Annotated in this window: 48 protein-coding genes and 3 pseudogenes (1 of these 51 only partly in view); 26 read left to right on the top strand and 25 right to left on the bottom strand. The window is 69.3% G+C overall.

Annotated features, from left to right (window positions below; translation table 11 throughout):
- Window positions 1-368, top strand: partial view of a class I SAM-dependent methyltransferase gene (locus ACZ6S8_RS35510; RefSeq protein WP_469462035.1) — the 3' portion only. The gene continues 310 nt to the left of window position 1, outside the view; only the last 368 of its 678 coding nucleotides appear in the window; the start codon falls outside the window, past its left edge; its stop codon occupies window positions 366-368.
- Here the strand turns inward: ACZ6S8_RS35510 and ACZ6S8_RS35505 are convergent.
- Window positions 338-871, bottom strand: coding sequence for a hypothetical protein (locus tag ACZ6S8_RS35505; RefSeq protein WP_469462034.1), 534 nt, complete (start codon window positions 869-871; stop codon window positions 338-340). The two genes, ACZ6S8_RS35510 and ACZ6S8_RS35505, sit on opposite strands and share 31 nt — an antisense overlap.
- Window positions 868-2,034 (bottom strand): molybdopterin-dependent oxidoreductase, encoded by a 1,167-nt coding sequence (locus ACZ6S8_RS35500; RefSeq protein WP_469462033.1) that lies wholly within the window; start codon window positions 2,032-2,034, stop codon window positions 868-870. Before ACZ6S8_RS35500 ends, ACZ6S8_RS35505 begins: the two co-directional genes overlap by 4 nt.
- A gap of 1,795 nt (window positions 2,035-3,829) precedes the next feature.
- On the opposite strand from ACZ6S8_RS35500, the gene ACZ6S8_RS35495 reads away from it, so the two are divergent.
- From ACZ6S8_RS35495 to ACZ6S8_RS35465, 7 genes are all read left to right on the top strand, one after another.
- Window positions 3,830-4,060, top strand: a complete 231-nt coding sequence (locus ACZ6S8_RS35495) for a hypothetical protein (RefSeq protein WP_469462031.1) — start codon at window positions 3,830-3,832, stop codon at window positions 4,058-4,060.
- Between the two features lie 683 nt (window positions 4,061-4,743).
- Window positions 4,744-5,226, top strand: coding sequence for a DUF4383 domain-containing protein (locus ACZ6S8_RS35490; RefSeq protein WP_469462030.1), 483 nt, complete (start codon window positions 4,744-4,746; stop codon window positions 5,224-5,226).
- Between the two features lie 463 nt (window positions 5,227-5,689).
- On the top strand, window positions 5,690-5,884 hold the full coding sequence (locus tag ACZ6S8_RS35485; RefSeq protein WP_469462060.1) for a chaplin: 195 nt from the start codon (window positions 5,690-5,692) through the stop codon (window positions 5,882-5,884).
- 905 nt (window positions 5,885-6,789) lie between these two features.
- Complete coding sequence (locus ACZ6S8_RS35480) at window positions 6,790-8,343, top strand: DUF4331 domain-containing protein (protein WP_469462028.1); 1,554 nt, start codon at window positions 6,790-6,792, stop codon at window positions 8,341-8,343.
- Between the two features lie 81 nt (window positions 8,344-8,424).
- Complete coding sequence (locus ACZ6S8_RS35475; protein ID WP_469462026.1) at window positions 8,425-9,768, top strand: tetratricopeptide repeat protein; 1,344 nt, start codon at window positions 8,425-8,427, stop codon at window positions 9,766-9,768.
- Window positions 9,765-11,423 carry a nickel/cobalt transporter gene (locus ACZ6S8_RS35470; RefSeq protein ID WP_469462024.1) on the top strand — a complete coding sequence of 553 codons (1,659 nt, stop codon included), beginning with the start codon at window positions 9,765-9,767 and terminating at the stop codon, window positions 11,421-11,423. The genes ACZ6S8_RS35475 and ACZ6S8_RS35470 overlap by 4 nt, the downstream gene beginning before the upstream one ends.
- 446 nt (window positions 11,424-11,869) lie before the next feature.
- Complete coding sequence (locus tag ACZ6S8_RS35465; RefSeq protein WP_469462022.1) at window positions 11,870-12,187, top strand: SH3 domain-containing protein; 318 nt, start codon at window positions 11,870-11,872, stop codon at window positions 12,185-12,187.
- A 101-nt stretch (window positions 12,188-12,288) separates the two neighbouring features.
- On the opposite strand, the gene ACZ6S8_RS35460 is transcribed toward ACZ6S8_RS35465, so the two are convergent.
- The 4 genes from ACZ6S8_RS35460 to sigK form a co-directional block, all read right to left on the bottom strand.
- Window positions 12,289-13,158, bottom strand: a complete 870-nt coding sequence (locus ACZ6S8_RS35460; protein ID WP_469462021.1) for a DUF4394 domain-containing protein — start codon at window positions 13,156-13,158, stop codon at window positions 12,289-12,291.
- Between the two features lie 384 nt (window positions 13,159-13,542).
- Window positions 13,543-14,351, bottom strand: a protein-coding gene (locus tag ACZ6S8_RS35455; RefSeq protein ID WP_469462019.1) for an IS5 family transposase whose coding sequence is annotated in 2 segments (ribosomal slippage) — window positions 13,543-13,997 and window positions 13,997-14,351 — 810 coding nt in all. Because the reading frame shifts where the segments join, the coding sequence is not laid out codon by codon here.
- Between the two features lie 40 nt (window positions 14,352-14,391).
- A complete protein-coding gene (locus ACZ6S8_RS35450; protein WP_469462016.1) occupies window positions 14,392-15,138 on the bottom strand; it encodes an anti-sigma factor in 747 nt (248 codons plus the stop codon).
- The gene (gene sigK / locus ACZ6S8_RS35445; protein ID WP_469462015.1) at window positions 15,135-15,719 is read right to left on the bottom strand and encodes an ECF RNA polymerase sigma factor SigK; all 585 of its coding nucleotides are present in this window, start codon (window positions 15,717-15,719) and stop codon (window positions 15,135-15,137) included. The genes ACZ6S8_RS35450 and sigK overlap by 4 nt, the downstream gene beginning before the upstream one ends.
- 319 nt (window positions 15,720-16,038) lie before the next feature.
- Here sigK and ACZ6S8_RS35440 point away from each other — a divergent pair, with 319 nt between their 5' ends.
- The 8 genes and pseudogenes from ACZ6S8_RS35440 to ACZ6S8_RS35405 form a co-directional block, all read left to right on the top strand.
- On the top strand, window positions 16,039-16,284 hold the full coding sequence (locus ACZ6S8_RS35440) for a chaplin (RefSeq protein ID WP_469462013.1): 246 nt from the start codon (window positions 16,039-16,041) through the stop codon (window positions 16,282-16,284).
- A 211-nt stretch (window positions 16,285-16,495) separates the two neighbouring features.
- A complete protein-coding gene (locus ACZ6S8_RS35435; protein ID WP_469462012.1) occupies window positions 16,496-18,079 on the top strand; it encodes a molybdopterin-dependent oxidoreductase in 1,584 nt (527 codons plus the stop codon).
- Between the two features lie 104 nt (window positions 18,080-18,183).
- The gene (locus tag ACZ6S8_RS35430; RefSeq protein ID WP_469462010.1) at window positions 18,184-18,840 is read left to right on the top strand and encodes a fasciclin domain-containing protein; all 657 of its coding nucleotides are present in this window, start codon (window positions 18,184-18,186) and stop codon (window positions 18,838-18,840) included.
- 146 nt (window positions 18,841-18,986) lie between these two features.
- Window positions 18,987-19,976 (top strand): annotated as a pseudogene (locus tag ACZ6S8_RS35425) (transposase); the annotation flags it as partial.
- Between the two features lie 37 nt (window positions 19,977-20,013).
- Window positions 20,014-21,135 carry an IS630 family transposase gene (locus ACZ6S8_RS35420; RefSeq protein ID WP_469462008.1) on the top strand — a complete coding sequence of 374 codons (1,122 nt, stop codon included), beginning with the start codon at window positions 20,014-20,016 and terminating at the stop codon, window positions 21,133-21,135.
- Between the two features lie 3 nt (window positions 21,136-21,138).
- A pseudogene (locus ACZ6S8_RS35415) lies at window positions 21,139-21,834 on the top strand (transposase); the annotation flags it as partial.
- 509 nt (window positions 21,835-22,343) lie between these two features.
- Complete coding sequence (locus tag ACZ6S8_RS35410; protein WP_469462006.1) at window positions 22,344-24,479, top strand: MMPL family transporter; 2,136 nt, start codon at window positions 22,344-22,346, stop codon at window positions 24,477-24,479.
- 274 nt (window positions 24,480-24,753) lie between these two features.
- Window positions 24,754-25,434 (top strand): annotated as a pseudogene (locus ACZ6S8_RS35405) (hypothetical protein); the annotation flags it as partial.
- Window positions 25,435-25,639: 205 nt separating this feature from the next.
- Here the strand turns inward: ACZ6S8_RS35405 and ACZ6S8_RS35400 are convergent.
- Genes ACZ6S8_RS35400 through ACZ6S8_RS35390 form a run of 3 tightly spaced genes read right to left on the bottom strand, consistent with a single transcriptional unit; the run spans window position 25,640 to window position 26,549 of the window.
- Window positions 25,640-25,801 (bottom strand): hypothetical protein, encoded by a 162-nt coding sequence (locus ACZ6S8_RS35400; RefSeq protein WP_469462004.1) that lies wholly within the window; start codon window positions 25,799-25,801, stop codon window positions 25,640-25,642.
- A gap of 37 nt (window positions 25,802-25,838) precedes the next feature.
- Entirely contained in the window at window positions 25,839-26,336 is a 498-nt protein-coding gene (locus ACZ6S8_RS35395) for an ATP-binding protein (RefSeq protein ID WP_469462003.1), read from the bottom strand.
- A gap of 39 nt (window positions 26,337-26,375) precedes the next feature.
- A complete protein-coding gene (locus tag ACZ6S8_RS35390; RefSeq protein ID WP_469462001.1) occupies window positions 26,376-26,549 on the bottom strand; it encodes a hypothetical protein in 174 nt (57 codons plus the stop codon).
- 108 nt (window positions 26,550-26,657) lie between these two features.
- Here ACZ6S8_RS35390 and ACZ6S8_RS35385 point away from each other — a divergent pair, with 108 nt between their 5' ends.
- The 3 genes from ACZ6S8_RS35385 to ACZ6S8_RS35375 all read left to right on the top strand — a co-directional run bounded on the left by ACZ6S8_RS35385 (window position 26,658) and on the right by ACZ6S8_RS35375 (window position 28,909).
- Window positions 26,658-26,819, top strand: coding sequence for a hydrophobic protein (locus ACZ6S8_RS35385; protein ID WP_267726032.1), 162 nt, complete (start codon window positions 26,658-26,660; stop codon window positions 26,817-26,819).
- 445 nt (window positions 26,820-27,264) lie between these two features.
- Entirely contained in the window at window positions 27,265-27,402 is a 138-nt protein-coding gene (locus ACZ6S8_RS35380) for a hypothetical protein (RefSeq protein WP_469461999.1), read from the top strand.
- A 370-nt stretch (window positions 27,403-27,772) separates the two neighbouring features.
- Entirely contained in the window at window positions 27,773-28,909 is a 1,137-nt protein-coding gene (locus tag ACZ6S8_RS35375; protein WP_469461997.1) for a PP2C family protein-serine/threonine phosphatase, read from the top strand.
- A gap of 44 nt (window positions 28,910-28,953) precedes the next feature.
- Here ACZ6S8_RS35375 and ACZ6S8_RS35370 read toward each other — a convergent pair whose 3' ends face one another.
- Window positions 28,954-30,039, bottom strand: a complete 1,086-nt coding sequence (locus tag ACZ6S8_RS35370) for a PP2C family protein-serine/threonine phosphatase (protein ID WP_469461995.1) — start codon at window positions 30,037-30,039, stop codon at window positions 28,954-28,956.
- A 388-nt stretch (window positions 30,040-30,427) separates the two neighbouring features.
- Complete coding sequence (locus ACZ6S8_RS35365) at window positions 30,428-32,326, bottom strand: alkyl/aryl-sulfatase (protein WP_469461993.1); 1,899 nt, start codon at window positions 32,324-32,326, stop codon at window positions 30,428-30,430.
- Between the two features lie 180 nt (window positions 32,327-32,506).
- Here ACZ6S8_RS35365 and ACZ6S8_RS35360 point away from each other — a divergent pair, with 180 nt between their 5' ends.
- Window positions 32,507-33,508 (top strand): DUF389 domain-containing protein, encoded by a 1,002-nt coding sequence (locus ACZ6S8_RS35360; protein ID WP_469461992.1) that lies wholly within the window; start codon window positions 32,507-32,509, stop codon window positions 33,506-33,508.
- 200 nt (window positions 33,509-33,708) lie between these two features.
- Here ACZ6S8_RS35360 and ACZ6S8_RS35355 read toward each other — a convergent pair whose 3' ends face one another.
- From ACZ6S8_RS35355 to ACZ6S8_RS35330, 6 genes are all read right to left on the bottom strand, one after another.
- Window positions 33,709-34,083 carry a hypothetical protein gene (locus ACZ6S8_RS35355; protein WP_469461990.1) on the bottom strand — a complete coding sequence of 125 codons (375 nt, stop codon included), beginning with the start codon at window positions 34,081-34,083 and terminating at the stop codon, window positions 33,709-33,711.
- A 222-nt stretch (window positions 34,084-34,305) separates the two neighbouring features.
- Window positions 34,306-35,874, bottom strand: a complete 1,569-nt coding sequence (locus ACZ6S8_RS35350; RefSeq protein ID WP_469461989.1) for an ABC transporter permease — start codon at window positions 35,872-35,874, stop codon at window positions 34,306-34,308.
- A 56-nt stretch (window positions 35,875-35,930) separates the two neighbouring features.
- Window positions 35,931-36,821, bottom strand: a complete 891-nt coding sequence (locus ACZ6S8_RS35345; protein WP_469461988.1) for an ABC transporter ATP-binding protein — start codon at window positions 36,819-36,821, stop codon at window positions 35,931-35,933.
- 501 nt (window positions 36,822-37,322) lie between these two features.
- The gene (locus tag ACZ6S8_RS35340) at window positions 37,323-38,291 is read right to left on the bottom strand and encodes a hypothetical protein (RefSeq protein ID WP_469461986.1); all 969 of its coding nucleotides are present in this window, start codon (window positions 38,289-38,291) and stop codon (window positions 37,323-37,325) included.
- A gap of 33 nt (window positions 38,292-38,324) precedes the next feature.
- Window positions 38,325-40,601: a hypothetical protein gene (locus ACZ6S8_RS35335; RefSeq protein ID WP_469461984.1), complete on the bottom strand. Its 2,277-nt coding sequence runs from the start codon at window positions 40,599-40,601 to the stop codon at window positions 38,325-38,327.
- 13 nt (window positions 40,602-40,614) lie between these two features.
- On the bottom strand, window positions 40,615-40,989 hold the full coding sequence (locus ACZ6S8_RS35330) for a hypothetical protein (protein WP_469461983.1): 375 nt from the start codon (window positions 40,987-40,989) through the stop codon (window positions 40,615-40,617).
- A 411-nt stretch (window positions 40,990-41,400) separates the two neighbouring features.
- On the opposite strand from ACZ6S8_RS35330, the gene ACZ6S8_RS35325 reads away from it, so the two are divergent.
- The gene (locus ACZ6S8_RS35325; RefSeq protein ID WP_469461982.1) at window positions 41,401-42,462 is read left to right on the top strand and encodes a PucR family transcriptional regulator; all 1,062 of its coding nucleotides are present in this window, start codon (window positions 41,401-41,403) and stop codon (window positions 42,460-42,462) included.
- A 675-nt stretch (window positions 42,463-43,137) separates the two neighbouring features.
- On the opposite strand, the gene ACZ6S8_RS35320 is transcribed toward ACZ6S8_RS35325, so the two are convergent.
- Window positions 43,138-43,575, bottom strand: coding sequence for a hypothetical protein (locus ACZ6S8_RS35320; protein WP_469461980.1), 438 nt, complete (start codon window positions 43,573-43,575; stop codon window positions 43,138-43,140).
- A 304-nt stretch (window positions 43,576-43,879) separates the two neighbouring features.
- A complete protein-coding gene (locus ACZ6S8_RS35315; RefSeq protein ID WP_469461978.1) occupies window positions 43,880-45,133 on the bottom strand; it encodes a cation:proton antiporter in 1,254 nt (417 codons plus the stop codon).
- A gap of 204 nt (window positions 45,134-45,337) precedes the next feature.
- Here ACZ6S8_RS35315 and ACZ6S8_RS35310 point away from each other — a divergent pair, with 204 nt between their 5' ends.
- Together ACZ6S8_RS35310 and ACZ6S8_RS35305 are read left to right on the top strand one after the other, a co-directional pair.
- Window positions 45,338-45,637: a hypothetical protein gene (locus ACZ6S8_RS35310; RefSeq protein ID WP_469461977.1), complete on the top strand. Its 300-nt coding sequence runs from the start codon at window positions 45,338-45,340 to the stop codon at window positions 45,635-45,637.
- Between the two features lie 25 nt (window positions 45,638-45,662).
- Entirely contained in the window at window positions 45,663-45,872 is a 210-nt protein-coding gene (locus ACZ6S8_RS35305) for a hypothetical protein (protein ID WP_469461975.1), read from the top strand.
- A 271-nt stretch (window positions 45,873-46,143) separates the two neighbouring features.
- Here ACZ6S8_RS35305 and ACZ6S8_RS35300 read toward each other — a convergent pair whose 3' ends face one another.
- The 4 genes from ACZ6S8_RS35300 to ACZ6S8_RS35285 all read right to left on the bottom strand — a co-directional run bounded on the left by ACZ6S8_RS35300 (window position 46,144) and on the right by ACZ6S8_RS35285 (window position 48,522).
- Window positions 46,144-47,328, bottom strand: a complete 1,185-nt coding sequence (locus ACZ6S8_RS35300; protein ID WP_469462058.1) for an IS701 family transposase — start codon at window positions 47,326-47,328, stop codon at window positions 46,144-46,146.
- Window positions 47,329-47,408: 80 nt separating this feature from the next.
- Window positions 47,409-47,996, bottom strand: coding sequence for a hypothetical protein (locus tag ACZ6S8_RS35295; RefSeq protein ID WP_469461973.1), 588 nt, complete (start codon window positions 47,994-47,996; stop codon window positions 47,409-47,411).
- 2 nt (window positions 47,997-47,998) lie between these two features.
- Window positions 47,999-48,235, bottom strand: coding sequence for a hypothetical protein (locus ACZ6S8_RS35290; RefSeq protein ID WP_469461972.1), 237 nt, complete (start codon window positions 48,233-48,235; stop codon window positions 47,999-48,001).
- A 152-nt stretch (window positions 48,236-48,387) separates the two neighbouring features.
- The gene (locus ACZ6S8_RS35285) at window positions 48,388-48,522 is read right to left on the bottom strand and encodes a hypothetical protein (protein WP_469461971.1); all 135 of its coding nucleotides are present in this window, start codon (window positions 48,520-48,522) and stop codon (window positions 48,388-48,390) included.
- A 1,334-nt stretch (window positions 48,523-49,856) separates the two neighbouring features.
- On the opposite strand from ACZ6S8_RS35285, the gene ACZ6S8_RS35280 reads away from it, so the two are divergent.
- Together ACZ6S8_RS35280 and ACZ6S8_RS35275 are read left to right on the top strand one after the other, a co-directional pair.
- On the top strand, window positions 49,857-50,171 hold the full coding sequence (locus ACZ6S8_RS35280; RefSeq protein WP_469461970.1) for a hypothetical protein: 315 nt from the start codon (window positions 49,857-49,859) through the stop codon (window positions 50,169-50,171).
- 515 nt (window positions 50,172-50,686) lie between these two features.
- Window positions 50,687-51,004, top strand: a complete 318-nt coding sequence (locus ACZ6S8_RS35275) for a hypothetical protein (RefSeq protein WP_469461969.1) — start codon at window positions 50,687-50,689, stop codon at window positions 51,002-51,004.
- A 403-nt stretch (window positions 51,005-51,407) separates the two neighbouring features.
- Here the strand turns inward: ACZ6S8_RS35275 and nhaA are convergent, their stop codons facing one another.
- A complete protein-coding gene (nhaA, locus tag ACZ6S8_RS35270) occupies window positions 51,408-52,712 on the bottom strand; it encodes a Na+/H+ antiporter NhaA (protein ID WP_469461967.1) in 1,305 nt (434 codons plus the stop codon).
- 245 nt (window positions 52,713-52,957) lie between these two features.
- Window positions 52,958-54,499 carry an alanine/glycine:cation symporter family protein gene (locus ACZ6S8_RS35265; RefSeq protein ID WP_469461966.1) on the bottom strand — a complete coding sequence of 514 codons (1,542 nt, stop codon included), beginning with the start codon at window positions 54,497-54,499 and terminating at the stop codon, window positions 52,958-52,960.
- A gap of 395 nt (window positions 54,500-54,894) precedes the next feature.
- Between ACZ6S8_RS35265 and ACZ6S8_RS35260 the strand changes: the two genes are divergently transcribed.
- The gene (locus tag ACZ6S8_RS35260) at window positions 54,895-55,776 is read left to right on the top strand and encodes a potassium channel family protein (RefSeq protein WP_469461964.1); all 882 of its coding nucleotides are present in this window, start codon (window positions 54,895-54,897) and stop codon (window positions 55,774-55,776) included.
- The last annotated feature ends 972 nt before the right edge of the window (window positions 55,777-56,748 follow it).

Below are 56,748 nucleotides of genomic sequence, written 5' to 3'. Positions count from 1 at the left end.
GGGGCGGTACGGCAGCCAGCCGGTCGGTGTTCGAGCCGCTCCCCGGGGAAGGCCGCTGGGACACCGCGCTCCTGGTCGACGGGAACATCGGGATCGGCGGGGATCCCCGCCGCCTGCTGAAGCGTATCCGCCGTGTGGTCCGCAAGCGGGGGCTCCTGATCGCTGAGGCCGCCCCCGGCGATGTCGACGAGCGGCGCCGGGTGCGGATCCATGCCGGGCAGACGGCGGCGAGCCCCGTCTTCGACTGGGCCACCGTCGGCACCCGGGCCCTGGTCCGGCACGGCCGCATGTCGGGCTGGACCCCCGTCGAGCAGTGGGCCGGCCCGTCAGGAGAACGTCACTTCGTGGCCTTGCGAGCCCGCGCCTGAACGCGGACCTTCTTGCGTTCCGGCCGCAGACGCAGCCGGGTCCGCACGAGCAGGACGATCGCCGAGGCGATAAACAGGGCGGCGGTGATCAGAAGCCAGCGGGCGAGGAAGCCGTCGGCCGACAGGGCGGTGTAGGCGGTGTAGTGGCCGCCCTGCTGCAGGATCAGCGGCCACCAGACGAGGAACAGGACCCCGGCGATGAAGAGGGGGACGCGGAGGTAGTTCACGCTCGGACGCGGCCCGGGCCCGGACTCGGCGGTCCGGCCGCGGAAGAGGTTCTGGGCGGCGCGGTCGGTGAGCGAGTAGGCGGGGAGCAGCAGCAGGTCGTGAACGAGGGCGGCGCCGACGAACCAGATCGCCACCCCGATGGTCTCGCCCTTCAGGAGGCGGATGCCGGCGTAGAGGGCGAGGGCGAAGCAGGCCAGGGTGAGCAGGAGGTGGAGCGGGGAGGCTCCGTAGCGGCGGCGGAATGCCGCTGCCGCGCCTGTGGTGGGGTGGTTCATGCGGGTTCTCCGAACGTCAGGCGGGTGACCCATTTGGTGTTGTGGACGCCCGGGGCCGCCGGAATGATCACCCGGGCCGGGTAGCCGTGGTCCGGTGAAAGATCCGCGCCGTTCACGCGCATCGCGAGGAGCGAGCGGTCGTCACGGGCCTGGTTGGCGGCGAGGACGACGGAGGAGAAGGACCCGCCGCGCTGGACCGACTCGACCAGGACCTGCGGCGTGCCGGTGCCGAGGCCGACGAGTGCGGCCAGATCGGTGAGGCGTACGCCGGACCACTGCTGGTCGGGGGTGGACCAGCCCTCCACGCACGCGATCGGCAGCGCCGCCTCCCGCTGGGGCATCGCCAGCAGCATGTCCCGGGTCAGTACTTCCTGACGGCCGCCACCGCGCACCGTCAGCCGCCAGGCGGGTCCGGTGTCGCTGGGGCGGATCCCGCTGGAGGCCGCGGTCTTGTTGATCTGGAAGCCGTTCGGACCCGTGCCGGGGTCACGGCCGTGCGGGGCCAGCAGGGCGGTCTTGCGCCACCAGCCGCCGATGCTCTGACCGGCTGTGACAGCCAACAGGGCCAGCGAGCCGGCGCCCACCATCGCGACCGCTCCGCGCCGGCTGATCGTCGGGGCCGCCGGACGGGGCGAGACCAGCCCGGCCGCCTCCTCCGACTCGGGCGGGGGCTGGAAGCTCCGGCCCGCCCGGACGGCCCGGACGGCGCGCGGCAGCCGGAACGCGACGTGGACGACGAACGCGGCCATGAACACCCAGGCACCGTAGAAGTGCAGGGTGTAGAAGGAGCCCGGGAAGATGTAGTCCAGCTGGATGTTCAGGATCCCGGTGACGAACGTGAACCCCGCCCCGCCCACCAGCAGGAGCAGCGACAGCCGTTCGAGGGCGTGGGCGGGCGGCCACTCGAACAGCTTCGGGATCACCGACCACAGCTTGGCCAGGAGCACCGGGACCAGGACCACGCCGAGGACGGTGTGCACGCCCTGCGTCAGCCGGTACAGCCAGTACGGCGAGGTAGGCCAGGTGAACAGGTAGAACCCCAGCCACCCCTTGTCCGGCGTCTGGTCGTTGCGCGCCGCCAGATCCGGGTTGTAGGCCGCGTACGACAGCAGACCCGTCACGAACAACACCACGACCCCGACCAGCAGCACCAGACCGAACACCCCGGTCAGCCACGGCCCCCGCAACGGACTGCGCCAGAACCCCGGACGGGCCGGACCCGGCGGAGGACCCGCGGCCCGCGCCCGTCCGACCACACCCCGCACCCGCTCGACGACCGACGGCCGTGCCGGCTTCAGGGGCGCCGCGGAGGCAGATGGTCCCCCCGGCATACCACCCTGCCGGTTACTCTCGCCGCTTGTATCCACCCGGAACATCTCCATACGTATCCGGCTCATCGGGCATGAGCGTCGAGGAGAACATCCCGCATCCACGCACGAAACCGACCCAGGACACGCGAGCCGGGCTACCGGCGAGGCCAGCCCAGGTCGGGCAGCCGCTTTGCCGTCTACCGCCCATCCCTCGCCGAGCTGAGCGCGGACATCGGCTTCGACCTATCCGACCCATCCGGACTGCCGGTCCGTGCCGGTCGCTCGTCGTTCAAGAGCAGCGCGTGGCTGCCGATCCGGACTGCGCGTTTGCGGCCACTACGGCCCGCGCGTCGCGACGGCAGGGCCGTGGCTGCGGGCCTCCCCTCAGCACCACGGTCAGTCAGCCGCTGTAAGTCATCAACCCGCCGACCGACGCGGCGCAATATTGCGGCTCCATCCCGACGAACCGCCAGCACCGACGACCCCGGCGTCCTGTGCCTCGACTGGGACACCCGCCAGACGCAGCTGCACCCGGCCTGCGTGTGGGCCGGTGTCTTCGCGGACGCACCGGCTGCATCGCGGGCCACCGCAGGCGTCGCGCGCGGTCTTCGCTCACCCAGCCCCGCAGCCGGCAGGGGTGACGGCGGCCCGGGGCAGGGGCAATCAGCCGCGCTTGCCCTCACAGTCGGGCCGAGGTCCCGTCAGCACACACCTGCCGCGACCCGCCTGACCACCCGCCACCCCCGAACTACGGTCGGCCATCCCTACGCCGCAGCGCAGATGCGTCCCGCACGACCATCTGAACGGGCCACCGTTTCGGAAACGGGGAGGTTCACGTTTCCGCTCACCCCCGAACGCCGGGATTGGCTACGGAGGCGGTCAGGGGCTGTCTCCGTCCCAGAGGAACGGGCCTTCGGAATCAGCCTCGGCGGGGCCGTAGAACACCCGCCCGCCGGGGCAGAAGGGGCCGCCGCCGACGGTAAGGAGCGCACCGTCCGCCCGCTCTGTCTCGGACCAGCCGGTGACATCGAGCAGCTGTCCGTCAAGGGGACCGCCCACCAGATCCACATATGCGCGCCCCGGACCCGGACCCGACCAGTGCCCGTCGTCGCCGCAGTACACCCGCGGCCCCATCCCATTCATCCCGCCAGCCTGCCGTTCCCCGACCCAGCCCACCTCGCAAACGGCCGAACTTGTCTGCCCACAGCAGGCGGAGAGGTAAGAGGGCTTCTCCGCTGCCCGCAGTCAATCGAGGTCCGCTTGGTGCGATCCGGGCCTGCGCAGTCGGCTGCGCCCTCCATCGCGGCGTCCGCCGCAGTGGACACCGCGCCACCCGAAGTCGACGGGGAGCACCTGCGCGCGGGCGGCACTCTGGCTCGCGTCGCTGCTTGCCTGAGATGCGTGAGATGCAGACCTATGCCTAGCCTTGATGGCGAGGAACGCGGACCTACAAGAGGCGCGTGGGGAGGCGCGATCGACTCCTGTCGCGATGCACCTCGCGTGTGAGTGCCACATCGCGGGCTCGCCGAGCGTTCAGCCGCTGATCTGCGCGTCAGGCCCACCCGAGCCCGCTCAAGCGGGTCTCTGGCCTAAGGAATCGATGCTTGCCGCTCTTCGCGGCGGTGGACACCGAGAAAGGTTCGAAATCATGCAAGCACTGAGAGTGAAGAGGCTTTTCGCGGCATCCGCCATCGGTGTCTTGATGGCGGGCGGCGCTGCCATCGGTGCAGCCGGCACGGCGTCGGCCGCCCCCACCCACTCGGCCACCTATGTCACCGGCGGCGGCTGGGACGACGGCGACTACGGCTACAACCACCACGGCTGGTATGACGACGATGACGACTGGGGCGGCTACGGCGGTTACGGTCACGACTGCTGAGCAGTATCCGACCCCACAACAGCTGGGCTGACGTTGGATGGTCCGACGCCAGCCCCGTTTCTCTGCGAGGGCATCCCAACGGTCCGTACCGCGATCACCGCCCCCCAGCCGAGGCGAGCGCGGCCACGGACAGGGCTGCGGCCACGGCGTCGAGACGACGGCGATGGGCTTGTGAGTGCGGATGGTGCTGGCGGAATGGGGTCCGCGTTCGCTCTCCCCGCCCCGGAGCCGGCGATGTGACGGCATGCTCCAGGGCGAGGGGCGGTGAGCCGCAGCTGCTCTTCCCGGAGCGGCCAAGGCCTCACCAGCACAACGCAGCCCACCGCACTCGGGGTGGGCGCCGCACCGGCATGGCGGGGCCGGCCACCCGAACGCCACGCGCCACGCCCAGGATCAGCCCGCCCCATCCCCTCCTGGCCGCTTCGGAGTGCAGACCCTGTCGCGGCTGCTGGCAGCGTCAGCCGCGTCCGGTCCAGGCGTGATCCGAAAGGTTCGAGCCCTGAGCCCCCTTTGAGGGCGATGAGGGTCTGCCGCCGATGAAGAAGCCGGGCTGCTCGGGCGGCGGGCGTGACCCATCCCTTCGCCCTTCGGTGCCGAATACAGGGTGTGCCGGGCTCCGGCTCCTCTCCGGGCCTCCCGGCCGCCGAGCGGTATCGCCGCACGGGGTGGAGGAGGTATGCATCATGGTCATGCTGAGCGCAGCTCGGGCCTCGCGCCGCAGGCGGGTCCGGCTGGATGAGCGCCTTCCCGTCGACCACCGGCTTGGCCGCGTCTATCGCGTCGGCGCCGCCGTGATGGGCTTCTTCCTCATCGTGTTCGGGGTTCTCGGGCTCATCGAGCGCATTGGGTTCTTCGGCACCGGAGGCAACACGGTCCTCGGGCTGAACAGCAACGGCGCCCTGAGCGTGATCTCGATCCTGGTCGGCCTCCTGCTCTTGGCCGGGACCGTTACAGGAGGCAACGCCACCTCCACCGTCAACATCGCCGTCGGTACGGCCTTCCTGCTCGCAGGATTCGTCAGCCTGGCGTTGCTCGACAGCAGGTTCAGCTTTCTCGCGTTCGGGATCCAGAACGTGGCCTTCAGCTTCGTAACCGGGCTCCTGCTCATGACGTTCGGCATGTACGGGCGGGTCAGCGGATCGCTGCCGCACGACAACCCGTACTGACGCTCCCGCCACCCGAGACGGTCGTCCTGACCACGACCGAGCCCGCGGTCCGCCCGCTTCAGCATCCGGCCGTCACCAGTCCAGGGGGCGATCCAGCCCCCTGACGTCCGCCCGGCCGCAGAACCCCCGCACCCGGGGCCGCAGACGTCTCGGGTGCGGGACCACGCCCGCCACCGCGCCCGGAACGGCCAGGGCATCGGGGGGCTCCCGAAGTTTTGACAAGTTCCCGATGCCACCCACCGCTGTTACACGAGATGCTGGACCAGGTCGCTGGGCCGAATGCGGGGAGGGTCCACCCCTTCGAGGGAACAGGCTGGTGAAGGCCAAGCCGCGCCGCAGCGCCTGACGAAGAGGATGTGCGGGCCCGACTCCGGGCCGCCGGCGCGCAGGCGCCGCTGGACCAGCAAGGAGAGTCCTCTTGTCCCGTGTGCTGAAGTCTGCAGGTCTTGTGCTCGGCGTCGGCATGGCCGTGATCGGAGGAGCGGTATCGGCGTCTGCCGACGCTGGCGCCTCAGGGGTGGCCGCCTACTCGCCGGGCGTCCTGTCGGGAAACCTGATCCAGGTTCCGGTCCATATCCCGATCAACGCCTGCGGGAACAGTGTCAGTGTGATCGGTCTGCTCAACCCCGCCTTCGGCAACACCTGCGTCAACAGCTGAAGGCCCCAGATCCCGGTTTGGCCCGGCCCGCGAAATGGCCGGCTGGGGCGAAGGGCCCGTTCCCCTCCGGTTCAGACGGGCATCTCCGCCATCTGCCCGCCTGTGTCTGGCCGGGGCTCCCGGAGTGGTGAAGCAACGGGGAGTCACCACCCCGTGACCGGCGCGGTGCTCTGCCTCTGTCTGGTGCCTGCAACCCGGTCAGACGTGGCTCGTGCCGGAATGACCCGAGCCATACCCGGAAGGTAAGGAGCGCGAGAAGGAATATTCCAGACCGGCGACAGCTCGAATCCTGTTCGCAATCTCCGGGGTTCACAAGGACGGCTTCAAGCTATTTAATCCGCACGCTTGGAGAAACGTTTTTTCGAGCACATTTCGGGACCCTCGCGATCTATTTGGCCGCCCACGGATCCGGCTCCTCTTTCCCTGATGCCGACTCGTCTCTGATGGGGTCCACACCAGCCGGAGCGGTTGCGTCCCCTGAGTCAAAGACTCCACAGCAGCAAGGCTGCCTGCGCTTGTTTCCACCCCGACAGCCCCTTATTGCGAATCGGTTGCAATAACAGCTCGCCCCCTGATTGGCCTAGTACCTGAAGCGCGTGTTGCGACAATTAATTCGACTCTAATTTCCTCGCCAGACGGCTGTGGCCAGGACATTTACATCAATGGCGGCGCGACGCCATCCGGAGTGCCTATAAATGCGGTCACGCACTACCGGCGTCGCATGCTTTCCTTCCGTCTGCGCGGTCTGAGCGCAAAGGCACTGCGTATGGTCGGCGGGCCTCGGTGCTGCTGCCGATGCCTCACGGGCGCGTTGTCCGACCCAGTGGTCACCCCACCTGAATGCCCCCTGAGTTGCCGTGCCGTGTGTGCGGCGGGCCTGGGGTTCGCAGTCGAGAGGAACAGCTTTGAAGTCCATCTCCGCACGGCCCCGTTCGCGGCGTGTGTTCGACCAGTCCCTGCTCGTCCTGGGCGCCGGCGCGCTCGCGACCGGTTTGGCCGCCCTCACCCTCGCCCCGGGCGTCAGCGCCGCGTCCAGTCACCGCGAGGCGCCGCTGATCGCGGGCGACCCGCGCGCGGACAACACGGACGTGTACGCGTTCACCAGCCCCGACAAGACCGACACCGTCACCCTGCTGGCGAACTGGATCCCGTTCGAGGAGCCCAACGGCGGCCCGAACTTCTACCCGTTCGCCGACGACGCCCGCTACAACATCAAGATCGACAACAACGGCGACGGCGTCTCGGACGTCACCTACACCTGGCGCTTCCGCAGCAGCTACCGCGACGACGCCAACCAGTTCCTCTACAATACCGGCCCGGTCACCACGCTGAACGACCCGGACCTCAACTTCCGGCAGGTCTACGACCTCGTCCTGACCACGGGCGGCAAGTCCACCGTCCTGCTCTCCGGGGTGCCGGCCGCGCCTTCCCGTGTGGGACCGGCATCGATGCCGAACTACGCGGCTCTGCGCAACCAGGCGATCCGCAACCTGCCCGGCGGCGGCAAGACGTACGCGGGCCAGGCCGAGGACCCGTTCTTCGCCGACCTGCGGGTCTTCGACCTCCTCTATGGCGGCAACCTGTCCGAGCGCGGCCAGGACACCCTCGCCGGCTACAACGTCAACTCCGTCGCCATCCAGGTCCCGAAGAGGCTCCTCGCGCTGAAGGGGAACACCGGCCGCAACCCGGTGATCGGCGTGTGGTCGACGACCGACCGCCAGGGCGTCCAGGTCTCCGACTCCCGGAACAAGCACGGCGACAAGTGGAAGCAGGTCTCCCGCCTGGGCAACCCGCTCGTGAACGAGGTCGTCGTCCCCCTGAAGTTCAAGGACGCCTTCAACACCCTCAACCCCGACCAGGACCGCACCGTCCAGCCGGTCGTGGACAAGGTCCTCGACCCGATCCTCCCCAAGCTGATCCAGCAGGTCTACGGCATCCCCGCCCCGCCGGCCCCGCGCAGGGACCTGTTCGAGATCTACCTGACGGGCATCTGCAAGGCGTGCGGTCCGATCCAGGCCGACCTCAACGCCCACCGCCTGAACAAGGACGCACGGCTGAAGCAGATCGTCCCCGCCGAAGAGCTGCGCCTGAACATGGCCGTGCCGCCCACCGCCAACCCCAACCGCTACGGCGTCCTTGCCGGTGACCTCGCGGGCTTCCCGAACGGCCGCCGCCTGACGGACGACGTCATCGACATCTCCCTCCAGGCCGTCGAGGGCGCCGCCCAGACCGGCCAGCTCGTCCCGGCCCTCGCCGACGGCGACCGGGTCAACGCCAACGAGGTGCCGTTCGGGAACACGTTCCCGTACCTGGCGCTCCCCCACACCAAGTCCGTGAACAGCGGCCCGAACGCCCCCGAGCGGTCCGGGAACAAGAATGCCGCGGCCCTCGGCGGCCTCGGCGCGCTGCTCCTCGGCGTCGGCGGCTACCGCCTTCGCCGCAGCCGCAAGACCAGCTGACGAATCCTCCGGGCGGGAACGGAGGTCGGTCCTCCGGTCCCGCCCGGAACACCTTTCACCGATTTCCCCGGGGAGGATCCTGTGCACCGGCCCGAAGAGAAACCCGCCCCCGCGATCCGGCACCGCAGACACCTGCGCACCACCGCGATCACCATCGCCCTGGGCGTGGTCATGTTCACCGTCGGTGCCATCGGCCTCTCCCCGTCAAGCACCAGCACACCGGACACCGCAGCATCCGGCACGGCCTCCGCGGGTCCGGCGCGCGGCATCGAGGCGATGCGGGAGCGCGTGAAGCGCCTGCCGAAGGATCCGGTCAGCTGGGCGGACCTCGGCATGGCCCTCGTGCAGCAGGCCCGCACCACCGCAGACCAGGCCACCTACGCCCAGGCAGAGACGGCCCTGCGCCGCTCGCTCGCGCTCCAGCCGGCGGAAAACCTGCACGCCGAGATCGGCATGGGCGCCCTCGCCGCCGCCCGCCACCAGTTCCGCGACGCCCTCACCTGGGCCCGTAAGGCGGTCGCGACGAGCCCCGCAACCCCCGCCTCCTACGGGATCCTGGCCGACGCCCACACCCAGCTCGGCCAGTACCAGGAAGCCGAGGACGCCGTCCAGAAGATGGCCGACCTGCGCCCGGACAGCTCCTCCCTCGCCCGCGCCTCCTACACCTTCGAACTCCGCGGCGACACCGATCAGGCCAAGACCCTCATGGAACGCGCACTACGCGCGGCCGGCACCCCAGGCGAGCGCGCCTTCGCCTCCACCCACCTGTCCTCCCTCGCCCTGGACAGCGGAGACCCGGCGACCGCGCTGCGCCAGGCGCAGTCCGGGCTGGCCATCGCACCGCGCGACGCGGGCCTGCTGGAAGCCCGGGCCAAGGCACATGCGGCCGCGGACGACCGCGAGCAGGCGGTGGCCGACTACACCGCGGCCATCGCGGTTGCCCCGCTGCCGCAGTACGTTCTGGGGCTGGGTGAACTCCAGCAGTCCCTCGGCCGTCAAGAGCGGGCCGAGGCCCAGTACGCGGTCCTTCGCGCCCAGGAAGTTCTACGCCGGGCCGCCGGAGCGCCCGCCGATGTCGACGCGATTCTCTTCGAGGCGGACCACGGCGATCCCCGCCAGGCTGTGGCCATGGCCGAAGCAGCCGTACGGGACCGGCCGTTCCTCGCCGTCCAGGACGCCTACGCCTGGGCCCTGCACCGCGCAGGCCGCGACACCGAGGCCCTGGACCAGGCCGACGAAGCCCTCGTGCTCGGCACGCGCAGCGCGCTGTTCCTCTACCACCGCGGCGCCATCCACCAGGCCCTCGGCGACACCACAGCCGCCCGGCGCGACCTCTCGCAGGCTCTGACCACCGACCCCTCCTTCCACCCGCTGCACGCCCCCGCAGCGCGCGAAGCACTCCGGCGAATCGACGACATGCCATGAACCCCAGTACCCGCCGGCGCCTAGCCGCCGCCCCCCTCGCAGCCGCGCTGCTCACCCCGCTCGCGCTCTTCGCCTCGGCCTCGTCCGCGGCGGCGCATCCGCTGGGCAACTTCACCGTCAACTACGCGACCAGCCTGACCCTGCGCCCCCGCTCGGTCGAGGCGGAGATCGTGGTCGACCGCGCCGAGATCGCCGCGGCACAAGAGCGCCCGCTCATCGACCAAGACCACAACGGATCCCTCAGCGCCGACGAGCAGGGCGTGTACGCGGATAAGGCGTGCACCACGCTTGCCGGGCAACTGGCCGCCGACGTGGGCGGCGTGAGCCTCCAGTGGCACCGGGGCGCGAGCAGGCTGACCTTCCACACCGGCGAGGCCGGACTCAAGACCTCGCGCCTCACCTGCCGCCTCACCGCCGACGCGCAGCTCACCTCGCCGTCCGGCGTCCACATCGCCACGCACTACGACAGCCGGCGCATCGGCTGGCACGAGATCACCGCCCGCGGCGACGCCCTCACCCTCGCCCACTCCACCGTCCCGGCGACCTCCGCCACCAACCAGCTGCGCCAATACCCGCAAGACCCGCTCGCCGCCCCACTCGACCAGCGCACCGCCGAACTGCGGACCGCTCCCGGGCAGGGGCCTGGGGCCCGGATCGTGCCGCCCGGCCTGCCCGGCGCCGGCCCGATCACCGCCGCCCTGAACAAGGTCTCCGCCCTCTTCGACACCCTCGTCGGCAGCCGCGAACTCACCGTCCCCGTCGGCCTCCTCGCCCTGCTCCTCGCCGTGGTACTCGGCGCCTCCCACGCCGCGATGCCCGGCCACGGCAAGACGATCATGGCTGCCTACCTGGCCGGCCGACGCGGCACCCGCCGCGACGCCGTCACCGTCGGAGCCACCGTCACCCTCACCCACACCGCAGGGGTTCTCGCCCTCGGCCTGGCCCTCCCGCTCGCCACCCACCTGGCCGGGGAAACCGTCCTCAGCTGGCTCGGCCTGGCCAGCGGCCTCCTCGTCACCGCCATCGGCATCCACCTCCTGCACTCCGCCCTTCGCGGCCGCCCCCTCCACCACGGCCACAGCCACAGCCACGGACATCACCACCACGGTGACCATGGCCACGGGCACCACCACCACGGCGACCACGACCACGGCCACGGCGGGGATCACAGCCACGAGCCGCCGACCGGCCTGCCATCCTCACGCCGAGCCCCAGACAGCGCGGCGTCCGACGGCACCGTCCTCGTCCTGTCGAAAACAGCTACTCCGCTCCCGCAGGGCCATCACCACGGCGAAGCCGACCACCAGCACACGCATGCGCCGGCACGCCGAAGGCGCTGGTCGCTGATCGGCGTCGGTATCGCCGGCGGTCTCGTCCCCAGCCCCTCGGCCCTGGTCGTCCTCCTCGGCGCCGTCGCCCTCGGCCGGACCGCCTTCGGCATCCTCCTCGTCATCGGCTACGGCCTCGGCATGGCCGCCACCCTCACCCTCGCCGGCCTCCTCCTCGTACGGCTACGCGACCGCATCACCGCCCGCACCGCCGAGAGGGCCTCCACACGCCTGCAGAAGCTCGGGCGCATCGGGCCCGCCGCCACCTCAGCCCTCGTGCTCCTCGTTGGAATCGGCCTCACCGCCCGCGCCATCACCGGATGGTGATCGAGGCAGCCATCAGATACTCGAGAGGATGGCCGCCCGTGAAGAGGCTGTCGGCCGTCTGCCCGGCCGCGACCAAGGAGAGGGCGGAAGCCCGGACGGCAGATACGGAGCGCCGGCGGCCGAGAAACAGGCACAGGTGACGCAGTCAGCCTGGACGCCGCGAAGATCAGAAGCCGGTACCCGAATCCGTTACACCATCGGCGCCCTGCCCGCGTTCCCGGGAGGAACACGACGGCGTAGCGCCCTCCTGAGCTTCCCCGCGCCCGGTTCTAAGGGCAGGGAGGCGTCCCAGAGTCGCTACATACCGGTATAGGGCGAATCTGCACCAATCCGGTGGGTACGGGCCTTCGAATCACCAGGTGGAGGCGTGAGCGCCAGCTGCTCGCGGCGCCGGTCCCACATGGCCCTGGGGCGCAGAGGCGAGGGGTGCGAGAGGAAGTGCTGTCATGACCGCACGAACGATCGGGCGTGGCCTTGCCGCCGTCGTCCTGGCTGCCGGTTTCGGTGTGGCGGGCGTGGGTGTGGCGGGGGCTGTTCCGCAGTCCCACCACCATGATTATGGAGTGGTGGGCACGGTGACCTCCCGGATCGAGCTCAATGTCCGCCAGCACCCGCAGACGCATTCCCCCGTGGAGTGGAACCTGTCCCCGGGCAGCCACGTCAAGCTGTCCTGCCAGCAGGACGGCTGGTATCACCTCGCCGACAAGTCCGGTTGGGTCGATTCCCGCTACGTCCATGCTAACGAGTGGGTGCGGTACTGCTGACCGGGGCGGGCGGCCGGGAGGTCTTCAGCTGTCGTGGCTTTGACCCGGCCGGTCCCGCTTCACGGCAGGGGCCGCACCGGTGGTGCGGCCCCTGCCGTGTGTCAGTGCTGGTCGAGCGGGAGGGCGATGTCGGTGACCTGGCGGTTCCCCGGGAAGGAACCGAGGTCGCGTGCGGCGCCGGTCAGCAGGTTGATCCCGTAGAGGCGCTGGGCGCCCGTGGTGCGGAGGGCCGCGTAGCCGCTGTTGGTGGACTTCTTGGGGCTGTAGTAGATGTCGAAGCCCGCGTCGGGGCCCGCGTTGACGCCGAGGTTCCCAGTGGGGGCGAGGCTGCCGGCGTTGGCCGGGGACTGGATCGAGGTCCGGTCGGCCGTGGTGTCGATGTCAAACAGGGTGGTCGCCGTCGCCGTGTTCAGGTCGTTGTTCGTGTACGCGGCGCCGGTGACACCGAGGGCCGTGGAGGGCGGCGTGGTGGGGTTGGTGAGCGTGCCGTCGACGGTCGTGGTGAGCGGTGCGGCGTTGTCGTCGATGTTGTGGCGCAGGTTCTGTCCCGTGTCGCTGATGACCCGCAGCCGGTTCGCGGCCGGGTTGAAGTCGACCCCGAAGTAGGTGCCGGCGAGGGCCACGGTCAGCTGGGAGACCTTCACCGCGTTCGCGGACTCGGTGCCGAGCGTGTAGATGCCGCCCTTGTCACCGACGCCGTACAGCTTCTCGTTCTGGACGCGGAAGTCGATCCCGACGATCTTTGTGTCCCGGGACAGGCCGGACACCCTGCCCAGGTCCCAGGTCTTGCCCGGCTGGTCGACGTTGAACTCCACGAGCCGCTGGTCCGCGGTCAGCCCGATCGCATGCAGCGCCGAGTGAGCCATAGCGTGCTCTGCGGGCTGATCGCTGTCGGCACTGGCGAAGGCAGGCACCGCCAGAGCTGTGGCAGCAGCGGTGCAGACGAGGACGGGCAGGAACCGAGCACGCATGAGCACTCCTCGAGGAGAGATACCTGGCGGCGCGCCACGACACCCGCGACACGTCCACTGCTGTCTTCGGTACGCACGGCCCTCCGCATGGCTCTGCACTCGGAAGTCCACCCGGATGCCGCACACCCCCTCGGCTGTCCGGGCACCGGTGCTCGGCTGGAAGCCGATGCGGTCGCGGCTCAGGCAGAGCGGCCGCCGTCGCGTCTCGAGGGCCTGGCCCGGCGTAGGGCTCGCGCCCGCCCCTGCGACCACGGCGGTCCGACGGACGAACGCGTCCGCGCCGAGCCGCGGGTGCCACGGCACAGGGGACGACCGGGCCCCCGGCCTGCCATGCCGCGTATCTGGGGCCGGCTCCTGCTGGCCGCTGTCCCGTTAGAAGTCATCTCATTTGGCCAGCCGGCGGTAGCAGATGAGGGTGCAGGCGAGGCTGGTGAAGGCGAGGAAGTGCTCGGCCTTGCGTTCGTAGCGGCGGTGGAGTCGTCGGCAGCCGGCGAGCCAGGACATGGTCCTTTCGACGACCCATCGGTGGAGGCCGAGCCGTTGTGAGGACTCGATACCTCTGCGGGCGATACGGTGTTTGATGCCGCGTTCGCGTAACCATCGTCGCAGGTGGGCGTAGTCGTAGCCCTTGTCCGCGTGGAGCTTGCCGGGCCTGCTTCGTCGGCGTCCGCGGCGTGAGCGGATGGGCGGTATGCCGCGGACGAGGGGCTCGAGGGCCTGACTGTCGTGCAGGTTGGCGCCCGAGATTGCGACGGACAGGGGCAGACCGGTCCGCTCGGCGATCAAGTGGATCTTCGAGCCGAATTTGCCCCGATCGACAGGATTCGGACCCGTCAGATCCCCCCTTTCAAGGCCCTCATGTTCACCGAGTCGATCACGCAGCGGGACCAGTCGAGCTCGCCGCGGGCGCCGAGTTCGTCGAGGACCAGGCGATGGAGCTTGGCCCAAACCCGGGCCTTGCTCCACTCCGAGAACCGTCGGTGAGCTGTCGCCCCCGACGGCCCGAACGATGCCGAAGGCAGCTGCTGCCAGGTACAACCCGACGTGGCCACGAACACGATCGCGGCCAGCACTTCCCTGTCACCGTGCCGGCGCCGGCCACCGCCCTGAGGCCTTGAAGGCGCCTCGGGAACCACCCGCTTGAACAGCTCCCACAGCTCGTCCGGCACCATCCGTTCAACGATCCCCACCATGACCGACAGCCTACCCGCGAAGCCCAAATGAGATGGCTTCTTAGGCGGGGAGGGAGAGGAGAAGCAGGGGGCTGGTGGTGGGCCGGGGGGAGCCGCCCGCAGGTTCGAGGGTGAGGCCGACGGCGAGGGCCTGGCCGGGGTCTCCCTGCATGAGGACGGAGCCGTCGCCGGGGATGAGGCCGGCGGGGCGCATGGTGCCGTGGTCGTCGAACCACAGCTGGTAGGTCCGTCCTGCGGGTGCCGGGGGGAGTCCTGAGGTGAGGAAGACGGCCTGATTCAGGCGGGCAGAGGTCACCACGGAGGCCAAGGCCCCGGTACTGGTATGCCCACGAGTCGTCTGGGCGTCAGGGGAGGCCATCACAGCGGTCATGTCCTGGACCTGCTGTCCGGCGCGCTGGGCCTGCGTGCGGGCCTGCTCCGCCTGCTGGTGCTGCCAGAGGGCGACACCGCCGAACCCGGCGGCAGCGACGATGCTGGCCGCGACGACGAACGCTCCAGCCCTGCGCGTGAAGAGTGTGGTGAGCCGAACCGACGGGGCGATCCGGGTACGCGGCGCAATCTGCCGGACAGCTGCGATGTGGTGCAGGACCGCCTGTCTCATGGCTACGGGCGCGGGCAGGCTGGCTTCTGCGGCCAGACGTGCCGCTGTGGCAGCGAACTCGCCGACCTCCTGATGGCAGCCTTCGCAGTGCTCAAGATGCGCGGTGAAGGCGCGGAGTTCCTCACCTGTCAGCGCATCGAGTGCGTACGCACCGGTGAGGGTGTGCAGTTCTGCTTCGTGTTTCATGTGGTCACCCCCATGCAGTCGCGCAGCCGGATCAGTCCGTCGCGCATTCGGGTCTTGATGGTCGCCAGCGGGGACCGGAGTTCTTCTGCGACCTCGCGGTAGGTCAGCCCCCCGTAGTAGGCCAGGGTTACGGAGCGGCGTTGGATCTCGGTCAGACCTTGCAGACAGCGCCGGACCTGCTCGCTGTCCAGGCGGGTCTCGACCTCCTCGGCGACTTCGTCGAAGGGCCGAACCTGGTCGCGTACACCGGTGGCGTGTTCACGGCTTGCGGATGCCTGAGCGGAGCGGACCCGGTCCACAGCCCTGCGGTGGGCGATGGTCGCCACCCAGGTCATGACGGCGCCCTGCTCCGGTCGGTACCGGGCGGCCTGACGCCATACGTCGATCATCACCTCCTGTGCCACCTCCTCCGACTGGGCACGGTCCCGGACGATTTTGACGGCGATCCCGAACACGGTGGCGGCCACCGCGTCGTAGAGAACGGAGAAGGCGTCCTTGTCGCCCTGACTCACCCGCTCCATCACCTCCTGCAGCTGCTGGCCGGCCGGATCGTGGGCACGGGATCGCTGGGGCTGGGTCATCGGCGTCCTGCCCCGTGCTGCCGCGTGCCGTGCTGCGGGCCGGCTGTGCACAGGCCGCACCCGCCTTCGTGCCTTGATGTCATCAACAGCTCTTTCGCCGCGAGAAGGGCCGGCCCCTCAGGGGCCGGCCATGTTCCTCCGCTGTCTACCGCTTCTTCGGAGCAGGCATTTGTGCGGATTGCCCTGAGCGGGTACCCAGCACCTGGGTTGTCATCCCTTCGGGTGATCCCGGCGCTGACCACCCAACCGCTGTGGGGGCGGCAGCGAAGGGAGACAGACGGGTCCGAGTGGGCTTGGCCGGGACCGGATCACGGAACCGGTGCGCACCCGCGCATCCACAGCAGGAGGCATTCATGGCCGGTTTCCTCAAGACCGCAGGACGGGTACTGGCGGCCACCGCCGCGATCGGCGGCGGAGCGTCGGCCGCTTCCGCGGACGCCGGGGCCAGCGGCCTTACCGCGTACTCGCCTCGGGCAACCTGATCCAGATCCCGATCCACATCCAGGTCAACGCCTGCGGCAACTCCGGCAGCATCATCTCCGGCAACACCTGCATCAACGCCTGAACAGGCAACCAAAGACTCCGGCCCGCTGCCGACAACGGGGAGTCAGCAGGCCGGACGATCCCTCCATGACCGCCCTGCCCCAGCGGGCAGCGCCGCTCAAGGAGGGATCCGCTGCGGGTGGCGGTCAGAACCGCCACCCGCAGTACCCCCTCCAGGCACCGAGAACCAGCTGATCGCAGAAGCGACCAATCCGCCGGATGGACCACAGCGAATGGGCGTTGTGAGCACCTTCCGCAAGTCCCTAGCCCGCAACACGCTGGGCGCCGTGTCCGGCCTGCTGGCCGGGTACACGGCGCTGGCGGTGGCCGAGCTCGTGGCCTCCCTGATCCGGCCGCAGGCCGGGCCGGTAACCGTCGTGGGCGGCGCCGCCATTGACCGGACGCCGGCCGCGGTCAAGGACTTCGCGATCCGCACGTTCGGCGAGAACGACAAAGTCGTCCTTCAGCTCGGCATCCTCGCCGTCCTCGGCCTTCTCGGCGTCATCCTCGGCGTTGTCTCCCTGCGCTACCGGCGGGCTGGAGCCGCAGGTGTCCTGATCTTCGGGGTGATCGGCGCGGCTGCCGCGCTGAGCAGGCCCGACACCCAAGGGGTCGCGGACGCACTGCCCTCTGTGATCGGTGCGCTCGCGGGCGCCGCCATCCTCTACCTCCTGGCCGGAAAACTCATCTCCGCCGGCTCTCCGGCTGATGCGGAGGGCGCCGGAGGAGGCTGGTCGCGGCGGGGTTTCATCACCGCGGCCTCTGTCACCGCCGTCGCCGCCACCGGAGCCGGAGCCGTGGGACGCGCGCTGATCGGCAAGAGCGGCCAGGGTGCCACCGCATCCCGGGATGCCATCAAACTGCCCGCACCCGCCTCCTCCGCCCCCGCACTGCCCGCCGGCGCCCAGCTCAAGGTGGAGGGGATCAGCGCCTTCACCACCCCGAACAAGGACTTCTACCGCGTCGACACCGCGCTCGTCGTCCCCAAGGTGGACGCGGACACCTGGCGGCTGCGGATCCGCGGCAAGGGCGTCACCCGCCCCCGCACCTACACCTTCCAGGAACTCCTGGAGCGTCCCCTCATCGAGCGGGACATCACCTTGACCTGCGTCTCCAACGAGGTCGGTGGCCCCTACATCGGCCACGCCCGATGGCTCGGCGTGCGCCTGGACGACCTCCTGAAGGAGTGCGGCGTCGTCCCGCCTTCCCGGGGCGGCAAGGCCGACCAGCTGGTCGCCCGCTCGGTCGACGGCATGACGCTCGGCTCGCCGGTCGAGGACGTGATGGACGGCCGCGACGCGATCCTGGCCGTCGGCATGAACGGGGAACCGCTCCCCTTCGACCACGGCTTCCCCGTGCGCATGCTCGTGCCCGGTCTGTACGGGTACGTGTCGGCATGCAAGTGGATCCAGGAGATCGAGCTCACCACCTTCGACTCCTACGACCCGTACTGGGTCAAGCGCAAGTGGGCCCGCAAGGCGCCCATCAAGACGCAGGCCCGCATCGACACCCCCACGCCCTTCGGACGGCCCACGGGGGAGCTGGTCACGGTGGCCGGGGTCGCCTGGGCCCAGCACCGCGGCATCGACCGCGTCGAAGTCCGGGTCGACGACGGACCCTGGCAGACCGCCGACCTCGCCCCCCAGGCGAACAAGGACACCTGGCGACAGTGGTCCTTCCCCTGGAAGCCGACACCCGGCGGACACAACCTCACCGTCCGCGCCACCGACGGCACCGGCCAGGTCCAGACCGAAGAACGCACAAGGACCATCCCCGACGGCGCCAGCGGCTGGCACAGCGTCTTCGTCACCACGTAACAGCCCGGCAGGCTCCCCGGCTCCTTGCCGTGGCCCCACCTTGCCCTCAGCCACATATCTCACTCCTTTGCACATTTCTGAGAACACAACAGGAGATTTTGATCATGTCGAACACCCTGCGTTTCCGTCGTACCGCTCTCGCCGTCGCCGCGGCCGCCGTTCTCCCCCTCACCCTTGCCGCCTGCTCCGACTCCGGCAATGACTCCGCGTCCGGATCCTCCGCGGACAAGAGCAGCGAAGCGCCCGCCGCCTCGCAGCCTGCTACCCCGGACGCGTCGATGGCGATGGACAAGCCGTTCGGGCCCGCTTGTTCGGGCGTTCCCGCCGACGGTGCCGGCTCCTTCGACGGCATGGCCAAGGACCCGGTCGCCACCGCGGCCTCCAACAACCCGGCGCTGTCCACGCTGGTGGCGGCCGTCAAGCAGGCCGGCCTGGTCGACACCCTCAACAACGCCAAGGACATCACGGTGTTCGCGCCGACCAACGACGCCTTCGCCAAGATTCCGAAGGCTGACCTCGACAAGGTCCTCGCCGACAAGGCCCTGCTCACCAAGATCCTCACGTACCACGTCGTCGGTGAGAAGCTCACTCCGAAGCAGCTGGAGAGCGGCTCCTTCGACACCCTGGAGAAGACCAAGCTCACCACCAGCGGTTCGGGCGAGGCCTACAAGGTCAACGACACCTCCAACGTCGTCTGCGGCAACGTCAAGACGGCCAACGCGAACGTCTACATCGTCGACACCGTCCTCATGCCGAAGTAACCACCAAGGATCGATGCCGAACGGCAACGCTGTGGGCCGGCCCCTGGAGGGGACGCTGTTGGTCTATTCGGTCCTTCGCGTGACGTCGGTCCCCATGAACCGGTTGTGGTCATGGGGACCGACGTTGCTGTGTGGGGTGGGTGTCGATGTCGATGAAGGCGAAAGGGCCGGGGGAGATTCCGGCGGAGACGGTGCGGGTGGCGCGGGCCGCATTCCCGAAGGGGAGTCTGGCGATCCGGGTCCGGGACGAGCTGGGGGTGCTGTTCCGCGACGAGGACTTCGCGGATCTGTTCGCCTCTCGTGGGCGGCCTGCCTGGTCTCCCGCCGGGCTGGCGCTGGTGTCGGTGCTCCAGTTCGTGGAGGGGCTGACCGACCGCCAGGCCGCGGAGGCGGTGCGGGCACGGATCGACTTCAAGTACGCGCTCGGGCTCCACCTCGACGATCCTGGCTTCGACTTCTCGGTGCTGTCGGAGTTCAGGGACCGAATGGCCGGGGCGGACGGCGGACGCCGGGTCATGGACGGTGTGCTGGCCGCGGCCCGCGAGAAGGGGGTACTCAGGAGCGCGGGCAGGGCCCGCACCGACTCCTCGCACGTGCTGTCGTCGGCGCGTGAATTGTGCTGGCTGGAGCAGGTGGCCGAGACGCTCCGTGCGGCGTTGAACGCGGTCGCGCAGACCGATCCGGAGTGGCTGTCCGAGATCGCGGAGCCGGACTGGTTCCGCCACTACGCCACCAGGGCCGAGGACTCCCGGTTCCCCAAATCCCGTGCCAAGCGGGACGAGGTGGGAGCCCGGATCGGCCGGGACGGGACACGCCTGCTGGAAACGGTCTTCGCCGCCGAAGCCCCCGCCGTGCTCCGCGCACTCGACGAGGTGGAGATCCTGCGCCGGGTCTGGGTCCAGCACTTCCACCGGGTGGACGGTGGGGTGACGCGGCGGGGCCCAAAAGACCGGCCGCCGGGCGCGATGCGCCTGGTCAGCCCGTATGACCCAGAGGCCCGTGTCGGGGTCAAACGGGACACCATGTGGGACGGATACAAAGTCCACCTCACCGAGACCTGCGGCGAGCGGGACGTTCCGAACCTGGTCACCAATGTGGCAACCACGGTGGCGACCGTCGCGGACAACGCGATGAACTAGTGTCCTGCGCCGGAGATCCGTCGTTAGTTTGTGTATGACTGCTTCTGCGGATGTGCCGGCGCCTCGTCGTGGCCCGAAGTTGGAACCGTTGCTGTTGTCGTCCGATGAGCGTGTGGTGTTGGAGCGTTGGGCCCGCAGGGCGTCATCCGCGCAGGCGGTGGCCTTGCGGGCCCGCATCGTGTTGGCGTGTGCCGGTCCTGATGTGCCGCCGATTGTCGTGGTGGCGCGGGAGTTGCGGATCGCGGCCGACACGGTTCGCAAGTGGCGTCGCCGGTTCCTGGCGGCCCGGCTGGACGGGCTGGTCGACGAGCCCCGGCCGGGCCGGCCGCCCACCATCGGCGTCGATCAGGTGGAGGCGGTCGTGGTCAGCACGCTGGAGGAGATCCCGAAGAACGCCACTCACTGGTCGCGTTCGTCGATGGCCGACCGCAGCGGCCTGTCGAAGTCGACGGTGGGCCGGATCTGGCGGAGGTTCCACCTCAAGCCCCATTTGAGCGACACGTTCAAGCTGTCGACGGACCCTCTGTTCGTGGAGAAGCTCTACGACGTGGTGGGGCTGTACTTCAACCCTCCCGAGGGAGCAGTGGTGCTGTCGGTGGACGAGAAGTCCCAGATCCAGGCCCTGGACCGCTCTCAGCCAGTGCTGCCGATGATGCCCGGCATGCCCGAGCGCCGCACTCACGACTACGTTCGCAACGGGCTGACCACCCTGTTCGCGGCCTTCGATGTCGCGACCGGCGAGGTCATCACCTCACTGCACCGCCGACACCGGGCCGCGGAGTTCAAGAAATTCCTCATCAAGATCGACAAAGAGGTCCCCGAACACCTTCAGGTCCACCTGATCTGCGACAACTATGGCACCCACAAAACCCCGGCCATCAAGACGTGGCTGGCCAAACACCCCCGCTTCCACCTGCACTTCACACCCACCGGCTCCTCCTGGCTCAACCAGGTGGAGCGATGGTTCGGCTTCCTCGCGGACCAGAAGATCCGGCGCGGAGCCCACAAAAGTGTGCGCTCCCTGGAAGCCGACATCCGAGCCTGGGTCAAACAGTGGAACGAAAACCCGACCCCGTTCACCTGGACCAAGACAGCCGAAGAGATCCTCGACTCACTCGCCCGCTTCTGCCAACGGATCTCCGGCGCAGGACACTAGGAGATCCACGCCTCCCTCGCCACCCGCGACTGCCTGCCCGCGGAGCACTGGGTGGATGCCGGGTATCCCACCGCCGCCCAGATCCTCACCACCCGGGCCGAGCACGGAGTTGATCTGCACGGCCCGCTGGCCGGCAACACGTCGCCCCAGGCCAAGGGCGCCTTCGGGCTGCATGCGTTCGCCATCGACTGGGAACGCCAGCAGGCGACCTGCCCCAACGGTGTCACGGCCACGAAGTGGTACACGCGCGCCGATTCTAAGGGCCTGCCGGTCATTCAGGTGCGGTTCCCCGACAGCCGCTGCGGAGCTTGCCCCGACCTGCGTTCATGCGTGAGCTCGGCCACCGGCCGCCGCCGGGAACTCATGCTGCGGCAGCAACAGGCTGAACACGACGCCATCCGCACCATCCGAGCCGAGCAGCAGACCGACGCCTGGAAAGAGCGTTACAAGATCCGCGCTGGCGTCGAAGGCAGCATCTCTCAGGCCGTAGGGCGCTGTGGCCTGCGCAGATCCCGCTACCGCGGCCTGGCGAAGACCAGCCTCCAGCACCAACTCACCGGCGCCGCGATCAACCTCGCCCGCATCGACGCCCACCTCACCGGCACACCACGAGCCCGCACCCGCACCAGCCACTTCGCAGCACTTCGCCCCGCCGAGCTCATGCTCGACGGGGCGAAACAGGACCAGCCCCCGAATTGACCAACAGCGTCCCTGGAGGGGGCCGGCCCACAGCCGTTTACGCAGCAACTCCCCACAGCATGAGGTCGACCAGTTCAAGAGTGTGACCAGGCCCGAGTCAGCTCTCCCCATCCACCAGGTCGGGGAGCGGGCTGATGACGTCGGCCTCGGTCATCCCGACCGCCTGCGTCTCGTGGACAGCTCCCTGCCGGACGGCGTGGATACGGCCCGGGAGCCCTCGACGGCATGAGTCGCCAGAACACGAACTCCTCGGGCGGCGGCGTCGGAATCTGCACCCGCAGCACTCGGCACACCACGCGCTCGCCGCCAACGCCGCCTTACCCCACAGCAGAAGGCCGAGCATCCGCATGAGTTGCGTCGACGCGCTGACCGACAAGCGGACTATGGCGCCGTCCGGGTGGGCTTCTCGCGTGCGGCCCATCCAAGGGCCCTCACGCCGCGAACCCCGTCAGCATCCCCCGCTCTTACCGAGCGGGACAGCCCATTGAGGAGCGGTAAGGGAAGGTTTCGTGGCCCCTTCGGTGAAGAAGCACGTCCCGCTCGTTTCGCTGATCGTCATCTGCGGCTGGATCATCCTGGTCTTCATCAGCGCTCCTTTCGTCTCCGGACCGGACTCCATGGCCGGCACGCAGCGGTCTTCGCTGCTTCCGCGTGGGGCGGAGTCCACCGCGGTGGCCGCAGTACTGGAGGCGGCGCCGGCGAGCGCGGGCTCGGTCCCCTTGGTCGTGGTGTGGACCGCGACCCGCGATCCGCAGGGTCTGCGGGCGCGCGCCGCTCGCTCCCTGTCCTCACCGGAAGTGCGCGCCCTCACCGGGGGCGCGCGGATTCCTGTCTTGGTCTCGCGGGACGGTTCTGCCGCCGCGGGTGTGCTCCCGATCCGGACGGGACCGGGCAAGCCGTCGCCGGCACGGGCCGCGGCCGGGGTTCGGGCGGCGGCGGCCCGTGCCCCGTGGACGACGGTGGCGCTGGCGGGTCCGGCCGCGGTGCAGGCTGACCTCGACGGCGTCTTCGACGGGGTCGACAGCCGGCTGCTCGTCGTCGCGCTGGTGGCGGTACTGCTGATCTTGCTGGTGGTCTACCGCAGCCCTTTGCTGCCGCTCCTGGTGATCGTCACCTCCCTGTTGGCGCTCGTGGTCTCCTGTGCCCTCCTCTACGGGCCGGCCCGTGCGGCGGGCCTCATCGTCGACGGCCAGGTCCAGGGGATCCTCTTCGTTCTGATCATCGGGGCCACCACGGACTACGGACTGCTTCTCACCGCCCGCTACCGCGAGGAACTCGGTCGGGGGCAGACGGGCGAAGCCTCTCTGAGTCTCGCGTGGCGCCGGTCGTTGACCCCCTTGTCGGCCGGCGCTGCCACGGTGACCGCCGGGTTGCTCGCCCTGATGCTCAGCGATCTGCCCGTCCACCGCTCCCTGGGGGCGGCGGGCGCGATCGCCATGGGCTCCTCGCTCCTGTGCGCGCTGACGTTCCTCCCGGCCGCTCTCGGGCTGCTGGGGCCGGCGGTCTTCTGGCCCCGGCGCAAGCGCGCGGCGCCCGTGGATGGCGCGTGGTTGTGGCAGCGGATCGCGTCCGCTGTCGTCCGCCGGCCCCGCAGGATCTGGGCGTACGTCCTGGGCGCCCTCGTCCTCGGCGCCGCCTTGTCACCCGTGCTGAGCATGCAGGGCATCCCGCTCGACCGGGCACTCGCATCGACGGCACCGTCCGTCAGGGGACAGGCAGCCCTGGAGCGGTCCTTCCCCGGCGGGCTGGGCAACCCCGCAATCGTCCTGACGGATCCGGCGCACGTCGACGCGGTCACCTCGGCTGTCGCGCGAACCGTCGGAGTCGCCCGCGCCGACATCGTGGCGGGCCCCGGCGGACGCCCGGAGACGGTCGGGGGCCGCGCGCAGATCGCGGTCACCCTGACACACGTGGCGGACAGCCAAGCAGCCATGACCACCATTCGTGACCTGCGCACGTCCGTGGAGACAATCTCCGGAGCCGCCGTGCAGGTCGGCGGCCAGGCCGCCGAGGCGTACGACATGCGGGCGGCATGCGCCCGCGACCGGCTCGTGATCATGCCGGTGGCCCTCGTCCTCATCGCGTTGATCCTCGTCCTGCTCCTGCGCTGCCTCCTCCTGCCGCTCCTCCTGGTCCTCTCCGTCGTCCTGAGCTTCCTGTCGGCGCTGGGTGTGTGCGCGGTCGTGGCCCACCTTGTTACGGGATCCGCGGACACCGAGCCGACGATCGTGCTCTACTCCTTCGTCTTCCTCGTCGCGTTGGGCGTGGACTACAACATCTTCCTCATGCACCGCGTCCGCGAAGAGGCCATCCTCCACGGCACCCTGGTCGGCGTCAGGCGGGGACTCGTCTCGACTGCGGGCGTGGTCAGCTCGGCCGGGATCGTCCTGGCCACGACCTTCGCCGCGCTCACGGTGATGCCACTCGCCTACCTCGTCCACATCGGCGCGATCGTCGCGATCGGCGTCGTTCTGGACACCCTTGTCGTCCGGCTCTTCCTGGTACCCGCTCTCGTCACGGACCTGGGGCCGACCGTCTGGTGGCCCGCGATGCTGCCCTCCGACGTCGCGGCCGCCGTGCACCGCCTGATCGGCCCCAGCAGCCCCGTCGTGGCCACATCACAGCAGCGTCTGCGCGGAGGGTGAGCCAAGCGACAGTGGTCCACGTCCCGAGGGCTCCGAGTCCGTCATCGGTGCGTCACCTGGTCCCTGCTCCTTGGTCTCGCTCGCGGCGATCACGGGACAAGCCCATGACTGGCCGCAGGGACGGCCCCGAGGCGCATCGAGGCGGGATCGGCGGTTCGGGGCTGCCGAGCAATCTCGATCAAGAGCGGCAGCGAATAGGTACTAGAAGGGGCAAATGCCCCATCGTTGATGCCGGCCCCGCGCCGGTGAACTCCCCGGAAGGGGATGCGTCCCGATGGCAACCACGCGTTCAGTCCGTCTCACCGCTCTCATGGCGGTGCCCGCAGCCCTCACGATCGCCTTGGCCGCCCCGGCTCTGGCCAGCAACGGCCACAACAGCGGATCGCCGGCCCGTCATGGGCAGGACTACCAAGTCGGCCTGCGGCAGCTGAACAACTCGGGTGCCAGCGGCACCGCCTATCTCAGCCTCCACGGCCGGCAGCTCACCGTGAAGATCAACGCGTACGGTCTGGTGCCCGGACAGCCGCACGCCCAACACATCCACGGCTCCACCACCGGCCATGACTTCCGCTGCCCCGACGCGAGCGCCGACAAGAACGGCGACGGAATCGTCAGCACCGCCGAGGGCCTTCCCGCATACGGCGACATCAACATTTCGCTGACGACATCGGGCGACACCTCCAAGGCCAGCGGACTCGCCATCAACCGGATGCCCGTCGCCGACGCCAACGGGAACGTCTCCTACGCCCGCACGATCCCGGTCTCCCAGGCCGTTGCCGACCACCTGCAGAACCTGCACGTTGTGCAGCACGGCATCGACCCGAACGGCAACGGAAAGTACGACTTCGGCAAGGGAAAGAGCGAGCTCGACCCCAAGCTGCCCCAGGAAGCCACCGCACCGGCCAGCTGCGGAATGCTCCACGGCGCCACCGGCAACACGACGCCGATGAGCGGACACTGACCCGCCGAGAGCCGGCTCCCGCCCGGCTAGCAGACCCCGCACCCTGGGCCGCAGACACCCAGCGTGCGGTCCTCGTTCGTCGGCCACCCAACCGTGAGCAGCCTGGTCAACCTTGCCGAGCCTCATGAGCGACAGACCACCCCGGCGCCCATGGGCGGCAGTGTGCCCGACCCATGGTCTTCCTGGTCCCACCCTACGCTCACTTGAGGCGCTGCGGGGTGGTTTCCGCTTCGCAGTCGTCTTCTCGGTGGGCGCCGACGCGGTCTTCCTGGAGGTGGCCGTTCGGCGACAGGTTGTGAACGGTGGCGTCGACGGTGCGGGCGCTCTTGGCATCGGTGACGAAGTTTTCCAGCATGGTCATCAGGTCGACGACCTCGGCGGAGGCGGGCTCGGCCGGCTCAACGGACGCAGGGCGCGCGTCGCCGGCCTTCGCGGCGACGACCTGCCCCAGGGCGGCCCGGTGCCGCGATGCCGTAGAGCGGGTTGAGGTCTTCGTCGAGGTCCCTGCGGAGGGCGGGCACGATGGACGCGGGCAGCGCCATCACATAGGCGAGGCGCCGGATGAGAGGCCAGCCGTATCCGCCGGGGTGACCGGGGCCGGTGGAGCGGGCCGCGGGATGTTCGGGGCTGGCATCGCTGACGGCCAGGCGCAGGGTGTTCCCGTCGAGGGCGGCGTTGAAGGCAGCGATGCCGCCACCGTGGCGGATCGCGTTGGTGACGAGCTCCGAGGCGATCAGGAGGGCGTCCCCGGCGGCGGTGCTGTCGAGGGCGGCGCCCGCGGCCCGTGGGAGCTCGGCGACCCGTCGCCGGGCGGCTGCCGCGGTGCCGGCTGCCTGCGCGACGGGGCGGCGCCGGTGGGGGCCGGAGGCGCCGTCGACGGCAGCGGTCGGATTCACGCCTTATCGCCTGCTCTGGGAGCAGGCGGGCGAATCGGCCTAGAATACGGGCTTCGAAGTCATCGCCTGCTGCAGGCTGTCCGCCCAGAGGAGGGCGGGCGAGGTGTTGGTGACCTTGAACAGGCGGCGGACCGAGGTGCGCAGCGGGCTGGCGAGGGCCGGGACGGTTCCGACCGCGGCCCCGTACCGCCGGTTGGCCCCGGGCCCGATCATGCATGAAGAGGCGTGTCCTTGTGCCCGCCTGCGCGGATAAGAAACGCATAAGATCGTGTGCATGGTGGGGGCGGGGTCGGGCACATGGTGCCTCGGAGGTTGATAATCATGGTTCCCCTGCTTCTCGTTCTTCTGCTGGCACTGATCCTCTTCGGCGCGGGTTTCGCGGTGAAGATTCTCTGGTGGGTCGCCATCGCCGTCCTGGTCCTGTGGCTGGTCGGCTTCGTCGCCCGCCCCAAGGGCAGCAGCGGCCGCTGGTACCGCTGGTAGCCCTACGACAACACCGCAGCCACAACGCTGCATGCCGGTGGCATGGACCCCCGTCCCGATCGGGGGTCCAGGCCACCGGCATGTCCGCATACCCCACCCGCTCCGCGCCGGGTGAAGTCCCGCAGCGGGGGTATCCGGACAACAGCCGGGACGGCCGCCGTGACACAGCAGGGGGACCTGCTCACCTCCAACGACCGACGGCCGCCCCGGCCCCGAACCCAGATCCGGGCGCGGGCGGGCGGGCGTCAGGTTCTGTTCCGCCGCAGTCGGCCGCCGAGCAGCTGACGTACGGAGGCCGCCCCGGGAGCTCGGGGAAGAAAATCCCGGGGCGGCGTGCATTTCCCACCCCATAACGAGCCGGCACCCCGCGGGTTCCGGGCGGCGTACCCGGCCGCCACCCGCATGGCGGCAGCAACCGGCCCCGCCCCGTCAGCGTTGTACCGGCATGACGCACCGCACCGACACCGTCCCGCCCGATCCCGCCGCCGCGCCCAGCCGGTGCGCGATGTACGAGGCGGCCCGGATCCGCCGCCAGCTCACCGACACCGAATGGCACGAACTCCTCAAGACCCGGCCGCAGTGACGCCTCCTGAACGGGATCGTCTGCGCCGTGCCGTGGTCCGGCAGCGAGGTAAGCAGTACCTGCTGTCGGATCGCTCCCTCTTCCCGAACTGAGGTCTCGGAGGAGTACCAGGTGCTGCCGCACTCCGGGCACCTGAAGCGGGGCCACGGATAACTGGACGGGTAGTCAGTGCATTCAGGGGCGGGCGGCGGCTTCGAAGGAAAGGTCGCTGTACACGGGCCACATGTCCGCTCTGCGCCTGAACCGGTTGCTTCCGGTCGCCGCCACATCATGGTGCCGTGATCCTGAAACCGGAAGGGTGCCTCTCGGATCTGCGGCCAGGATCATCCAGGTCTAGACAACGACGTCTAAGAATGGCGGTCAGGAATCGATGCACATCTCCGACGGATACGCGGGGGGCAGCGGCGGCGGGGGCGCCCGGATTCTGGCCCGCGCGCTGCCGCCGCTCCTCGTGGTCATCGGTATCGTCTTCCAGCTGGTTACACCGCAGGAGCTCACCGGCACGCCCTTCTTCGCCGCCGCACCCCTCATCGCGGCCCCCCTCTTCGCGCGCTGGGTGGCGGTGTTTTTCGGCGCTGTCGGCGTCCTGGCCTCCGTACTCCTTCACCTGGTGGGTGGGAGGGTGCTGGCGGACGCCGCCGCCCAGCATCTCGCGACCGATCTGGCGACCATCGCCTTCGCGACCGTACTCGCGGTCCTGATCCACGGGATCGTGGAACGTGGCCGCCATCAGCTCGCCACTGCGCGAGGAGTCGCCGAGGCTGTCCAGAGAGCCGTTCTGCCGGCCCCGCCCGCCCGGATCGAGGGTCTGCGTCTGGCAGCGCGCTACGAGGCTGCCCGGACAGACACTCTGATCGGAGGCGACCTCTACGCAGCTCTGCAGACCCCCTACGGCGCCCGGCTGATCGTGGGCGACGTGCGGGGGAAGGGACTCGGCGCGATCGAGACCGTGGCCGTCATCCTCGGCGCCTTCTGGGAAGCCGCCGACAGCGAGCCGTCCCTTCCCGCACTGGCCGACCGGCTGGAGAAGGCTCTGATCCGCGCAGGGGAGCGGGGCGAAGCAGACGCCTCCGAGTGCTTTGCCACCTGTGTCCTAGCGGAGATTCCCCCCGACGGGGACAGCCTGCGCATCCTCAACCGAGGGCATCCCGAACCTCTCCTCCTTGACGCGGCAGGAGGTGTCACAGCACTTTACCCCGGCGAGTTCGCGCTGCCCCTGGGCCTCGGACACCTAGGGGGCGGCCCGAGCCGTTCAGACCAGTGGCCGTTCCCGCCTGACTCGACGCTCCTGCTCTACACCGACGGCCTGACGGAGAGCCGCGACGCCGCCGGTGACTTCTACGACCCTGTCCTGCACCTGGAAGGCAGAGCGTCCAGCTCACCGGGATCACTGCTGGCATCGATCGCTGCAGACGTACGCCGGCACACGAACGAAGCGAGAGACGACGACATGGCCTTGCTGGCCGTTACTCGCTCTCCGCGAAAGCCAACCGCCCCACCCGGCTGATGCCCTGATGGATCTCGGCGGCCGGCACCACGAACCCGGCATCCCTACGGGACGGCCCCCGGGGCGAACTCCACCAGGAGCAGGGCGGAGTCGTCGTCGGGCACCGCTCCGGTGAAGGCGGCGACGTCGGCACGCACGCGGCGCAGCGCTTCGTCGGGGCTGCCCTCACCCAGCAGCGGCCCCGCCCGCTCATCCACGGGGTAGAACCGCCCGTCACCGTCCCGGGCCTCACTCAGACCGTCGGTGTAGAGGAGGAGCCGGTCCCCGGGTCGCAGGGTCAGTCGCGTGACACTGTCCAGCACGTCGCCGGAGCCTGCCAGCCCGGTGAGCCCGAAGGGCAGCACCGGCTCGTCCGGCTCGACGAACCTGATGCTGCCATCAGCCGTGCGCAGGAGGGGCGAGGGGTGGCCCTGGTTGAAGGCGAGGAGCTGCCCGTCCGGGCCGATCTGGGCGAGGATGCCGGTCACGAACCGTTGGCCGTCCGTCGAGCGGCGCAGGGCGGATTCGATGCGGCGGCCGACCTCCGCGAGGTCCTCGTGCTCCGGACCGGCCTCGCGAAACGCGGCCAGCACCACGGCCGCGCAGCGAATGGTGCCCAGCCCCTTGCCCTGGACATCAGCGATCACAAGACGTACGCCATAGGGGGAGGGCACCGCCTTGTACAGGTCCCCTCCGACACGGGTGGCCTGGCTCGCGGATACGTAGGAGGCCCCGATCCGTACGGGGCCGAGCACCGGTGGCAGGGGGACGAAGAGCACGTCCTCCAGCGTCCTGGCCACCTCCTGCACGTCGACGAGGCGTCGCTCGGTCCTGAGCCTGACCCACGCGGCGTAGACGGCAGCGAGCGTGACGTACGCGATGGCGACCAGCGCGACGTACATGCGCAGCTCGCCGAACCGGTCGGCCTTCGCCGCGAACAGAAGGCAGAGCAGGACGGCGACGCCCCCCATCGCCACGACGTTCCGGATGGTTCCACGCCCCGCGGCGATCGCAGGACCGGCGGCGTACACCGGCAGCAGGTTGTACGCCGGCCCCGTCAGCGCGTCCACCACCGCGACACCCAGCATGACACCCAGGGGCAGAGCGGCAGGCGAACGCACCATCGGCCCGGCGGCTCGCAGCCACCTCATCGCCGCACCTCCTGTCCGCTCTCCGGCCAGGGACACTCGCGACCCGCCCGGATCAGGACCGCGACAGACGTGCTGGGATCACTCGGTGCCGTGTTCCGGCCGACCCTGGAATACCAACATAGAAGGGGCGAGCCGGGTCGGCGAGGCGGGCCAGGAAGCTTTCGGGGGGAGTAAAGGAGGCGGGGCTGACCAGCCTCGCCGTTGGTATCAAGAACCTCTCGCCCCCCGATCATGGTGACGGGAGCCGGCCGGCTGAGAGCGCACGAGGCCTGCCCGGACAACCTGCTCCTAGTCTTCTCGACTTGCCGCCAGTCGTCGGTGCGGACGGGAGTGGCAGCACGATGACGGGACCACTGAACCCGCGTGCCCAAACCACGGGCACGCGGGTTCAGGGTGTGACGATGGCGAAGTCGGGGTCGGGCCTTCCGAGGTGGCCGAGGAGTTCGGTGAGCCTGGCGGTGTCGCCGGTGGCCCGGACACCTTCCCTGGTGAGGAGGTCGGCGGGGGCGAGGGTGCCGAGGAGGACGGCGCGCAGGTCGGCTTCGGTGAGGGTGATGTCGAGATCGGGGTTCGCGTCGTAGGGAGCCTTGGCGGACCTGTGGGTGAGGACGCCGTTACGCAGGCGCAGGGTGATCGGGTCGGCTTCCGTGAGGTTCCAGCGGATGGTGATGTCGGCGTGCCAGGAACGGGGGCCGTCGACGCGGATCGCGGCGGCGTCGAAGAGCTGCTCCAGAGTGAGGGCCGCCAGGAAGTCGGGGGACGCGGTGGTGGTCGGGGTTCCGACCGCTCCCTCGCGCAGTTCCAGGGCGCCCATGAGGTAGAAGTTGCGCCAAGTGCCGTTCTCGCTGCCGTAGCCGAGCTGCTCCAAGGCCCGGGCCTGGAGGTCACGGGCCTCGGGGTTGTCCGGGTCCGCGAAGAGAACGTGGTTGACGACCTGCGCCACCCAACGGAAGTCGCCCTCGTCGAAGGACGCGCGGGCTCGGCGCAGGACCTCCCCGGCTCCGCCCATGAACTCGACGTAGCGGGTGGCGGCCTCGGCGGGCGGGTGCTCCCACAGGTGCGCCGGGTTGCCGTCGAACCAGCCGAGGTAGCGCTGGTAGACGGCCTTCGTGTTGTGGCTGACGGACCCGTAGTAGCCGTGGGTGTGCCAGGCCTGTTCCAGTGCGGGCGGCATCTCCATCCGCTCGGCGATCTCCAGCGGGGTCAGCCCCTCGTTGATCATGCGCAGGGTCTGGTCGTGCAGGTAGGCGTACAGGTCGCGCTGCTCGTTGAGGAAGGTGATCACCCGGTCTCCGCCCCACACCGGCCAATGGTGCGAGGCGAAGGCGACATCGGTGTCCGCCCCGAACAGGGTGACCGCCTCGGCAAGGTAGCGGGCCCACACACGGGGGTCGCGCACTTCGGCGCCGCGCAGGGTCAGCACATTGTGGAGGTTGTGGGTGGCGTTCTCGGCCATGCACAGGGCCCGGTGGTCGGGAAAGTGGATGTTCAACTCCGCCGGCGCCTCCGTGCCGGGGGTGAGTTGGAAGACCATGCGGATGCCGTCCACCTCCTCTTCCTGACCGGTCCGCGTGACGGTGAGGGTCGGCGGGATCAGACCGACGCTTCCGGTGGAGGTCGTCTGGCCCAGCCCGGCGCCGACCTGCCCGCGTTCGCCCCTGGGCAGCGCCGCGCCGTACATGTACGCGGCGCGCCGGGCCATCGCGGTCCCCGCGTAGACGTTCTCGCTCACCGCGTGCTCCAGGAAGCCGTGCGGGGCGATGACCGGGATTCCCGCGGCCAGCTCGGCATCCCCGACGACGCCGCGCACCCCGCCGAAGTGGTCGACGTGACTGTGGGTGTACAGCACCGCGGTCACGGGGCGCTCCCCGCGGTGGGCGCGGTAGAGAGCCAGGGCGGCGGCGGCCGTCTCCGACGAGATCAGCGGATCGATGACCAGGACGCCCTGGTCCCCCTCGACCAGCGTCATGTTCGACAGGTCGAAGCCGCGGACCTGGTAGATGCCCTCGGCAACCTCGAACAGGCCGTGGTCGGCGACCAGACGGCTCTGGCGCCACAGACTCGGATTGACCGTCGCCGGGCAGTCACCCGCCAGGAAGCCGTAGGCATCCAGGTCCCACACCGCGCCGTCGCCACCGCGTACGAGCGGATCGGGCGCCGTACCCAGGAAGCCCCGGCGCGCGTCCTCGAGGTCACGGGTGTCGTCGAACGGGAATCGGCGCAGGACCGCCGCGTTCGCCTCCACCACGGACGGCTCGGCAGGCGCGGGCCTGGTGCTGCGGTTCATGCTGCTCTCCTCGGCGGGCGTCCTGCACGTAGCCCGCCGACAGCGGGCCGTCCCCCTCACCCTCGCGGCTGAGGCAGCTGGCGACGAGCGGGATGAGCCGTCCGGGTGATGTCGGTCGCCGCTCCGATTCCGGGCCGTTTCCGGGCCGCTGTCGACGCAGGCCGTCCCGATACTCGGGAGATGATCAGCACACTGCGCGGCTGGGTCCTGCCCGCGAATCAGCGTCGGACCCTGGAGGACCTCGAAGCCGACCTCGACCTCTCCCACGGCGACGCCCGGGCGAAGCAGTCGGCGTTCTGGACCATGCTGCTGCTTTCGGCGGTCATCGCCGCGGGCGGGATCCTGACGGACTCCACCGCGACGGTCATCGGCGCGATGATCATCGCACCGCTGTCGACGCCGATCATGGGCATCGCTCTGGGCGCGGTCCAGCGCCGACGCACCTCGGCGGGCGTGTTCGTCGCGCTCGGGTGCCTGCTGGTGGTGCTGATCGGCGCGTTCGCGTCGCTGGTGGTCCCCGCCTCGTACGATCTTCTGTCCGACCCCCAGATCGCCGGGCGTACCTCACCCGGGCTGCTCGATCTCGCGGCGGCCCTCGCCACCGGGTTCGCCGGGGCGCTCGCCCTCGCCCGCAAGGACGTCGCCGCCGTCCTGCCCGGGGTCGCGATCGCCATTTCCCTGGTACCACCGCTCGTCGTCATGGGCGTTTGCGCCGGTCAGGCGTCCTGGTGGCTGTCCCTCGGCGCACTGGTGCTCTTCGTCTCCAACCTCCTGGCACTCGTGTTCGCCGGCATGGTGGTGTACGCCGCTCTCGGCCACACGGCGCCATCGACCGACCGGGCACCGCGCACCCTGCGCAGGGCCTACCTGACACTCGCCACGCTGTTCGCCGCCGTCGGCCTCGTACTCGCGGCGAGCACCGCGGGCACCGTGCTGGTGCACCTGTGGACCAGCCGCGCCTCGGACGCCGCCGCGGCCTGGCTCGCAGACGTACCCGGCGCCTCCGTCATCGACGTCCAGACACGCTCGCGCACCCTCTACATCCAGGTCCGAAGCCCCCAGGACCTCCCCCCGGTGGACGGCCTCCTCACCGACCTCGCAGGCCAGGTCCCCGACGGGATCCCCATCGTCGTCGTCACCACCCGGGGACAACAGATCCAGGCCGGACACGTCGGCCGCTGAAATCCGACGCACCGGCCGCACGGGAACGGACTCCGCCGGGGGTGCAAGGAGACCGACGTACAGAGGATCGGGAAACAGGTGACGGCGGTACAGGCACTCCCGAAGGTGTCACATAGACACCCAGTACGTGATCGGGAACCAAACGCCATCTGGAGGGTCTTATGGCGGTCTGACCGGGTCTGCTCGTCGTAGTACGACCATCAGCTGCCCCCGCTCAGCGTGCACCGCGGCCCGATCACCGGTGGCTCGACGGCTTCGGCGATCAGCAGCTCCCGACGGGTGTCGCGGCCGTCGGTGCGGTTCTCGCCGGCGTTCCAGTGCTTGAACGCGTCGCGGTCGTAGCCGTCCCGGGACTCGTCCGCGATCCGCAGCGCGGAAACCGCGACCCCGATCGGCAGTACCTCCGGCGCGGCGGCCGGCCCGCGGGCGGCGGTCCGGGCCGGGGCGTACGAGGCGAACGGCAGCTCCGCCGCCGGGACGGCCGGGGCGGCGCCAGCGGGGAGAGTCGTGGCGAGCAGGGGCAGGGTCGCGAGGGCGAGCGCGGGCAGACCACGACGCAGCAGGGTGATGATCACGACCCCGGGTTGTAGCCGCCCGGGCCGGGCCGCCGGGAGGTTCACCCGCAGAAACGGCACCGCAGGTGCCCGGCATCCCGCCGGTTGTGGCGCCTAAGGTGTCGGGCGCCACGCGGGCCGGGAACAGGGACCCGGCGTGGTCAGGCTCGCACGCCTCTCCCTTCTGCTCCTCGCCAGCCTCCGTCGCCGGCGGGGTCCTGCGCCCCCCTGTCCGTCGTGTGGTCAGGTGCGGAGGTCGCGCTGTTGATAGCCGATGATCCCTGCGGCGGTGGCGAGCGTGGCGGCGGCCGTCATCGATAGGGCGGCGGGCCAGTTGACGGGTTCGCCGGGTGCTGCGGCCAGGTGCGTGAATGGAGAGAGCTGGCCGACCCATGCCGGCCAGCCGGAAGTGTCGGCGATGACTTTCAGCAGGAATCCGCCTGCTGCGGGGAGCGAGCCGACGGTGGTGACCGCGCGTGGGGCCCAGCCCAGGGCGAAGACACCGGCGCCGAGGCAGAGGAGGGCGATGGGCACGATGTTCCATGCCCCGGACAGCGCGTCGATGAGGCCGAGTTCTGCTCCGACGGCTTGTGTCCCGCTCCAGGTGGCGAGGCCGGCGAGGGTGGTGAGCATGATGACGCCGCCGAGGGTGGCGGTGATCTCGGCGGTGAGCAATCTCCTGCGGGTGACGGGCTGGGCGAACAGGAGCGTGAGGCGCCGGCTGGTCTCGTCGGCGGCGAGCGTGGCGAGCCGGACCGCGGCGAAGGCTCCGGCCGGAACGGCCAGCAGCGCGAACAGTGTGGCGGTGTAGCCCTGGACGGTGCCGAGTTCGGCGAAGCCGGCCTGGGCGGCGAGGTCGGCGAAGTGCGGGTTGTCGGCGAGGAAGCCCGTCATGGACACGGTCAGTACGCCGATGAGGAGGTAGTAGGCGCCGATACCGGCCGACCAGGCGGCCAGTGGCCGCACGAGCCGCCGTACCGCGAACGCCTGGACCGAGCCGAGCAGGTGCATGCGCGGGGCCCGGCCGGACGGGGCGCGGAGGTAGCCGTCGCGGATGTCGCGCCGCCCGGCCACGGCGGCGGCCGCGGTGGCAAGTACCAGGCCGGCGGCGAACAGGGTCAGCAGGGGCCAGATCCGGTTTCCGTCGTAGGGGCGGGCCAGCGCGGTCAGGCCGAACGGCGAGAGCCAGCGCAGCCACCCCAGGGCGGCGACACCGTCGCCGCCCATCCGCAGCAGCATGCTGATGCCCAGCACGGCGACCGCGGCGCCGGTGGCCGAGGCCCGGGTCGCGAACACCTGGGCGGTCATCGTGCCCACCGCGGCGAAGAACATTCCGCACATGGCCAGCCCGGCACTGTGCACGGCGGCGCCGTCCGCGCCGGCGCCTGCTGCGGTGAGGCCGGTGAATGCTGCCGTGCCCGCGAGGAGTGACGCCGCGAGGAGGACGGCGAGGTGGCGTGCCACCACGGTGGTGACCGGCAGCCGGCCTGCGAGCAGGACGTCCCAGCGGCCGGCGTCCTCCTCGCCGCGGGTGATCCGCGTGGCGGCGAGCAGTGCCCATACGGCCAGCACGACCGCCAGTGCCGTCCCGGTGCGCCACACGGCGAACCCGCCGGGATCATCCAGCGCGAGCGGTTCGCCGAACAGGGTGCGGATCGCCGGGTTGCCCGCAAGCGCCTCAAGGGCTGTGGCATCCGCCGGGTCCTTGACGGTGCTGTGGTGGGCGACGACCGCCAGCGCCGACATTCCGGCCACCACAGCGGTCACGACGAGCGCGCCGCGTCTGGTCTGGCGCAGAGCCAGAGCTGTCACCGCCCGGCCCGCCATCGCGCCGCGGCCGGTGTGTGCGGCCGGCGGGGAGAGGGGGGTCACCGCTGCGTCCCGCCGTAGTAGCCGAGGAAGATTTCCTCCAGGGAGGGTTCGCGTACCGCGAGGCCGGCCACGTCCGCCTCCGCCAGCTTGTGCAGCGCGGGCCCTGGCGGGCCGGTGAGGGTGAACCGCACCGAGGTCGCGCCGGTCGCCTCCACTGCCTCCACTCCGGGCACACGGTCCAGGTCCGGGGGCGTGCCGGTGAAGGACACCGTCACTTCGGTGCGGTGCAGGCGTCGCAGTTCCGGCACGGCGGCGACGTCCACGAGCCGGCCGGCGCGCAGGATCGCCACCTTGTCGCAGACGGCCTCGACCTCGGCGAGCTGGTGGGAGCTGAGAAACACGCTCTGGCCGTTGTCCCGGGCCTCGCGGACCGCGTGGCGAAACTCGCGTTCCATCAGCGGGTCCAGGCCGCTGGTCGGCTCGTCCAGGACGAGCAGGGGTGCACGGGTGGAGAACGCGGCCACCAGTGCCACCTTCTGCCGGTTGCCCGTCGAGTAGGTACGGCCCGGTTTGGACAGGTCGAGGTCGAACCGCTCGACCAGCTCGTCGCGGTAGAGCCGGTCGGTTCCCGGGCCTGTGCGGGCCAGCAGCTCCAGCATCTCGGCGCCGGTCAGCTGTGGCCACAGCGCCACGTCGGCCGGTACGTAGGCCAGGTGCCGGTGCGTCACGGCGACGTCGGCGGCGTCGGTGCCGAAGATCGATGCCCGGCCGCCGGTGGGGCGGGCCAGTCCCAGCAGCAGCCGGATGGTGGTGGACTTGCCGGCCCCGTTGGGGCCGAGGAAGCCGAACACCTCACCGGCCGGGACGCTCAGATCCAGCCCGTCCAGCGCCAGGACACGGCCATAGCGTTTGGTCAGGGACTGTGTACGGAGGGCGGGCGGGACCATGTGGGCCTCCATGGTGCGGCGCGGCGGGCACAGGGCCCCTAATCGCCGACCAGACTTCCCGGCACACCGCTGGTGAACATACTCGCGCCAGACCACGCCGGACAAGGCATAGGACCAAACGAGTCCGCTGACTCCCGCAGTGCGGAACGAAGACCCTTCCGTGGCCGCTAGAGCGGCCCCCGGCCGTCCGACCGAGTCGTCCCTCGTCTCCGAATTCACTGACGCGTTCGGTACTCCGTATCCACCGGTGGGCGGGCCGTCTGCTCCGCACACCTGCGCATGCTCACATCGGTGTCAGGTTGCGATCGGCCCTGGCAGGAGGCGCACCACCAGGCGGCGACGGCGGCGGGCACCAGTGTGGCGGCCGAGTACAACGCAGGCCCCTCGGCGGGCATCGCCCCCAAGAGTGCCGGGAGGGTGAAGCCGTGGTCTTGGGTGGCCGTGTGCAGGCGGCTGCCTGGGATCCGGACCGCAGGATGAGCCCCCAAACACCCGCCCGGGTCAGTGCTTCCCTTCCGCATGGGCGTTGCGGGCGCTGTTTTCCACTTGGGTGAGCAGGTCCTGCCGGGTGGGCTCGTCCATGGTGCGGGCCTGGGCCCAGGTGCGGGCCATGTCGAGGCCCTGGGCATGCAGGCGTTCCGCGCGTCGCTGTTCAGGGGTGTTCTTGAGTTCCTGGAGCCACGTGGCGGTGAGGCGACCGGCCGGCTCCGACTGGTCTGTCTGTTCGGCGAACAGATGGTCGAAGACCGTAGTGTGCCATTTCCGGGCCTCTTGGGTGTCCTGGCTTACGGCTGCGTCGGCGATGCCGTCCAGGATGCCGAGAGCGCGGGCGTTCTTCGTCGGCTGCAAGGAGAGATTTACGCCGGTCGCGTCCGCAGGGACGGCCGCAAGCTGCGCAGCTACGGTGTGGGTCTCCGCCATTCGCAGTAGGGCGTATGCCTGGGGGTCCACCGCCACGGCGCGCAGGGTCTTTGTAAGTACGTCATTCCAGACCGCCAGGTGGTACGTACCATCGGCTTCCCAGGGCGACTTGTTGTCGCCTGCGTTCGCTATGTATTCGCTGTTGAGACCGGCGAGCATCTCATGTAGGTCGGGTGCGTAGTCGGCCAGGGCAGCGGCGAGGGGGACCCTCAAGGCGGGGTCGAGATCGATCTTCTGCGACTGCACCCAGCCGAGCGCAAAGAGGACGTCCTTCATCGCCTGCGCCTGCGCCTGGGTGTGACGCCCCGGTTGACTGCCCGCAGTCGCCTTTACGATCGCCTCTCCGAGTGCCGCGCAGCTGATGCCAGGGTGGACAGCAGCCCCCACTGATTTCTGTACGCTCACGTTTTCGGCCAGGCCGTTGCAGGGCGGGGACGTCTCGCGACCGAGGAGGAACCAGGCCCCGAATGCGCCCAGCAGTGCCAGGCATACTCCTGCCCCGGCCCATGCTTTCACTGGAACGGCCAGGCGTCCCGTGCTGCCCGTCATCGACGTCCCCACTTCACTCTTCTCGCTGCCCGATCAGTTGGTCGTGTCGGTCAGGTACTTGTGCGCTGTTTCAGTACCGCGGGTACGCCCTTCGAGGACGTCGCGGCTGTAGTCCTGAATGAAGCTCTCTGGGATGTCCGGCCTGTCCTTGGCCCACTCACGGATCATGATCGGCAGTTGGTTGTTGACCTCAAGGTACTCGTCCGCGATCTGAGGGTTGACCTTGGCGTCGACCTCGCCCTTCATCCGGTTGCCCCACTCCCAGGCCCAGGTGTCGACGCCGCGCTGGATCGCGTCGCCGAAGGCGATGGAGACGCCGCCGGCGGTGGTGAAGTACATGGGAGTCACCGCACCGCCGATGACGTGGTAGGCGAGCTTCGCCTTCCAGTCGGCCTCGCTGTACCCGGCCATCCGGCCATCGTTGATCACGTCTTCCCGGATGGAACTCATGACGCCCAGAGCGGTGCCCCCCTTGTTGATCGGGTTGGTGACGTCCGGTCCCTGTGCCCCCTTTGGGATCTCTTCCAAGGACAGGTCGATGTACCGGGACTCCGCCTTGTGAAGCGTTCCGTAAGCCTCCGGGTCCTCCGAGAGGCCGCGCATGAACTGCACCAGGTCTTTCTGGCTGACCGCCATGTGGGTCTTGTCGCCGTCCTGGAAGTACCCGGTCCCGGACGCGGAGATGTACTTGGAGTCCAGTCCTCCGAGGATTTCGTGAGTGTCCTCGGTATAGGTGGCCAGGGCCCGGGCCAGGGGCTCACGCATGTTCTCGTGCACGGTCTGGTCGGGGCCGAGTCCCCCGATCACGTCGTGCATGATCCGCGCTTGTCCCTCGGTGTGAGGCGTCGCCGGCCAGGGGTCCTGGTTCGGGCCGAGCGGCGTATGGCCGGTCGTACCGGATTCAAGGAGCAGTCCCAGACCGGTGCGGGCGTCCTTGCCCTCGCTCTCGGTATCGCTGTGCGTCTCGATGTTCCCGTGCCAGACGGGAGTGTCATCGAACTTCCAGTCGCGTTCCTTCAGCAGGTACTGGAGGGTGTCGTTCTTGTGGTCCGCTCCGGGGTCGAGGTAAGAGGTGGCGGCGGCCGGGTCCTTGGACATGATGCCGAGCAGGCCGTCGAGCGGGTCGTTGGCGAACCATCCGCCGTTCTTGTCGCTGAAGTCGCCCTGGAGATCCCAGATGTTCGGGTCGCCGCCGCGCTTCTTGTCCTCCGCCGAGCGGATGTCGTCGGCCAGGTCGTGCATGAACGGCGCCGAGTAGCCGTCGCCGTTCTGCATGAGGGTGATCAGACTCTGATAGCCCCGCACCTGCTGCCCGTGGCCGCGGCTGATGGTGTTGGGGCCCTCGGCGGCTTCCTTGAGGTCGAACTTCTCGACGCCGGCCTTCTTCAGCTGCTCTCGGAAGTCCTTGTAGAACTGCGACTTCGGGTCCTGCATCGCGTTGGACAGGGAGTTGGCGAGTCCCTTCTCCAGGTCCAGGTAGGTCTGCCGGCCCCTTTTGTCATCGTAGTAGGCCAGGTCGTTGAGTTTGTTCGTGAACTTGAGCGTGTTCTGGGCACCCATCCCGTTGAGGAAGGTCTGGTTGAACTCGGTGCTCTTGGCGTTGTCGCGGAAGGAGCGGTCCAGCTCTGCGTAATCGGCTGCCGACACCTTGTCCCCGCTGTTGATACGGGTGGCGATGTCCTCGGCGTTGCGGGCCTCGTACACCTCGATGTCGCCTTGCGCGTCGGCGTTGAAGCCGTTGAGGGTTTCGTCGTTGCCCTTGCCGAAGGCGTCCTTGTTGCTGTCCACCACGACCGCCTCAAGGGCGATCTTGATACCCTGGTCGGCTTCGGAGACGGCTTTCACCTGGTCGTTGATGTGCTGCTGCCACTTGTTGACCCCGTTACGGATAGTGGTCTGTCCGTCGGGGTCGTGCTGGTAGGCGCTCCGCTCGGCGGGAGTCAGCTTGGCGTAGTCGAACGCCACCGTTCCCTGCTCCGAGACGGTCATGCCCGCCTTGATCGCGTCGTCGCGCGCGGACTCGAGGCGCTTCTTCAGGTCGGCGAACTGGGTGTGGGCATCGCGCAGCAGGCTCGCGACCGCCTTGGCCTGGATCTGCGCTGCGGAGTACTCGTACCGTGTCGCGGCGAAGCTGGTGTGGGCGACTTCGACGCTGACGCCGCTCCAGTTGGGCCCCATGGTGACCTTCTGGACACTGTCGCCGTAGCGGGTCTCGACCTTCTTCAGCTCGCCGGCCATCTCGTCCCACTTGCCCGCTGCCGTCGTCAGCAGGCCCAGGTCGGTCGACATCACTTCGTGGTACGTCAACATGTACTGCCCCCTCTCACAGACCGTTCAGCTTCGACTGGGTGCCCAGGGGGCGGAACCCGTCCCCTGTGCCGAGGTCGTTCTGTACGAACAGGCCCGAGGCACCGCGCAGCGAACCCTTCTCAGAACCAAGCCGGCCCATGAGGACTTTCACCTGCTGGTCCCACGTCTCCGCCACCTTCTTCAGGCCCACAGCCGTATCCCAGCCCTCGAAGCCCTTGACCGCGGTGTTGGTGCTCTCATCCGCGTGCTCTGCGGCCTTCTTGGTGTTCGGCTCGAGCTCGGTCTCGATGGTGTTGGCGGCAGCCCTCTTCTGCGCCGGCGTCGACGCGAAAGTCCCTCCGCCCCCGCCCCCGCCGCCGTCAGCTGCCGGAACACTGTTGAGCCGCATGGCTGCCTGATCAGCGGCCCTTGCTCTCTCGCTGCCCCACTCCTGCGTGAAATCCCCCGACACGACCGCCCCCGTTCAACTCAAAAACGCTTTGTTCCCTGCAGACCGTCAAACTGACCTTGCTTGCGGACGAAGCACAGGCCGACGTCGGTCTGGGAGCTGCGGGAGGCCACTGCCCAATGACTACCGCGTCCAACGGCCGCGCGGCAGCGACCACCGCATGCCGGGAACGGCGCAGCTCTCCTCGACACAGGGCATTCCTTGATCATCTCCCCCGCTTCGCGGCAGCGCATTGCCGTCGCCCGGCAGTCTTTACCCGCCATTCGCTGCCGGTGAAGGACCTCTTTGCTGCCTATGGCACCCTGATTGCGCGTCAATGGGTTCGCCGACGCGAGGAGAACGGGGGAGTGCGTGACGGAGCGGGAAGCACCGCAAGACCAGCTGACGGGGTATGCCGAGTGCCTGCGCGACGCCTGCAGCACCGGGCGCCGGATGACGCGCTCCGAGCTGGAGGCACGCCGCGCCGAGGGGGAGCGGGCCGCGGAGCTCGGCCTCATGCTGCGCGTGATGATCCGCGAGCACCTGGCCGTGTCCCAGGAGGTCCTCACCCGGGTGCCGCTCCAGCAGGCAGGTTCGCTTCTTGCCGTGACCGAACAGGCAATAGACGCCTTCGTCGAAGGCTACGAGCGCGCCCAGCACCAGGCCGTGCGCCAGGAGGAGGCCGCACGTCGCGAGTTCATCGACGACCTCCTCTACGGGCGCAGCGATCTCGGAAGGCTGGCGGAGCGTGCCGAACGGTTCGGGCTGCGCCTCTCCCAGGCCCACGCGGTGGCCGTGGCGAGCGGACCTGAGCCGTACGGCGACGGCTACCCGGTAGCCCGCGGGATCGAATCGGCGGTACTGACACGGTTCGCGGGCAGGCAGATCCTTCTCACCACCAAGGACGGACGGTTGATCTGTGTGGCCCCGGGCGACCAGCCGGACGTTCTGGCGTTCTTCGCCAAGCAGGCGTACGCCGCCACCGACGGCGGGAAAGTCGCCATAGGCCGCTCCCATCCGGGCGCCGGCGGCGTGGTGCACTCCTATGAGGAGGCGCTCAACGCCCTCGAGCTGGCGGAGCGGCTGGGCCTGGACGGGCCGGTGCTGCACGCCGCGGATCTGCTGGTCTATCCGGTCCTGACGCGGGATCGGCAGGCGATGGCCGATCTGGTGGACAGCGTGCTGGGCCCGCTGCGTAAAGGGCGCGGTGGCGCCCAGCCCTTCATCGACACGCTCACCGCGTACTTCGACAGCGGATGCGTGGCGACCGAGGCCGCACGCCTGCTGTCGCTGAGCGTGCGGGCGCTGACCTACCGGCTGGAGCGGATCCACAGCCTCACCGGCGCCGACCCGGCCGACCCGGTGAACCGCTACACGCTCCAGACGGCGGTGATCGGCGCCCGCCTCCTGGGCTGGCCCGGCACCGAGGCATGAACAAGGAGATGTGGTCTCTCCAGGCCGTACGGTGCTGCCGGATGCAGCAGCACGCCCCATCGCAAACCGTGAACTCCACCCTGCTGGGACACCGTCTTTGACGCCATCGAGCCCGATTACCAGCAGCGCGGCAAGAGGGTCACCATCGTCAGCCTGAACGATCTCAGCCCTGAGGTGCACGACAAGCTCGCCGGACAGCTCAGCGCCGCCCACAGAGAGCTCCGCGGCCACAAGCGTGTGCCCTCCGCCTCAAGCGGAGGGCGCTTCTCATACCGCCCGGCAGGCAGCGGCCGGCGCCTTCGGAACGCGGCCCGCGGCAGGACCTCATCCCGCCTCACCCAGGCGATCACTGTCGATCTGCGGCAACCGCTGGACGCGATCTGCGGCACCGCTGGACGCTTCGGAACGCAGTCGTAGAAGCCCGGATTCCGGGCCGGTCCGGCCCCTCGGCCGACCCTCACGGTTGTCGGTGTCCCCTTTCCGACCGAGCCGCGGACCAGCGCCTGCGCAGCCAGTCGCCGGTCTCACCGAGACCGACCAGCACGGCGGCGCTGCCCGCGCATGCGGCGGGGGAAGCGGGTTGGTCCGCGATCACGCTGATGCCCCAGATGAGCACGGCGACCGTGGCCCACCAAGCCGTCAGTGAGATGACCTCGGAGCGTGTCTGGTGCCGGTTCACCGTTCTCCTTCGGTCCTTTTGCGGTGCTGGACGGCGAGGGCCACGAGCACGGGGAAGGCCGCTGCGGACCAGATGATCGGGTGGAGCCAGTAGGGCCCGTCGAGCCAGAGCAGCATCCACAGGGTGGCGAACGTGTCCACGACCAGACCGAGGGCGATCCATCCGGCCATCCGCAGTCCCCGGGGATGGCCTGCCAGGCATCTATCGGTACGGCAGAGCCACCACCAGGCCGCCGTCAGCCCGAGCCCGCCCATCACGGTGCACGCGAGTGCGGCGGCGATGTTGTACAGGGGTGCCCCTTGTGGACTGTCGCCGGTTGCCTGCATCAGCTCCCGGCCGGAAACGGCCGTGATGTCACCGCGCCATACGTGCGCGGTGACCTGATCTCCGACGTGCAGCCGACGCAGGAGCGGCTCGTCGCTGTCGAAGTTCACGTGCCTTGTGCCATGGGCATGGTCCTCGACCTTGGCCCAGTAGCTGGCCCCGCGGCCGCCTTGAATGTGGATTTTCATCACGGTGACGGGGGCGGTTCGTACGCATTCCTCTTCAGGGAGCGCCTGGGGCGTGGTGCAGGGTCGGGCCGATGCGTGGGCGCGTTCGTCCGCGACGGCTGCAGGCAGCAGGGCGAACAGGACGGCGGCCGCTGCGACGCCGCCCAGCCCGCCCAGGAGAGCCAACACCCCCCTGGCGTGCAGACGCCGCCTGCGTCGGGCGCGTGTCCGCTCGGTGCGACTCCTCTTACGTCTGGACACGGCTCGTCTCCCGGTCAGTGGTGACCGGCGGGCGGGAGGGCCTGGGCGACCCGGCGGCGGGGATCCCGGCGAGGTCGTCGACGTGGAAGAGGCGGGCGATCGGTACGTCGGTGCTGCTGTGGGCGATGATCGAGAAGGCGATGCAGATCGCGATGAGGGTGTACGCCTCCTCGCCCTGCGGGATGCCGGCTTGAAGGACCAGAAGGCCGTAGACGACGGACGCGAAGCCCTTGGGGCCGAACCAGGCGGCGACCAGCTTCTCCCGTCGCTCCAGCCGGGTACCCAGCAGCGACAGGAGCAGCGAGGCCGGGCGGATCATGACGATCGCCAGGATCACGGCCGCGTACCCGCCGAGTGACAGGTCGCCGAAGAGCTGGGGGGTGAGCAGGGCGCCGAAGACGAGCAGGGCGGCGAACTTGGCCAGCTCCGCCAACGCTTCGCCGAGCGGCTCGAAGACTGTCTTCGCCTCGGGCGACACGGAGGCCAGGACGGCGCCGGCGGAGAACGCGGCCAGGTAGGGGTTGGCGTGGGTGAGGTGGCACAACCCGTACAGGATGATGCCGGTCGCCAGAGGCAGCAGTGGCTGGAGCTTGGGCTCCGCCCCCAGCAGTCGCAGCCGCACCAAGGCGTTGACCGCCAGTGGGAGGACTATCCCGAAGAGGAGTCCCAGCCCGAGCTCCAGACCGATCGTCGGGATGGATGCCTGCATTTGGCCGGAGGTCGGTCCTGCGACGGCGATGAGGATCAGGACCACCGGAAGGGCGAGACCGTCGTTGATGCCGCTCTCCACGTTGAGCAGCTGGCGCAGCTTCGCCGGAACCTCCTTGCGCCCCACGATGGCCGAGGCGAACACCGGGTCCGTCGGTGCCAGCACCGCACCCACCAGGAAGGAGGTCGTCCAGTCCAGCCCGACGAGGTAGTGGGTGATCAGAGCCATGCCGGCCATGGCCAGCGGCATGCCGAGTCCCAGGGCGCGGGCCGGGTTCTTCCAGTTCTGGCGCAGCTTCGGGAAGGAGACGTGCATGCCGTCGGTGAATAGCACAGCGAACAGGGCCAGATCAGCCGTGACGGCCACGATCGGGCTGTCGGCCGTGATGTGGACCAGCCCGAGGAACCCGTCACTGACCAGTGCTCCGCCCACGAGGAACAGCAGCGAGGTCGAGAGCACGGTGCGGGCGGCGAGCCCGGAGAAGAGCACCGCGATCAACAGCGCCACACCGAAGACAGCAACGAGCACCATGGCAGAAGCCCCCGATTCGAGAAGAGATGTGTCCCGTTATCGCCGACCAGGCTTCCCGGCACTCCACTGGCTACTTTACGTATCCCTTACGCCATTTTGATGGGGCTATGACGGCAGTCCAGACAGCCGAACATTGCCGGACTCCGGCATAAATGCGTCACTTATCGGGCGTCTATCGTGGGCGTACGCATCAGAGAGGTGTCCATGAACGGAAATCCGCTGTACCACGGCATCGCGCTGGCGGTGGGCACCCTGCTCGTGCTCCCCCTGGCAGTGGCGGCGCTCAACGGCTGGACGTCGCGCGGACTTCGGGGGCGGCGGCTGGCCGTCCGCCCCTACGCATGGGCGCTCCTCTGCCTCTATGCCGTCATGCCGCTGAACGCCGTCCCCCGCATGATCGACGCACCCTCCGGCGTCGTCATGGCCTGCAGCGGTCTGGGCTTCGGCTTCGTTCTGGTGGCCGTAGCGTGCTTCCTGCGCGCCGCATTGCCCCCCGCTGCGTGAACTCGCGAGCGAAGAGTTGACCGCGATGCGTGGAGGCAGACTCCTTACATGGGCGCGGCGCAGCCTCACGGAATCCCGTATCGCGGTCGCCCTCGTGGTCGCCGGTGCTCCTGTGACGCTGGCCGGAGCCTTGCTGTACGTCCTGCCGGGCCCCGGTTTTCCGGTGCTGGTCATCGGCCTCGCCGCGCTCATCACGGGCCTGGTCATGCTGGGGTCACGGGCTGACCACAGCTGAGCGGGCATGCGAAGACACCTTCGGCGCTCCTGCCAGTCCGCGCCGGCTGTCGACCTGATTCCCGCTCGCGTTCTATGTGCCGCCGCATCTCGTCGGGCGGCGGCCTAGTACTGCAACGGCGTTTGGCGTGATGGTTTGTTGGCTTCTGGTGACGTGTGGCCGCGTCGTTTGTAGTGGCTGATGCGGGCCTGGAACTGGCGTCGGCGGCGCCAGTTTGACCAGTGCAGGACGTGCTCGACGGGTGGTGGCCATCGGTGGGTGAGGCGGGTGATCAGTCGTCGGAGTTCAGGGAGGGTGAGGGGTATGAGCTGGGAGGATCCGTTTCTGCTTTCCCGGAATCCAGGGCCCGGGCCCGGAGCATGGTGAGGTAGGCGTGGGCGGCCATGGCCAGGGTGATGTGGCGGTGCCAGCCGGGGTAGCGGCGGACCTGATAGTCGTCCAGGCCGCACTCCTGCTTGGCGGTCTGGAAGCATTCCTCGATTGCCCAGCGGCTGCCCGCGACGCGGATGAGCTCGTCGAGGGTAGTGTCGGCGGGGCAGTAAGCGATGTAGTAGGAGATCTGGTCCGGCCGGCTCACACTTCGGCGGGCGATCACCCAGTGCCGGCGGTCCTCCCGGTGCCAGGGCCGGACCTCGACCCTCGCCCAGTCGTAGACCCGCGGGCCTTGGGCGCCCATCCCGCAGGAACGACGCTTCCACTTCTGCCTCGCAAGGCCGTTGAACAGGTCGTGAACTGGGTGGTCCATCGCCCAGCGGGAGACGACGGTGTCATGCCGGGTGGTGGCCATGACATGGAAGACATCAGCCCGCTCCAGCTCGGTCCGCCAGCCCTTGGAGAAGCCGTAAGCAGCGTCCGCGGTCACCCACCGGAACGGAAGCTTCTCCGCGATCGCCCGGCGGACCATGGCTTTGGCGATGACGACTTTCGTCTCGAAGGCCACCGTGTCCTCGATGCCCGCGGTCTGGCAGCGTTCCCGGTCATCGGTCCATGACGTGGGCAGATACAGGCGGCGGTCTATCAGCGTTCGACCGCGGGCACCGGCATAGGCGAGGAAGACACCGACTTGGCAGTTCTCCGTCCGGCCCGCCGTTCCCGAGTACTGGCGCTGGACCCCGGCGGAGCGGACGCCCTTCTTAAGGAACCCGGTGTCGTCCACGATCAGGACCGCGTCCGGGTCACCGAGATGCTCAACGACGTAGTCACGGACGTCGTCGAGGACTTCATCGGCGTCCCAGTCGCACCGGTTCAGCAGCCGGTGCATCCGGTCCGGAGCCGCATGCCCCGCCTCCTCGGCAAGCGTCCAGCCGTTCTTCCGCTCCAACGGAGATATCAGCCCCCGCATATACGCCAGTGCCGACTCACGCGGCTCAGACCGGGCAAACCGGTGCACGAACCGCTCATGCACCTCACCCAGACCCGCCGCCCACGCCCTCACATCACCAACCATCCCACCCATAATCAGACCAACGACCGTCCTGGCCACCAGTCACGCCAAACGCCGTTGCAGTACTAGAACCGTGTCGACCAAGATCACTGTCAGGCGGCGCAGCCGTACTTCTTGGCGAGCTTGGTGGCGGCCTCCTGCACCACGGCCGCATTGTTGCGGATCGCGGGGGCGTCCCGGTCGACGAGGTCCTTCCTCTCCTCTTCCCCCTTTTCCGAGGGCGCCATGAGCGTCACCGTGATGTTCGGCGCCGTCGAGCCCATGCGGGCGGCACAGCCGGCGGGCAGGTTGGCCTCGGCCTTGTCGGGAAGCGCCCAGCCGGTGAAGCCGGGGCCGAGGGGGACGGAGTCCTTGGGCTTGTAGTGAGGGTCGTTCCGGTTGTCTTCGATGATCAGGGTGTAGACCCCTCGGGGGTAGTCGCTGTCCGCATTGGCACGCAGCACCTGGCACCCCTTGAACACCGCGTGATCGGTTCTCTTGCCCTTGCGCTCCCACTCCTCCGTGCTGACCTCGCCCCCCTTGCCGTCGTCGATCAGTTCCGCCGTCTGACGGCTCAGCGCCCCATGACACAGCGTCTGCGGTAGCGGCGGCTTCTCGTCGTCGGGCCAGAAGCCCGCCGTCACGACGGCCACCCCGGCGGCGCCGAGCACGATGGTCAGCGGCAGCCACTTCCTGTCCATGTCTACGGCTGTCCCATCTTCTTCTGGGCGTCCTCGATGCCCTGCTGGTACCAGTTCTCGGCAGTCGTCTGGAGACCGTCCTCGTACTCGCCCGGGCTCGCGTCCAGCTCCTCCTGCGTGAGGCCCTTCTCGGTCGCCATCTTCCGCATCATGGCGTTCATCGGGTTCTCGCCGTTCTCGAAGTGGTTGACCATGTTCTTACGAGTTTCCTCGTCGACCTTGGCATTGAGCTCGTTCATGTACCCGGCCGTGCCGGCGTCGACCGTGCGCTGGAGCGCGTCGCCGACGATGGGGATGGCTTCAGGCTGCTCCCGGCACTCTCGCTCGCCGCGCTCGCGTGCTTGCCCGCGGGCTCCAGGCCGTTGAACAGCGCGTGGGCGGCATGGCCGATCTAGCCGAGATCGTCGTCCTCGACCACATAATCGGCCGAGCCCGGCGTCGGCGCCGAACCGCCCGAACTGCCGGCCTGGTTCAATCGCATGGTCACGGCCGCCTTGTCCGCGGCCCACTCTCCTTCGAACGACATCGTCAGCACCCCCCCGTGTTGCTGGTCGTAAACCTGCCCCGTCGGCCACGCTACCCACCTGGGTAACCAACGGCTACAGATGATCGATCATACGTACGGGTTCCGTGGGATCGAGCGCCGCCCGGGGCTGGCCAGGTCGCAAGACTGCCGACGTCGCAGTCGAGAACTGCCCAGGCGGGCCGAAGAGTCTGGGCCGGATGCCGCACCATGAGCGGATCCGCAGAGCGGATCGGCTGACATCAGCGGCTCGATCCGGTCCCACTGTGGAGACTTGGGCTCCTGGCCCGCATCCCCTTCGAGATGCTAGTCGCCAGCAAGAGCATGACCGTCTAGCAGCTCCGGTGCCGCTCTCACTGGGTGAGTGGACGAGGCGAGTCGGACCTGTCTGGCGGCTCGGGAGGAGCTCGCACGCGACACTGCACTTGACTACCTTGTGGCGCGCGGGTTCCGTGCTGTTCAAGGACAGGATTCTGCGAACTCGCTCGCTTCGTGGAGGCCGGCGCGGAACGGGCCCGGCGCGAAGAGCGTCGACGACGGAAGGCGCGGCGATGTTCGGGAATGAGGGGGGCGAGGGTGAAGCGTGGCATAGCCTCGTACGTGGGCACGGCGAACTCCTCAAGGGCGAACGAAGAAGCCCCCGTCCGGGACCCGGGCCGCTGGGGTACGCACCTGGCGGTGTGTGCTGCGCTACGGCACATGATCGTGACTTCGATGCGTCGCGAGTGATCCTCGCCGCCGGTAGGCGGGGAGGGTAGGAACGACGCGCAGCCTCGTACGGGTCGTGCTTGCCATCCGTACGTCCGACGTCAGCCTGCCGCTCCCGGCCCGGCTCCCAGGTGCGCCGCCGGGCACGCGGTGGCTCTGTAATCCCCGGGGCTGCCGGACGGTGTTCCGCCTGCCCGGCGCAACCGGACAGGACCACGGCCGCGAGCACGGTCAAAGTGGCGGCGTACGAGGGAAGCACGGTCGTCTCGAATGGAACCTCTCCAACGGACGGGGTGGAGCCCGTCGCGACGGTCTCGCATTCCCAGCCCGCCAGGCCTGCGCAGCCGTGCGGGTGGTCAGCGTGACGAAGGGGTTGCCACGGCGGCAACCGCAGACCTGGCACCACCACCCGGGCAGGGCTGACCATGACATCTGCCGACCCGTAGGACATTGCCTGGCCCCGGCAAACCTGGAACCCGAAGACCGGCAGCACCGCCCCTGCAGCGACCGGCCGCGCCGTCGATAGAGTCACCAGGCCGCACCGCGATCCGGCGACCGCCGTACCAGTGCCTTCGGCCCGCGGCATGCGCAGCCCTGTACCGCTTGCACACCTCGTAGGAGCCGGACGCATGAGATGGCACTGGATCGGCCTCGCTGTCTTCACCCTCACCCTGCTGCCGACAGGCCTGGCCATGGCCGCAGACCGGGTGCCGGAGCGGCTGCGCGGCAGGCTGACGCCCGTGAGGCCGCACGGTTGGTTCCTCCTGATGATCTATGCCACCGCACCTGTCAACGCGCTGCCCCGCCTGGCCGGGGCGTCTCCCGATGTCACGCTCGCCTGCACGGCAGCGGGTGGGGCCTTCGCTGTCACAGGCTGCCTGTTTCTGGGCTTCGCCACCTTCACCCGTGAGCGCCGCCAGGTCGCCACCCGCGAGGGTTCCTGAAAACCGTGTCCCTCTTACGGACGCGCGCCAGGCGGCGTGAAGCCGTCTCGCTCCTCGTGTGGTGGGCCATGCTCACCCTTGCCGTCTGGCTGCTGGGCCGCGCCACGGGCCGCCCGGTCGGCCTCATGCCAAGCGTCGCGTCCGCCGCCCTCCTGGCTGCCGTCGGCGAAACCGGTGACTTGGTTCGCCGACGCTGGACGGCACGGCGGCATGAGCGGGAAGAAGCGTCATGTCCGCCCTGAGGCCATACCGAAGCCTGCGCCACAGTGCCGGGACGAGGAGGTTCCCAGGCCGCTCGCGGACAGCCGGAATACGCAGGACGCATCGCCCCGACCCTGAATTCCCGCGATGTCCCCCAACGCGGCACTGCCGGGGCACCGGAGCGTCGGTGCTGCCGGGGGCGATGCCCCCTTATGCTTTGCTGACGGTGCTCGCACTGTGCGCACGGCCGGATCCCGGCATGCAGCGTCGCGGTCGTCACCGCCTGGTGCGGGCATCGCACGTGAGAGGTACCCATGAACGGCAACCCGGTGTACTACGCGCTCGCTCTCGTGGCAGCGACCCTGCTTCTGTTTCCCGTCGCGGTCGCCCTGCTCGCCGGCTGGACGCCGCCCGGCCTACGTGCGCGGGAGGTGAGGAAGCCGTATGCCCACGCGATTCTGTGCCTCTACCTCCAGGCCCCTCTGAACGCGCTGCCGCGGATGGCCGAATTGCCGCAGGGCGTGGTCACGGCCTGCGCGACGTTGGGAGTCGCCTGTGGCGGAGTGGCGGTCACCTTCCTGGTGCGAGCCCTCAGGGCCGGTCGCCGAATCGCGACGGGTGGTGCGCGTTGACCCCGGCCCTCTGTACCCGAGTCCGCATGTGGCTTCGCAACGACGGCACCGAACTCCGCGTTGGCATGCTGCTTGCGTTTGTGGGCGCGCCACTCTCGCTAGGGGGAGCCTTCCTTTACACCCTGCCAGAGCCCGGCTTTCCCCTTCTCTACATCGGGTTGTCCTGCTTGTTCACGGGGCTGGCCATGGTGGGCGCGAATACCTCTGGTCGACGTCGCCGCTGATGAGCGGTGCGCTGTCGGACCGATGGCCGGTAGCGCCTGGTCCTTCTCCGATCGGCCCGCCCCGGCTGCCAGCGGCGGCTGCGGCAATACGGATCGCCCGGCAGGCGGCCCGGCGGCGGCTGTGAACACGTGTGGCCTGCCGCCCCGGCGGACGGGTTGATGCTGACGTCCCTCCTCGTTCAGCCGACTTCGGAGGCGGAGGGTTTCGTGTCGCGCTGGTAGATGTCGGGGATGCCGTCGGCGTCGGCGTCGAGGTTCTCTTCTTCGTACAGGCGCTTGTAGACGGTGTTGCGGCGGCGGAGCAGTACGGCCGCCAGGACGGCGGCCGTGACGGAGGCGATGAGGACGGCAGCCTTGACGTGCTCTCCTACGGCTGCGCCGGGGAAGGCGAGCTCGCCGATGAGGAGGGCGACGGTGAAGCCGATGCCTGCGAGGACTGACAGCCCGAGGACATCGGCCCAGGCCAGGTCGGGGTTGAGCTCGGCTTTGGTGAAGCGGGCGGCGAGGTAGGTGCCGAGGAAGATGCCGAGGACCTTGCCGACGACGAGTCCGATGACGACGCCGAGCGGTTCGGGGGTGGTGAACACCTCTGCCAGGGCGGGTCCGGAGATGCTGACGCCCGCCGCGAAGAGGGCGAACAGCGGCACCGCAACACCGGCGGAGAAGGGGTGCAACAGGTGCGAGACGCGAGCAGCGGGGGAGGCCTTCTCGTCCTTGTCGAGGGTGGTGCGCAGGATGAGGCCCATGGCGACGCCGGCGACGGTGGCGTGCACGCCACCGTTGTACATGAGGGCCCAGATCGCGATGCCGAGGGGTACGTACCACCACCAGCCGCGGACGCGGTAGCGCTGGAGGAGGTAGAAGACGGCGAGGCCGGCGATGGCTCCGCCCAGCGCCCAGGGGTTCAGGTCGCTGGTGAAGAAGATCGCGATGATCAGGATGGCGCCGAGGTCGTCGACGACGGCGAGGGTGAGGAGGAAGGCGCGCAGGGCGGAGGGCAGGTGGGTGGAGATGACGGCGAGGACGGCGAGGGCGAAGGCGATGTCGGTGGCCATGGGGACGGCCCAGCCGTCGAGGCTGCCGCCGCCGGCCGAGGCGGTCGCGGCGTAGAGCGCGGCGGGCACGGCCATGCCGCAGATGGCGGCGATGACCGGGAGGGCGGCGGTGGCGGGGGTGCGCAGCTCGCCGACGACGAGTTCGCGTTTGAGTTCGATGCCGGCGACGAGGAAGAAGACGGCGAGGAGTCCGTCGGCGGTCCAGTGCCCCACGGAGAGGTCGAGGCCGAGCGCGGGTATGCCGAAGTGGAAGTCGCGTATCGCCTCGTAGGCGCCGCTGAACGGAGTGTTGGCCCAGATCAGTGCGACGACGGCGGCGCCGAGGAGAACCAGGCCGCCGACGGTTTCGGTGCGCAGGGCGGAGGCGATGGCCTGTCGCTCGGGCCACGGCATGAGGCCGAAGACGATACGCGGGCGCTGGTCACTCATGAGGGCGGGCCTTTCGGGGGCGTCGGCTGGAAATGGGCACACGGCCCCAAGGACGCCGACCAGACTTCCCGGCACACCGCGCGTCCCGGGCAGGCAGCTGCCCCTTGACGCGTTCTTTACACCTTATCCCGGGGTGCCGGATCCCACCAGAGGGGTTCTCACCTGCTGAAATGCAAATGAGCGGGCTCGTACACCAAGGCGCAAGGTGTGTACGAGCCCGCTCGGGAGCCGGGCCGCGGGGGCGGTCAGACGGTGGTCTTCACCGGCTCCTGGTCGTCGTCCTCGTCTGCTTCGGTGTCCAGGCCGGCGTCGCGGCGGCGGACGTAGTCGAGGAAGTTGTTCAGCTCGCGCTTGACGATGGGGGCGAGCAGGTACAGGCCGATGATGTTGATGACGGCGAGCATGAAGAGTACCGCGTCGGCCATGTCGATGAGCGTCTGCAGGGTCAGCAGCGAACCGGCGACCGCGAACAGGGTGTACATGACCTTGAAGGTGAGCTCACTGGCCTTGCTGCGGCCGAAGAGGTGGGTCCAGGCCTTCATGCAGTAGTAGCCCCAGGTCAGCACGGTGGAGATGGCGAACAGCATCACCGCGATGGTGAGGATGTACGGGAACCAGGGCAGGACCGTGCCGAAGGCGTCGGAGGTGATGGTCACGCCGCCGATGGACTCGCCCTTGCGGGCCTCGCCCCAGCTGGCCGGGTTGGCGATCACGATGGTGAGCGCGGTCATGGTGCAGATGACGACGGTGTCGATGAACGGCTCCAGCAGGGCGACCAGGCCCTCGCTGGCGGGGTGCTTGGTCTTGACCGCGGAGTGCGCGATCGGCGCGGAGCCGAGGCCGGCTTCGTTGGAGAACGCGGCTCGCTTGAAGCCGACGATCAGCGCGCCGAGGACACCGCCGGCGACGCCCTGGGGGTTGAAGGCGCCCTCGATGATCGAGGAGATCGCGGAGGGGAGGGCCGAGACGTTGACCGCGATGACGACGAGGCAGGCGGCGATGTAGATGCCGGCCATGGCGGGGACGAGCTTGCTGGTGACGGAGGCGATGGAGCGGATGCCGCCGAGGAGCACGATGCCGACGATCGCGGCGATCAGGATGCCGAAGAACAGGGCGCCGGCCGAGGAGCCCATCATCCCGGACTCGCCGCCGGTGACGGAGACCAGCTGGGCGTAGGACTGGTTGACCTGGAAGAGGTTGCCGCCGAAGAGACCGAAGAAGAGGATCATCGCGGAGGCGAGGACGGCGAGAATCTTGCCGAGGGTCTTGCCGCGGGCGCCGAAGCGCTCGGCCAGGCCCTTGGGCAGGTAGTGCATGGGGCCGCCGGAGACGGTGCCGTCGGCGTGCACCTCGCGGTACTTCACACCGAGGGTGACCTCGACGAACTTCGTCGCCATGCCCAGAAGGCCGCAGAGAATCATCCAGAACGTGGCGCCCGGGCCACCGATGGAGACGGCCACCGCCACACCAGCGATGTTGCCGAGGCCGACGGTGCCGGAGACGGCGGCGGTCAGCGCCTGGAAGTGGTTGACCTCGCCGGCCGACCCCTTCTCGTCGTACTTGCCGCGCACCACGTTCACGGCGAGGCGGAACTTGCGTATCTGCACCAGCCCGAACCAGCCGGAGAAGACGAGACCGGCGACGACCAGCCAGGCGACGATCAGCGGAAGCTGTGTCCCGGCCACGGGGACCGAGTAGAAGACGATGTCTCCGAGCCATGTGGCGATGGGCTCGAAGAAGCCGCTGACGGCATCGTCGATGGAGCTGGTGATGGTGTCGAGTGACATCAGGTTTTACCTCGATGGCGCAGGACCGGCGCAGTGCGGTGCGTCGGTGACAAGTGCGGGCTTGGCGCGAACGCCGTTGTCCGATCGGTGACCGTGACCGTCTCGATCCGCGGACTCGGATCGAAGCTCTCCTGGTTGGGCAAAGCCGGGTGTGCGTGCCGGCGCTCCGCCATCCGGCGAGTGCACCGAAACGGAGTTGCGTATTCCTAGCACACTCTTTATGGAATCTTTAGTGATGCAAATCACGTTCTCGGGGGAGGGTGTCTGAATGCCTGGGCCAGTGACGCGATCGTTATTCGGATCTGCGCTTCTCCTGAGCGGACGCCGATGTGGGGTGAAGGCTCCCCGGAGGTCGGCGACGGGCTGAGGAGACAAGGACGGGGTATGGGGTCCGCATGAACTGGCTGGTCACCTTGGCGGGCGCGAGCCTCGTGCTGTTGGTCCTGCGGGACGTGTTCCACACCCTGTGGCACCCCACGCGCCACGGCGGTCTCAGCCGACTGATCATGACGGCTCTGTGGCGGACGGCGTCCTTTCTGCCACGGCGCCGCCGGGCCCCAGGGCTGGCGGGCCCCCTTGCCATGGTGATCGTGGTAGCGGCTTGGGCCTTTACCGCTGTCCTGGGGTGGACCCTCATCTACTGGCCGCACATGCCGCAAGCCTTCACCTACGCCACCGGTCTCCATCCCGCCGACCACGCGGGATTCACGGACGCCCTGTACGTGTCCCTGGTCCACATTTCCACCCTCGGCCTCGGCGACATCGCGCCCGCCGAGGGATGGCTCCGGATCCTCGCCCCCATGGAGGCCCTCGTCGGCTTCGCCCTGCTCAGCGCCACGGTGGCATGGACACTCGGCATCTACCCCGCCCTGGCACGCCGCCGCGCCCTCGCCCTACGCCTCTCCCACCTCGCCCGCACCCACCCCACAACAGAGCAGATCGACACCCACGCGGGCGCTGCCACCCTCGACGGCCTGGCCGGGGCCGTGGCTGTGGTCTCCGTCGACTTCCAGCAGTACGCCGAGTCCTATTACTTCCACGACGGCGACGACCGGACCTCACTCGCCCGCCAGATCACCTGCGCCGTGAACCTGGCAGACCGGGCCGCGGGCGCCCGTCACCCCGACATCAGGCTGTCCGCCGCCGTGCTTCGGGCAGCACTCGACGACCTGGCCGCCATCCTCGACGAGCGCTTCCTGCATACCCAGGGCTCGGCGCGCGAGGTTTTCGAGGCCTTCGCCCATGACCACGGCCGCCATACTGGCGCCGGAACCTGATGTGACCGGCCGGCCTTCACTCCCGTAGGTCGTGCCCGGGCCGGGCAGCGTGCCGCCCGTCAGGGAGGGCGAGCAGGTGGCGCGGATCCGTTGCCCGGTTGGCGGCGCTCTCCACGGCGCCGACCCGGTCGGCGAGCAGGCCGAGCGCGCCGACCGCCCGGATCAGCGGGTCGTCGTCCCGGCCTCCGAGGGCCTGTGCCCGAGAGCCTCGACGCGATCTTGTCCGTATTGCGGCAGGAGCCCTGGAGCCGGAACGGCGGTTCGGTCGGCTCGCGTCGCCCTGGGCCGCGGAGGCGATATAGGCGGAGTTGACTGCAAGGACCGTCTTCCGGGCGGTGAGGAGGTGACGCAGTAGGCCAAGGATCCGGTCCAGTTCTCCGGGGGATACAGGTGGGCCAGCCGGTCGCGTCGAGCGGCGGTGGAGGGTGACGGTGCCCTGGAGCTGCCCGCACTGGTCGATGAGGCGTTCAGCTTCTTGCGCCCCAGCTGACGGATCGGTGCGCAGAAGGGTCGCGCGTCACCTCGGCTGATCCGCAGGCGGGGTCTCCGGCGGATGGTGACGTTCCGCGTTCTCCAGGGGCAGCGGTGGCGAGCCGGTAGTGGCGCCGTCGGCCTCCGCAGCGTCGGCGAGTGCCTCTGCGGCGGCTTCTGCCGCATTCGCCGCGTCCTTCGCGGCCCGGACGGCCAAGTCGTCCGACGCGGATGTTCGGCGGGTAGCGGCCGACTGGGGGAGGACCTCGAGATCGCTGCCTTGTTCGGCGAACTGATCGAGAGTCTCTTCAGCCCCGACGGCACGAACTGACCGCCGGTTGCGGCAGCGGCTGCTCGGGGCGCCGGCGGCGGTGACGCGGGTAGTTGCCCGGTAGGACGCTGCCGACTACTGAGGATTTCGGGTTGTCGTCGGGTGGTGACGGTTCATGATCCCTGCGCTATGCAGGTGGTATGCGTTATCCGGAGGGTGGGGGCCTGACC

The sequence above is a fragment of the Streptomyces sp. NPDC048461 genome, from assembly GCF_055587105.1.
Note: the sequence above shows the minus strand (reverse complement) of the source record. Positions and strands in the feature narration are given on the sequence as shown.

Excerpts from the sequence above, each read along its gene's own strand:
- ACZ6S8_RS35295 (WP_469461973.1), bottom strand. The coding sequence starts at position 47,996 with ATGGACAGGAAGTGGCTGCCGCTGACCATCGTGCTCGGCGCCGCCGGG.
- ACZ6S8_RS35280 (WP_469461970.1), top strand. The coding sequence starts at position 49,857 with ATGAGATGGCACTGGATCGGCCTCGCTGTCTTCACCCTCACCCTGCTG.
- ACZ6S8_RS35430 (WP_469462010.1), top strand. The coding sequence starts at position 18,184 with ATGTCGAACACCCTGCGTTTCCGTCGTACCGCTCTCGCCGTCGCCGCG.
- ACZ6S8_RS35505 (WP_469462034.1), bottom strand. The coding sequence starts at position 871 with ATGAACCACCCCACCACAGGCGCGGCAGCGGCATTCCGCCGCCGCTAC.
- ACZ6S8_RS35360 (WP_469461992.1), top strand. The coding sequence starts at position 32,507 with ATGATCAGCACACTGCGCGGCTGGGTCCTGCCCGCGAATCAGCGTCGG.
- ACZ6S8_RS35340 (WP_469461986.1), bottom strand. The coding sequence starts at position 38,291 with ATGACGGGCAGCACGGGACGCCTGGCCGTTCCAGTGAAAGCATGGGCC.
- ACZ6S8_RS35365 (WP_469461993.1), bottom strand. The coding sequence starts at position 32,326 with ATGAACCGCAGCACCAGGCCCGCGCCTGCCGAGCCGTCCGTGGTGGAG.
- ACZ6S8_RS35495 (WP_469462031.1), top strand. The coding sequence starts at position 3,830 with ATGCAAGCACTGAGAGTGAAGAGGCTTTTCGCGGCATCCGCCATCGGT.
- ACZ6S8_RS35375 (WP_469461997.1), top strand. The coding sequence starts at position 27,773 with ATGCACATCTCCGACGGATACGCGGGGGGCAGCGGCGGCGGGGGCGCC.
- ACZ6S8_RS35310 (WP_469461977.1), top strand. The coding sequence starts at position 45,338 with ATGAACGGAAATCCGCTGTACCACGGCATCGCGCTGGCGGTGGGCACC.
- ACZ6S8_RS35490 (WP_469462030.1), top strand. The coding sequence starts at position 4,744 with ATGGTCATGCTGAGCGCAGCTCGGGCCTCGCGCCGCAGGCGGGTCCGG.
- ACZ6S8_RS35330 (WP_469461983.1), bottom strand. The coding sequence starts at position 40,989 with ATGCGGCTCAACAGTGTTCCGGCAGCTGACGGCGGCGGGGGCGGGGGC.
- ACZ6S8_RS35450 (WP_469462016.1), bottom strand. The coding sequence starts at position 15,138 with ATGAAACACGAAGCAGAACTGCACACCCTCACCGGTGCGTACGCACTC.
- ACZ6S8_RS35260 (WP_469461964.1), top strand. The coding sequence starts at position 54,895 with ATGAACTGGCTGGTCACCTTGGCGGGCGCGAGCCTCGTGCTGTTGGTC.
- ACZ6S8_RS35345 (WP_469461988.1), bottom strand. The coding sequence starts at position 36,821 with ATGGTCCCGCCCGCCCTCCGTACACAGTCCCTGACCAAACGCTATGGC.
- ACZ6S8_RS35300 (WP_469462058.1), bottom strand. The coding sequence starts at position 47,328 with ATGGGTGGGATGGTTGGTGATGTGAGGGCGTGGGCGGCGGGTCTGGGT.
- nhaA (WP_469461967.1), bottom strand. The coding sequence starts at position 52,712 with ATGAGTGACCAGCGCCCGCGTATCGTCTTCGGCCTCATGCCGTGGCCC.
- ACZ6S8_RS35275 (WP_469461969.1), top strand. The coding sequence starts at position 50,687 with ATGAACGGCAACCCGGTGTACTACGCGCTCGCTCTCGTGGCAGCGACC.
- sigK (WP_469462015.1), bottom strand. The coding sequence starts at position 15,719 with ATGACCCAGCCCCAGCGATCCCGTGCCCACGATCCGGCCGGCCAGCAG.
- ACZ6S8_RS35305 (WP_469461975.1), top strand. The coding sequence starts at position 45,663 with ATGCGTGGAGGCAGACTCCTTACATGGGCGCGGCGCAGCCTCACGGAA.
- ACZ6S8_RS35380 (WP_469461999.1), top strand. The coding sequence starts at position 27,265 with ATGACGCACCGCACCGACACCGTCCCGCCCGATCCCGCCGCCGCGCCC.
- ACZ6S8_RS35285 (WP_469461971.1), bottom strand. The coding sequence starts at position 48,522 with ATGTCGTTCGAAGGAGAGTGGGCCGCGGACAAGGCGGCCGTGACCATG.
- ACZ6S8_RS35400 (WP_469462004.1), bottom strand. The coding sequence starts at position 25,801 with ATGACCATGCTGGAAAACTTCGTCACCGATGCCAAGAGCGCCCGCACC.
- ACZ6S8_RS35470 (WP_469462024.1), top strand. The coding sequence starts at position 9,765 with ATGAACCCCAGTACCCGCCGGCGCCTAGCCGCCGCCCCCCTCGCAGCC.
- ACZ6S8_RS35265 (WP_469461966.1), bottom strand. The coding sequence starts at position 54,499 with ATGTCACTCGACACCATCACCAGCTCCATCGACGATGCCGTCAGCGGC.
- ACZ6S8_RS35465 (WP_469462022.1), top strand. The coding sequence starts at position 11,870 with ATGACCGCACGAACGATCGGGCGTGGCCTTGCCGCCGTCGTCCTGGCT.
- ACZ6S8_RS35485 (WP_469462060.1), top strand. The coding sequence starts at position 5,690 with ATGGCCGTGATCGGAGGAGCGGTATCGGCGTCTGCCGACGCTGGCGCC.
- ACZ6S8_RS35460 (WP_469462021.1), bottom strand. The coding sequence starts at position 13,158 with ATGCGTGCTCGGTTCCTGCCCGTCCTCGTCTGCACCGCTGCTGCCACA.
- ACZ6S8_RS35420 (WP_469462008.1), top strand. The coding sequence starts at position 20,014 with ATGACTGCTTCTGCGGATGTGCCGGCGCCTCGTCGTGGCCCGAAGTTG.
- ACZ6S8_RS35315 (WP_469461978.1), bottom strand. The coding sequence starts at position 45,133 with ATGGTGCTCGTTGCTGTCTTCGGTGTGGCGCTGTTGATCGCGGTGCTC.
- ACZ6S8_RS35290 (WP_469461972.1), bottom strand. The coding sequence starts at position 48,235 with ATGAACGAGCTCAATGCCAAGGTCGACGAGGAAACTCGTAAGAACATG.
- ACZ6S8_RS35335 (WP_469461984.1), bottom strand. The coding sequence starts at position 40,601 with ATGTTGACGTACCACGAAGTGATGTCGACCGACCTGGGCCTGCTGACG.
- ACZ6S8_RS35435 (WP_469462012.1), top strand. The coding sequence starts at position 16,496 with ATGGGCGTTGTGAGCACCTTCCGCAAGTCCCTAGCCCGCAACACGCTG.
- ACZ6S8_RS35390 (WP_469462001.1), bottom strand. The coding sequence starts at position 26,549 with ATGATCGGGCCCGGGGCCAACCGGCGGTACGGGGCCGCGGTCGGAACC.
- ACZ6S8_RS35370 (WP_469461995.1), bottom strand. The coding sequence starts at position 30,039 with ATGAGGTGGCTGCGAGCCGCCGGGCCGATGGTGCGTTCGCCTGCCGCT.
- ACZ6S8_RS35385 (WP_267726032.1), top strand. The coding sequence starts at position 26,658 with ATGGTTCCCCTGCTTCTCGTTCTTCTGCTGGCACTGATCCTCTTCGGC.